Source organism: Flagellimonas baculiformis, assembly GCF_033441575.1.
In the GTDB taxonomy this organism is placed as follows: Bacteria; Bacteroidota; Bacteroidia; order Flavobacteriales; family Flavobacteriaceae; genus Flagellimonas; species Flagellimonas baculiformis.
In genome coordinates, this window is the sequence record NZ_JAUZVW010000004.1 from 173,015 (window position 1) to 230,685 (window position 57,671).

General features: G+C 47.5%; 48 protein-coding genes (2 of these 48 running past the window's edge). 41 read left to right on the forward strand and 7 right to left on the reverse strand.

Features of this window, described 5'->3' with window-relative positions; translation table 11 throughout:
• Window positions 1–725 carry the final stretch of a translation initiation factor IF-2 gene (gene infB / locus SD450_RS07530; protein ID WP_318343975.1) on the forward strand. The gene continues 2,005 nt to the left of window position 1, outside the view, so 725 of the gene's 2,730 nt are visible here — the last part of the coding sequence; the start codon falls outside the window, past its left edge; it ends in the stop codon at window positions 723–725.
• A gap of 70 nt (window positions 726–795) precedes the next feature.
• On the opposite strand, the gene SD450_RS07535 is transcribed toward infB, so the two are convergent.
• Window positions 796–1,170 carry an SPOR domain-containing protein gene (locus SD450_RS07535; protein WP_318343976.1) on the reverse strand — a complete coding sequence of 125 codons (375 nt, stop codon included), beginning with the start codon at window positions 1,168–1,170 and terminating at the stop codon, window positions 796–798.
• Between the two features lie 235 nt (window positions 1,171–1,405).
• On the opposite strand from SD450_RS07535, the gene SD450_RS07540 reads away from it, so the two are divergent.
• The 9 genes from SD450_RS07540 (at window position 1,406) to SD450_RS07580 (ending at window position 14,074) form a co-directional block, all read left to right on the forward strand.
• On the forward strand, window positions 1,406–2,767 hold the full coding sequence (locus SD450_RS07540) for a cytochrome c3 family protein (protein WP_318343977.1): 1,362 nt from the start codon (window positions 1,406–1,408) through the stop codon (window positions 2,765–2,767).
• Between the two features lie 32 nt (window positions 2,768–2,799).
• Entirely contained in the window at window positions 2,800–5,931 is a 3,132-nt protein-coding gene (locus SD450_RS07545) for a TAT-variant-translocated molybdopterin oxidoreductase (RefSeq protein ID WP_318343978.1), read from the forward strand.
• Between the two features lie 30 nt (window positions 5,932–5,961).
• Window positions 5,962–7,713: an NrfD/PsrC family molybdoenzyme membrane anchor subunit gene (nrfD, locus tag SD450_RS07550; protein ID WP_318343979.1), complete on the forward strand. Its 1,752-nt coding sequence runs from the start codon at window positions 5,962–5,964 to the stop codon at window positions 7,711–7,713.
• Between the two features lie 2 nt (window positions 7,714–7,715).
• Window positions 7,716–8,243, forward strand: coding sequence for a DUF3341 domain-containing protein (locus SD450_RS07555; protein ID WP_318343980.1), 528 nt, complete (start codon window positions 7,716–7,718; stop codon window positions 8,241–8,243).
• 4 nt (window positions 8,244–8,247) lie between these two features.
• Window positions 8,248–8,817, forward strand: a complete 570-nt coding sequence (locus SD450_RS07560) for a c-type cytochrome (RefSeq protein ID WP_318343981.1) — start codon at window positions 8,248–8,250, stop codon at window positions 8,815–8,817.
• Window positions 8,818–8,834: 17 nt separating this feature from the next.
• On the forward strand, window positions 8,835–10,172 hold the full coding sequence (locus SD450_RS07565; protein ID WP_318343982.1) for a quinol:cytochrome C oxidoreductase: 1,338 nt from the start codon (window positions 8,835–8,837) through the stop codon (window positions 10,170–10,172).
• 28 nt (window positions 10,173–10,200) lie between these two features.
• Window positions 10,201–11,259 carry a cytochrome c oxidase subunit II gene (locus SD450_RS07570; RefSeq protein ID WP_318343983.1) on the forward strand — a complete coding sequence of 353 codons (1,059 nt, stop codon included), beginning with the start codon at window positions 10,201–10,203 and terminating at the stop codon, window positions 11,257–11,259.
• 43 nt (window positions 11,260–11,302) lie between these two features.
• Window positions 11,303–13,117, forward strand: coding sequence for a cytochrome c oxidase subunit I (locus tag SD450_RS07575; RefSeq protein WP_318343984.1), 1,815 nt, complete (start codon window positions 11,303–11,305; stop codon window positions 13,115–13,117).
• A gap of 132 nt (window positions 13,118–13,249) precedes the next feature.
• The gene (locus SD450_RS07580) at window positions 13,250–14,074 is read left to right on the forward strand and encodes a GIN domain-containing protein (protein ID WP_318343985.1); all 825 of its coding nucleotides are present in this window, start codon (window positions 13,250–13,252) and stop codon (window positions 14,072–14,074) included.
• Between the two features lies 1 nt (window position 14,075).
• On the opposite strand, the gene SD450_RS07585 is transcribed toward SD450_RS07580, so the two are convergent.
• Window positions 14,076–16,337, reverse strand: coding sequence for an acyl-CoA dehydrogenase family protein (locus SD450_RS07585; RefSeq protein WP_318343986.1), 2,262 nt, complete (start codon window positions 16,335–16,337; stop codon window positions 14,076–14,078).
• Between the two features lie 287 nt (window positions 16,338–16,624).
• Here SD450_RS07585 and ruvB point away from each other — a divergent pair, with 287 nt between their 5' ends.
• From ruvB to tsaB, 28 genes are all read left to right on the forward strand, one after another.
• Entirely contained in the window at window positions 16,625–17,647 is a 1,023-nt protein-coding gene (ruvB, locus tag SD450_RS07590; protein WP_318343987.1) for a Holliday junction branch migration DNA helicase RuvB, read from the forward strand.
• An 89-nt stretch (window positions 17,648–17,736) separates the two neighbouring features.
• Window positions 17,737–17,991, forward strand: a complete 255-nt coding sequence (locus SD450_RS07595; protein ID WP_318343988.1) for a DUF6364 family protein — start codon at window positions 17,737–17,739, stop codon at window positions 17,989–17,991.
• On the forward strand, window positions 17,988–18,410 hold the full coding sequence (locus SD450_RS07600) for a PIN domain-containing protein (protein WP_318343989.1): 423 nt from the start codon (window positions 17,988–17,990) through the stop codon (window positions 18,408–18,410). The genes SD450_RS07595 and SD450_RS07600 overlap by 4 nt, the downstream gene beginning before the upstream one ends.
• 18 nt (window positions 18,411–18,428) lie before the next feature.
• A complete protein-coding gene (queG, locus tag SD450_RS07605) occupies window positions 18,429–19,352 on the forward strand; it encodes a tRNA epoxyqueuosine(34) reductase QueG (protein WP_318343990.1) in 924 nt (307 codons plus the stop codon).
• Window positions 19,353–19,485: 133 nt separating this feature from the next.
• Window positions 19,486–20,826 (forward strand): MFS transporter, encoded by a 1,341-nt coding sequence (locus SD450_RS07610; protein WP_404828231.1) that lies wholly within the window; start codon window positions 19,486–19,488, stop codon window positions 20,824–20,826.
• A gap of 117 nt (window positions 20,827–20,943) precedes the next feature.
• Window positions 20,944–23,241, forward strand: a complete 2,298-nt coding sequence (locus SD450_RS07615) for an NADP-dependent malic enzyme (protein WP_318344161.1) — start codon at window positions 20,944–20,946, stop codon at window positions 23,239–23,241.
• 38 nt (window positions 23,242–23,279) lie between these two features.
• Window positions 23,280–23,861, forward strand: coding sequence for a Holliday junction branch migration protein RuvA (ruvA, locus tag SD450_RS07620; RefSeq protein ID WP_318343991.1), 582 nt, complete (start codon window positions 23,280–23,282; stop codon window positions 23,859–23,861).
• A 5-nt stretch (window positions 23,862–23,866) separates the two neighbouring features.
• On the forward strand, window positions 23,867–30,988 hold the full coding sequence (gene sov, locus SD450_RS07625) for a T9SS outer membrane translocon Sov/SprA (protein WP_404828232.1): 7,122 nt from the start codon (window positions 23,867–23,869) through the stop codon (window positions 30,986–30,988).
• Between the two features lie 105 nt (window positions 30,989–31,093).
• Entirely contained in the window at window positions 31,094–31,474 is a 381-nt protein-coding gene (gcvH, locus tag SD450_RS07630; RefSeq protein WP_318343993.1) for a glycine cleavage system protein GcvH, read from the forward strand.
• Between the two features lie 49 nt (window positions 31,475–31,523).
• Window positions 31,524–31,874 (forward strand): VanZ family protein, encoded by a 351-nt coding sequence (locus SD450_RS07635; RefSeq protein ID WP_318343994.1) that lies wholly within the window; start codon window positions 31,524–31,526, stop codon window positions 31,872–31,874.
• Window positions 31,875–31,926: 52 nt separating this feature from the next.
• The gene (locus SD450_RS07640; protein WP_318343995.1) at window positions 31,927–32,631 is read left to right on the forward strand and encodes an energy transducer TonB; all 705 of its coding nucleotides are present in this window, start codon (window positions 31,927–31,929) and stop codon (window positions 32,629–32,631) included.
• A gap of 170 nt (window positions 32,632–32,801) precedes the next feature.
• Window positions 32,802–33,704: a heme o synthase gene (cyoE, locus tag SD450_RS07645; RefSeq protein WP_318343996.1), complete on the forward strand. Its 903-nt coding sequence runs from the start codon at window positions 32,802–32,804 to the stop codon at window positions 33,702–33,704.
• 3 nt (window positions 33,705–33,707) lie between these two features.
• The gene (locus SD450_RS07650; RefSeq protein WP_318343997.1) at window positions 33,708–34,289 is read left to right on the forward strand and encodes a cytochrome c oxidase subunit 3; all 582 of its coding nucleotides are present in this window, start codon (window positions 33,708–33,710) and stop codon (window positions 34,287–34,289) included.
• A 92-nt stretch (window positions 34,290–34,381) separates the two neighbouring features.
• Window positions 34,382–35,356, forward strand: coding sequence for a cytochrome c oxidase subunit 3 (locus SD450_RS07655; protein WP_318343998.1), 975 nt, complete (start codon window positions 34,382–34,384; stop codon window positions 35,354–35,356).
• 16 nt (window positions 35,357–35,372) lie between these two features.
• Entirely contained in the window at window positions 35,373–35,759 is a 387-nt protein-coding gene (locus SD450_RS07660) for a cytochrome C oxidase subunit IV family protein (RefSeq protein ID WP_318343999.1), read from the forward strand.
• A 67-nt stretch (window positions 35,760–35,826) separates the two neighbouring features.
• On the forward strand, window positions 35,827–36,459 hold the full coding sequence (locus SD450_RS07665; RefSeq protein ID WP_318344000.1) for a hypothetical protein: 633 nt from the start codon (window positions 35,827–35,829) through the stop codon (window positions 36,457–36,459).
• Complete coding sequence (locus SD450_RS07670) at window positions 36,440–37,183, forward strand: SCO family protein (protein ID WP_318344001.1); 744 nt, start codon at window positions 36,440–36,442, stop codon at window positions 37,181–37,183. Before SD450_RS07665 ends, SD450_RS07670 begins: the two co-directional genes overlap by 20 nt.
• Window positions 37,180–37,716, forward strand: coding sequence for a DUF420 domain-containing protein (locus tag SD450_RS07675; protein ID WP_318344002.1), 537 nt, complete (start codon window positions 37,180–37,182; stop codon window positions 37,714–37,716). The genes SD450_RS07670 and SD450_RS07675 overlap by 4 nt, the downstream gene beginning before the upstream one ends.
• 8 nt (window positions 37,717–37,724) lie before the next feature.
• On the forward strand, window positions 37,725–37,937 hold the full coding sequence (locus SD450_RS07680; protein WP_318344003.1) for a hypothetical protein: 213 nt from the start codon (window positions 37,725–37,727) through the stop codon (window positions 37,935–37,937).
• A gap of 99 nt (window positions 37,938–38,036) precedes the next feature.
• Complete coding sequence (locus tag SD450_RS07685) at window positions 38,037–39,281, forward strand: ABC transporter permease (RefSeq protein ID WP_318344004.1); 1,245 nt, start codon at window positions 38,037–38,039, stop codon at window positions 39,279–39,281.
• A 23-nt stretch (window positions 39,282–39,304) separates the two neighbouring features.
• Window positions 39,305–40,561, forward strand: a complete 1,257-nt coding sequence (locus SD450_RS07690) for an ABC transporter permease (protein WP_318344005.1) — start codon at window positions 39,305–39,307, stop codon at window positions 40,559–40,561.
• 34 nt (window positions 40,562–40,595) lie between these two features.
• Window positions 40,596–41,705, forward strand: a complete 1,110-nt coding sequence (locus SD450_RS07695) for an efflux RND transporter periplasmic adaptor subunit (protein WP_318344006.1) — start codon at window positions 40,596–40,598, stop codon at window positions 41,703–41,705.
• Between the two features lie 99 nt (window positions 41,706–41,804).
• A complete protein-coding gene (locus SD450_RS07700; protein ID WP_318344007.1) occupies window positions 41,805–42,506 on the forward strand; it encodes an ABC transporter ATP-binding protein in 702 nt (233 codons plus the stop codon).
• The gene (locus SD450_RS07705; protein ID WP_318344008.1) at window positions 42,499–43,728 is read left to right on the forward strand and encodes an ABC transporter permease; all 1,230 of its coding nucleotides are present in this window, start codon (window positions 42,499–42,501) and stop codon (window positions 43,726–43,728) included. The genes SD450_RS07700 and SD450_RS07705 overlap by 8 nt, the downstream gene beginning before the upstream one ends.
• A gap of 2 nt (window positions 43,729–43,730) precedes the next feature.
• Window positions 43,731–44,987: an ABC transporter permease gene (locus tag SD450_RS07710; RefSeq protein WP_318344009.1), complete on the forward strand. Its 1,257-nt coding sequence runs from the start codon at window positions 43,731–43,733 to the stop codon at window positions 44,985–44,987.
• A gap of 41 nt (window positions 44,988–45,028) precedes the next feature.
• Entirely contained in the window at window positions 45,029–46,144 is a 1,116-nt protein-coding gene (locus SD450_RS07715) for an efflux RND transporter periplasmic adaptor subunit (protein WP_318344010.1), read from the forward strand.
• A 44-nt stretch (window positions 46,145–46,188) separates the two neighbouring features.
• On the forward strand, window positions 46,189–47,535 hold the full coding sequence (locus tag SD450_RS07720) for a TolC family protein (protein WP_318344011.1): 1,347 nt from the start codon (window positions 46,189–46,191) through the stop codon (window positions 47,533–47,535).
• Between the two features lie 16 nt (window positions 47,536–47,551).
• Complete coding sequence (tsaB, locus tag SD450_RS07725; protein ID WP_318344012.1) at window positions 47,552–48,223, forward strand: tRNA (adenosine(37)-N6)-threonylcarbamoyltransferase complex dimerization subunit type 1 TsaB; 672 nt, start codon at window positions 47,552–47,554, stop codon at window positions 48,221–48,223.
• 3 nt (window positions 48,224–48,226) lie between these two features.
• On the opposite strand, the gene SD450_RS07730 is transcribed toward tsaB, so the two are convergent.
• The 4 genes from SD450_RS07730 to SD450_RS07745 all read right to left on the reverse strand — a co-directional run bounded on the left by SD450_RS07730 (window position 48,227) and on the right by SD450_RS07745 (window position 52,434).
• Window positions 48,227–49,048, reverse strand: coding sequence for a mechanosensitive ion channel family protein (locus tag SD450_RS07730; RefSeq protein ID WP_318344013.1), 822 nt, complete (start codon window positions 49,046–49,048; stop codon window positions 48,227–48,229).
• Window positions 49,049–49,120: 72 nt separating this feature from the next.
• Window positions 49,121–51,166 (reverse strand): thioredoxin domain-containing protein, encoded by a 2,046-nt coding sequence (locus tag SD450_RS07735; protein WP_318344014.1) that lies wholly within the window; start codon window positions 51,164–51,166, stop codon window positions 49,121–49,123.
• 101 nt (window positions 51,167–51,267) lie between these two features.
• Window positions 51,268–51,468, reverse strand: coding sequence for a dodecin family protein (locus SD450_RS07740; protein ID WP_318344015.1), 201 nt, complete (start codon window positions 51,466–51,468; stop codon window positions 51,268–51,270).
• Window positions 51,469–51,537: 69 nt separating this feature from the next.
• A complete protein-coding gene (locus SD450_RS07745; RefSeq protein ID WP_318344016.1) occupies window positions 51,538–52,434 on the reverse strand; it encodes a NifU family protein in 897 nt (298 codons plus the stop codon).
• Between the two features lie 126 nt (window positions 52,435–52,560).
• On the opposite strand from SD450_RS07745, the gene SD450_RS07750 reads away from it, so the two are divergent.
• Window positions 52,561–53,556, forward strand: a complete 996-nt coding sequence (locus SD450_RS07750) for a PorP/SprF family type IX secretion system membrane protein (RefSeq protein WP_318344017.1) — start codon at window positions 52,561–52,563, stop codon at window positions 53,554–53,556.
• A gap of 107 nt (window positions 53,557–53,663) precedes the next feature.
• Here SD450_RS07750 and SD450_RS07755 read toward each other — a convergent pair whose 3' ends face one another.
• Window positions 53,664–54,833 (reverse strand): vWA domain-containing protein, encoded by a 1,170-nt coding sequence (locus tag SD450_RS07755; RefSeq protein ID WP_318344018.1) that lies wholly within the window; start codon window positions 54,831–54,833, stop codon window positions 53,664–53,666.
• 198 nt (window positions 54,834–55,031) lie between these two features.
• Between SD450_RS07755 and SD450_RS07760 the strand changes: the two genes are divergently transcribed.
• Both SD450_RS07760 and SD450_RS07765 read left to right on the forward strand, forming a co-directional pair.
• Window positions 55,032–57,245, forward strand: a complete 2,214-nt coding sequence (locus tag SD450_RS07760) for a tetratricopeptide repeat-containing sensor histidine kinase (RefSeq protein ID WP_318344019.1) — start codon at window positions 55,032–55,034, stop codon at window positions 57,243–57,245.
• A protein-coding gene (locus tag SD450_RS07765; protein WP_318344162.1) for a LytR/AlgR family response regulator transcription factor crosses the window boundary here: on the forward strand, window positions 57,245–57,671 show its 5' portion. 305 nt of this gene lie beyond the right edge of the window; the window shows 427 of its 732 coding nt (coding positions 1–427); the start codon lies at window positions 57,245–57,247; its stop codon lies beyond the right edge, outside the window. The genes SD450_RS07760 and SD450_RS07765 overlap by 1 nt, the downstream gene beginning before the upstream one ends.

Genomic DNA, 57,671 nt, shown 5'->3' on the forward strand with positions numbered 1-57,671 from the left:
AGGCGAAACAGATTGCCGCAAAACGTTCCCAGTTGCAACGCGAACAATCCGTTAGGACACAAAGACATATTACCCTTGATGAAATTGGAAGACGAATTGCCTTGGGCGATTTCCAAGAGCTGAACATTATCCTCAAAGGGGATGTGGACGGTTCCGTGGAAGCACTTACCGATTCGTTCCAGAAACTGTCCACCGACGAGATCCAGGTCAACATCATCCACAAAGGAGTGGGGGCCATTACTGAGTCCGACGTATTGCTCGCCAGTGCGTCCGATGCGGTCATCATAGGATTTAACGTAAGGCCGATGGGCAATGCCCGTGCGGTCGCGGACAAGGAAGAGATTGATATCCGAATGTATTCCATCATCTACGATGCCATCAACGACCTTAAGGATGCAATGGAAGGCATGTTGTCCCCAGAGATCAAGGAAGAGGTTACGGGTAATGCAGAGATCAGGGAGACCTTCAAGATTTCCAAGATTGGAACCATTGCCGGATGTATGGTCACCAGTGGTAAGATCTTTAGGAACTCCCATATTCGACTCATCCGTGACGGGGTTGTTATCTACACCGGAGAACTGGCTTCCTTGAAACGCTTCAAGGACGATGTGAAGGAAGTATCCAAAGGATACGATTGTGGATTGCAGATCAAAAACTACAACGACATCAAGGAGGGCGACATCGTGGAAGCCTACCAAGAAGTGGCAGTGAAGAAAAAGCTGTAACAACACTTGAACATAGACATAAAAAATCCCGCTCTTGGCGGGATTTTTTATTTTTCCTATAATCGATGTATTATGATTTGGACTCCACCGAAGGCTTCAAGAGCATGGCATCCGGATATTTTTTGCGGACCTCCAAATACTTGCGTTCAGCTTCCAATTTGGTCTTGAACCTTCCCAAACGCACACGATAGGTAGGCGATTCAAACTCTATTTTGGAGTACCAATCCGGAAAATCGATGTCCACTTGCGATTTCAGGTTCTGTGCCTTTTGAAAATTCCCAAAACCGACCTGTATCTGGTAATATCCAGCTTTTGAATTGACCTCGGTATAGAGTTTTACCAATTCATCTATTTTGGGATCCTGCTGGATGCTCACCCTGCCCTCCTGGGCGGACAACGGTAGGGACAAACCTATCAAAATGGCAGTAAATACAAGGGTTTTCATGATGCTCGGGTAAAATTTTGAGATATATACGTACAAAAGTAGTTTTTTATGCTTTAAACAGGCTTCGCGCCCATTATTTAGAATCCTTATAAATTACTTCTTATAAATACCTTAACATTTTAAAAAATGACTGTATGTCGTACTTTTGTGACCAATTTTGGTAGGATGAAAAGCTATAGTTCTCAAACTCAATAGAAAGAATCGTGCCAAAGATTTCGATAGAAATTTCGTTAATATGAAAAAGGTTCTATACCGCCATCTATTTTCCAAAGCTTTAGGTTTATCTCTCCTATTTTCCCCTATTTCATTTTATGCGCAGGAAGAAGCTGCCGCTCCAACAGAGGAGGTTGCTGCTGCAGAAGAAACAGGCGGGGATGCTGTAAAAGGGAAACAGCTCTTTAACCAAAACTGTGCGGCCTGTCACGCTTTGGACCGTAAGATGACCGGTCCTGCATTGGCCAATGTGGAACAACGTTTGGCTGAGGAAGAAGGCTTGGACAAGGAATGGCTCTATGCGTGGATCAAGAACAGTCCAGGTATGATCGCTTCGGGCGATGCCTATGCCAACAAAATCTACGCGGAATACAACCAAGCGGCCATGACGCCGTTCCCTACCCTGTCCAATCAGGATATAGATAATATTTTGGCCTATACCGCCGCTCCTCCGTCGACTCCCGCCAAAGCTACAACTCCATCTGGGGGTGGTGATGGTGAACAACCTTCTTCTGGAGGAATTTCCAACGAACTCATCCTAGGTGCATTGGCCCTTGTCTTCGGACTATTGGTGATCATGCTCGTGTTGGTCAACAAGACCTTGCGCCGCATCGCCGAAGCGAACGGTATTGTATTGGAGCAGGAAAAACAAAAGCGTATGCCTTTGTGGAAAGCCTTTGTCAAAAACCAGTTCTTGGTGTTGGTGAGTGTAGTTTTCCTTTTGCTGGCCAGTGCGTATTTCGCTTACGGATGGATGATGCAAGTGGGTGTGGACCAAGGGTATGCCCCGGTACAGCCCATCCATTTCTCACACAAGATACATGCCGGCGACAACAAGATCGAATGTAAATACTGTCACTCGTCCGCCAGGGTATCCAAAACCTCTGGAATCCCTTCGTTGAACGTTTGTATGAACTGTCACAAATCCATCTACCAATACGCTGGCAATCCCGAAGGACCATCTGCGGATGATATTGCGAACGGATACACCAATGAATTCTACACGGGAGAGATCAAGAAGCTCTACAAGGCCGTTGGATGGGATGAGGAAAACCAAAAATATACAGGTGAGGGTCGCCCAGTGGAATGGGTCAGAATCCACAACCTTCCCGATTTTGCCTATTTCAACCACTCACAGCACGTTTCCGTTGCCGGGATAGAATGTCAGACCTGTCACGGTCCGGTAGAGGAAATGGAGATAGTGGAGCAATTCTCCCCATTGACCATGGGCTGGTGTATCAACTGTCACAGGGAAACCAATGTAAAAATGGAGGGCAACACCTATTACGAAGCCATTCATGAGGAACTGTCCAAAAAGTACGGGGTCGATAAGTTGACCGCGGCCATGATGGGTGGTTTGGAATGTGGTAAGTGTCACTATTAAGAAGTAAAAGAAGATAATCACAGATATATCGTATGGCATCAAACAAAAAATATTGGAAAAGTGCAGCGGAGCTCAATCCGAACGATTCCATTGTTGAGGCGCTAAAACATAATGAATTCACAGAACAAATCCCCGTTGACGAGTTTTTGGGCGACAAGGAAAACCTATCCGCATCGACCACCAACCGTAGGGATTTCCTAAAATATGTTGGTTTCAGCACGGCTGCGGCAACAATGGCTGCCTGTGAAGGACCGGTTCGCAAGTCCATTCCCTACGTGGTGCAGCCCGATCGCATCGTGCCCGGGGTGGCCAATTACTATGCCACTACCATTGCCGATGGTTTTGACTTTGCCAGTATCTTGGTGAAGACCAGGGAGGGAAGGCCCATCAAAATAGAGAACAATACGGATGCCAAGGTCAATGGAGGTGCCAATGCAAGGGTGCAGGCCTCTGTTTTGACCCTATACGATAGCAAAAGATTGCAAGGCCCATCTGCCAACGGCGAGCCTGTGGAATGGAAAGTGTTGGATGCCACTGTTCGAGCAAAGCTCAACAATCTGAAAGGTTCCAACCGGCAGATTGTGCTGTTGACCCAGACCTATGCCAGTCCATCCACAGATAGATTGATTGCTGAATTCAAAGCGGCTTATGGGGAGAATGTGAACCATGTGGTTTACGATGCCATTTCCGAAGATGCTGCGCTGAATGCTTTTGAAGCGGCGTATGGGGAAAGGGCTTTGGCCGATTATGATTTTGAAAAAGCTGGATTGATTGTTTCTTTCGGTGCCGATTTCTTGGGAGATTGGCAAGGAGGAGGATATGATAGCGGCTATGCCAAAGGACGCGTGCCCAAGAACGGGAAAATGTCCCGACATATCCAGTTAGAATCCAATATGTCCTTGGCCGGAGCCAATGCGGACAAGCGATACCCCATGACCCCGACCCAGCAGAAAATCGCTCTTGCCAAATTGTACGGCAAGTTGAACGGAAGCAATGTGGGTGGTGGAACATCCGATGTGGACGAGGTTGTGGACAAAGTTGCCGCCGAGATCAAGAAAGCGGGCAGCAAAGCTGTAGTGGTCACTGGACTCAATGATGCGAATGCGCAGACAGTGGTGTTGGCCATCAACAAACTATTGGCCAGTGAGGCATTCGATGCAAAAAATCCGAAATATGTCCGTCAGGGCAATACCGCCAAAGTGACCAAATTGGTTTCCGATATGAACGCGGGCCGAGTTGGAGCATTGATCATGGACGGTGTGAACCCCGTTTATACCTTGCCCAACTCCGAAGAGTTTGTATCAGGATTGGAAAAAGTGGACCTTTCGGTCGCTTTTGCCTTCAATAATGATGAAACGGCGCAAGCCTCACAATATGTTGGAGCGGCATCGCACTATCTCGAATCTTGGGGGGATGCCCAGTTCAAAAAAGGACAATATAGCCTCATGCAGCCTACCATCCGTGAATTGTTCGATACAAGACAGTTCCAAACGGCATTGTTGACATGGATGGGCAGTGAAAAAACATATTACGACTACATCCAGGAAACTTGGAATACAAACATCCTTCAAGGAAGCTCTTGGAACAAGGCACTTCAGGATGGGGTATTCGTGGCCTCCGCACCTGCCATAGCGGAAGGGGATGCAGCGGTAGCTGCTCCGGCCGAAACTGAAACGGTGGTGGAAGAATCCACTGTGGTTCCCATTGCATCTGCGATACGATCTTTGGTCAATGCCACTAGTGGCGGAACCGAGCTCGTGCTGTACTCCAAAGTGGGTATGGGGGATGGTCGTCAGGCCAACAACCCATGGTTGCAAGAGTTCCCTGACCCGATTTCAAGGGTGTCTTGGGACAACTACGTGACCGTTTCCAAAGCGGATGCCCAGAAATGGGGCGTTGAAAATGAAATGGTGGCCGATGGCGGTGTCAACGGTAGCTACGTGAAATTGACCGTTGATGGAAAAGTGTTGGAAAATGTTCCCGTGATCGTTCAGCCTGGTCAGGCAGTGGGTACGGTCGGACTTTCCTTTGGTTATGGCAAGAAGGCCGGGATGCAAGCCGAAATGGCGACCGGGGTGAATGCCTATACCTTGTACACCAATTTTTCAGATGTACAGACCGTGACCGTTGAAAAGGTTTCCGGAGTGCATGAGTTTGCATGCATCCAATCCCAAAAAACATTGATGGGTAGGGGTGATATCATCAAGGAAACCACCTTGGAGATTTTCAATACAAAAGATCATGCCGAGTGGAACCCAATGCCACACGTGACCCTGAACCACCAAGAAATTCCGGTTACCTCTCCCGATGCGGACCTTTGGGAAGAGTTTGATCGTTCCATTGGGCATCACTTCAATTTGTCCATCGACCTGAACGCTTGTACGGGATGTGGGGCATGTGTGATCGCTTGCCACGCCGAGAACAACGTTCCCGTGGTCGGAAAGAAAGAAATGAGACGTTCGCGCGACATGCACTGGTTGCGCATCGATAGATATTATTCCTCAGAAGAGACCTTTGAGCAGGATAACGAGAAGAAGGACGGCATGGACGGTCTTTGGGGAGAAAAAGGTTCCTTGGGCGGTTTCAGGGAGATGGAAGACCCATCTGCCAACCCACAGGTAGCTTTCCAGCCTGTAATGTGCCAACACTGTAACCACGCACCCTGTGAAACAGTGTGTCCTGTGGCTGCAACCTCGCACAGTAGGCAAGGACAGAACCATATGGCCTATAACCGTTGTGTGGGTACCAGATATTGTGCCAACAACTGTCCGTACAAAGTACGTAGGTTCAACTGGTTCTTGTACAACAACAACGACGAGTTCGACTTTAACATGAACAACGACTTGGGCAAGATGGTCATCAACCCAGATGTAAATGTGCGTTCAAGAGGTGTCATGGAAAAATGCTCCATGTGTATCCAAATGACCCAAAAGACCATTTTGGATGCCAAGCGTGATGGACGTGTCATCAAGGATGGTGAGTTCCAGACAGCCTGTTCCGCAGCATGTAACAGTGGTGCCATAGTATTTGGTGACATCAATGACAAGGAGAGCAAGGTGGCCAAGTTGAAAGAGGACGATAGAATGTACCACTTGTTGGAGCACGTCGGGACAAAACCCAATGTGTTCTATCATGTCAAGGTTAGGAACACCAACGAGGCTTAATCAATAAAAGAAGTAATTAGAAGATAAATTATGGCGTCGCATTACGAAGCACCTATTCGAAAGCCCTTAGTACTTGGAGACAAAGGATACCACGATGTAACCGTGGACATTGCCCGTCCGGTAGAGGGAAAGGCCAACAAACAATGGTGGATAGTGTTCACCATAGCACTTGTTGCATTCCTTTGGGGTCTAGGATGTATCATTTATACCGTTTCCACAGGTATCGGGGTATGGGGTCTTAACCGAACCGTCAACTGGGCCTGGGACATCACCAACTTCGTTTGGTGGGTGGGTATCGGTCACGCGGGAACCCTGATCTCGGCCGTATTGTTGCTGTTCAGGCAAAAATGGAGAATGGCGATCAACCGTTCTGCGGAGGCGATGACCATTTTCTCGGTGGTACAGGCGGGATTGTTCCCGATCATCCACATGGGACGTCCGTGGTTGGCCTATTGGGTACTTCCAATTCCGAACCAATTCGGTTCGTTGTGGGTCAACTTTAACTCGCCCTTGCTTTGGGACGTGTTTGCGATATCAACCTATCTTTCGGTATCCTTGGTGTTCTGGTGGACAGGTCTTCTGCCCGATTTCGCCATGATCCGTGACAGGGCGGTAAAGCCTTTCCAAAAGAAAATTTACAGCCTATTGAGCTTCGGGTGGACAGGTCGTGCCAAAGATTGGCAGCGTTTTGAGGAAGTTTCCTTGGTATTGGCCGGTTTGGCAACGCCACTGGTACTTTCCGTACACACCATCGTATCCTTTGACTTTGCCACATCGGTGATCCCGGGATGGCACACCACCATCTTCCCGCCGTACTTCGTTGCAGGTGCGATCTTCTCTGGATTTGCCATGGTGAACACTCTTCTTATTATCATGAGAAAGGTGTGTAACCTCGAAGCGTATATCACTGTACAACATATTGAGTTGATGAACATCGTAATCATGATCACCGGTTCCATTGTGGGATGCGCCTACATCACGGAGCTTTTCATTGCTTGGTACTCTGGTGTGGAATATGAACAATACGCCTTCTTGAACAGGGCTACAGGACCTTACTGGTGGGCTTACTGGTCCATGATGACCTGTAACGTGTTCTCGCCCCAGTTCATGTGGTTCAAAAAATTGCGTACCAGCATCATGTTCTCCTTCTTCATCTCCATTGTGGTGAACATCGGGATGTGGTTCGAGCGTTTTGTGATTATCGTTACCTCATTGCACAGGGATTACCTTCCATCTTCATGGACCATGTTCTCCCCAACCTTTGTGGATATCGGTATCTTCATCGGAACGATAGGGTTCTTCTTTGTACTCTTCCTATTGTACTCAAGAACATTCCCCGTGATCGCACAGGCAGAGGTGAAATCCATCCTGAAATCATCAGGGGAGCGATTCAAGAACTTGCGTGATGCCGGAAAACCGTTGTACCAAATGCCGCAAGGCGTCAACAAAGTGGTGAGCTATGAGGAGCCTATCACGGATGATGTATTGATGGGAGAGGTGAAACCCACCGTGGGCGATAAGGTCGGTGTGTCCGAACTGCTCAGCACCATCGGGACATTCGATGCCACTACGCAAACCCCGGACGATTTGAAATTGATAAAAGGCGTGGGCCCTGAAATGGAGCGCACCCTGAACGAGATAGGCATATTTACCTATGCCCAGGTTGCTAGAATGACCGAAAGAGAGTATGATTTGCTGGATTCGATAACTGGAAGGTTCCCAGGTCGTGCACAACGCGATGATTGGGCAGGTCAAGCAAGGTTGTTAAACGATAAAAAATAAGTATGGCATCAAAAGTTATTCAGGCACTTTACAACGATGATGATGTATTGATGCATGCCGTAAAAAAAGTTAGGGCAGCGCACCACCACATAGAGGAAGTATATACCCCGTTCCCAGTGCACGGTCTGGACAAGGCCATGGGATTGGCAGGTACCCGTATCGCAATCACTTCCTTCATGTACGGATGTTTGGGACTTACCGTGGCCATCGTGATGATGAACTATATCATGATCGAGGATTGGCCCCAGGATATCGGTGGTAAACCCAGTTTCACCTACTTGGAGAACATGCCCGCCTTTGTGCCGATCATGTTCGAAATGACGGTTTTCTTTGCGGCCCACTTGATGGTGATCACCTTCTACCTGAGAAGTAAGATGTGGCCCTTCAAAAAAGCGGAGAACCCGGACAAACGTACCACTGATGACCATTTTTTGATGGAAATCGGAGTGCACGATAATGAAAGTGAACTTGCCGATCTGTTGTGGGAAACAGGTGCGGTAGAAGTAAAAGTTACAGAAAAGGAGTCTTAAAAATATGAAACATTTAGGTAAAATAAGTGTTGCTTTGGTCTTGGTACTGTTCGTAGCTGCCTGCGCAGACAAGAACAGCCCAAACTATCAATATATGCCAAATATGTACGAACCTGTGGGGTATGAAACCTATCAAGGAGTGGACAACGGTCTGTTCCCTGAAGGAACGGAGGCCATGCTTCCCGTTGAAGGGACCATCTCCAGGGGATACATGCCCTATGAATTTGAAAATACCCCAGAAGGCAAGGAACTCGCCAGGCTGAACACTAGCCCGTTGGATTCGTTGCAAAAAGAGGAAAATTTGGCCAAGGGCATGCAGTTGTACACCATTTACTGTGCCATTTGCCATGGGGACAAAGGAGATGGTCAAGGCAACCTTGTGAAGCGTGAAAAGATATTGGGGGTTCCCAGCTATGCAGATCCAGGAAGGGACATTACCGAGGGCAGCACGTACCATGTCATTTACTACGGGTTGAACGCCATGGGCTCCTACGCATCCCAGTTCGCCAACGAAGAGGAGATGTGGCAAGTGTCCGAATATGTGATGAAGTTAAAGGAAGACCTAACAAAATAATTGGATAAGAGTAAACTATGTACACCTTTTCAAACAGACTTAGAATAGGATCTTTCATTGCCATGGCAGTGGGACTGCTTTTTTTGGGAATCGGATTTGTGTCGGCACCATCAACAGTGGAAGAGGCCAAGGCCATGGTGGCATCAGCACACGGTGATGGCCACGGAGGCGGACATGCGGAAGAAGCGACTGGCCATGCGGAAGAGCAGGGGCACGGTGCGGCCGAGGCTCACGGAGAAGAACACGATGCTTCCCACGACACCCATTTGTTGCACCAATTGCAGAACAGACCTTGGTCTGCACTCTATGTGGCAGCCTTCTTTTTCTTTATGATCGCTTTGGGCGTTCTGGCCTTCTATGCCATCCAAAGGGCTGCACAAGCCGGATGGTCGCCCATATTGTTCAGGGTGATGGAAGGTATTACGGCCTATTTGGTTCCTGGTGGTATCATTGTTTTTGTGATCTTGCTACTTTCCGTGCTCCACATGAACCACTTGTTTGTTTGGATGGACCCAGAGACCGTTGCACATGACAAATTGTTGCAAGGGAAAGCAGGATATTTGAACCCGACTTTCTTCCTGATCAGGGCAGCTATCTTTTTGGGCGGTTGGATTTTTTACCGTCAATATTCAAGAAAACTGTCCTTGGCCCAAGATGAGTCGGATGACAATAGCAATTTTGTAAAGAATTTCAGATGGTCCGCAGGTTTCTTGGTGTTCTACTTGGTGACCGAATCCATGATGTCATGGGATTGGATCATGAGCTTGGATCCACACTGGTTCAGTACCCTCTTTGGATGGTATGTGTTTGCCAGCATGTTCGTATCAGGGATTACCGTGATTGCACTGGTGACCATCTACTTGAAATCAAGAGGATATTTGGAAAATGTGAACGATAGCCACGTCCACGATCTGGCCAAGTTCATGTTCGGTATCAGTATTTTCTGGACATATCTTTGGTTTGCCCAGTTCATGCTGATCTGGTACGCGGACATTCCTGAAGAGGTGACCTATTACGTGGCAAGGTTCCAAGATTACAAATTGCCTTTCTTCGGTATGTTGGTGATGAACTTTGTGTTCCCGTTGTTGGTGTTGATGAACAGTGACTACAAAAGGGTCAACTGGTTTGTGGTCATGGCAGGGATCATAGTGCTATTGGGGCATTATTTGGATGTTTTCAATATGGTAATGCCAGCTACGGTGGGAGACCAGTGGTACATTGGATTGCCCGAGATCGGTGGTCTGTTGTTCTTTGGAGGCTTGTTTGTGTTCTGGGTGTTCACGGCGTTGACCAAGGCCCCATTGCAGCCCAAGAGGAACCCGTTCATTGAGGAAAGCAAACATTTTCATTATTAATACGATTTAAGTCTTAGATAGATACACGATGACTGCATTATTAACATTCACTGTTTTGGTACTGGTGGCAATTGCAATCTGGCAAATGACCAAGATTTTCCAATTGTCGCAACTCAAGACAGAGCACACCGAGGTAGCAAACGACAGCGATAACAATACCAACGGTTACCTCTTGTTCGCATTCCTGATCTTTATCTACGGGATAACCATATTCAGTTTTGCAAAATATTCAAAGATGTTGTTGCCCGAAGCCGCTTCGGAGCATGGTGGGGAATATGACCAACTGATGTGGGTTTCCTTTGCCATCATCTTTTTTGTACAGACCATCACCCAGGCCCTGTTGCACTACTTTGGCTATAAGTACAGGGGACAAGAAGGCAAAAAGGCCCTTTTCTATGCGGACAACGACCGTTTGGAGTTCATTTGGACCATCATCCCGGTCATCGTATTGGCAGGATTGATCCTTTGGGGGCTCTATACTTGGACCAATATCATGGATGTGAACGATGATGACGATCCCATCGTCATAGAACTATATGCCCAGCAGTTCAACTGGACGGCGCGTTATGCCGGTGATGACAATGTGTTGGGAGATGCAAACGTACGCTTGATCGATATCAACAAGGCCAATGTGCTGGGTCTCGATGAGGCCGACCCCAATGGTGAGGACGACGTGATCGTAAAGGAACTGCACTTGCCCGTGGGCAGGAAGGTGAACTTCAAGATGCGTTCACAAGATGTACTGCACTCCGCTTACATGCCACACTTTAGGGCACAGATGAACTGTGTTCCCGGGATGATCACCCAGTTTTCCTTCACACCTACCGTGACCACTGAAGAAATGCGTCGCAACCCTGATGTGGTGGACAAGGTGAAAAGGACCAATGCCCTCAGGGCAGAACGGGCCGCGGAAGGAATACCGAACTCAGACCCATGGGAATTCGACTATGTATTGCTATGCAACAAGATATGCGGAAAATCCCACTACAACATGCAAATGCGAATAGTGGTGGAGACTGAGGAAGAGTTCAACAAATGGATGGCGGAGCAGAAGACTTTTAAGGAGAACATGACTCCCGCAGAATAAAATAAGGCTAGGAAAAGAACCATAACAAAATTTAGAAGAGATTATGTCAGCTACTGGACACGAACACGGACACGACGATCACGGACATCATCATAAGGAGACTTTTATTACCAAATATATCTTCAGTCAGGACCATAAGATGATATCCAAGCAATATCTCATCACGGGTCTTATCATGGGGTTTGTCGGTATTGCAATGTCTTTGCTCTTTAGGATGCAATTGGCATGGCCAGGACAGTCATTCCCTATTTTTGAGGCTGTACTGGGAAAATGGGCACCTGATGGTGTCATGGATGCCGATATCTATTTGGCATTGGTCACCATACACGGAACCATCATGGTTTTCTTTGTATTGACCGCCGGTCTGAGTGGTACCTTTAGTAACTTATTGATTCCGTTGCAGATAGGCGCAAGGGATATGGCCTCAGGTTTCTTGAACATGGTGTCGTACTGGTTGTTTTTCCTATCATCCGTCATCATGGTGACATCCTTGTTCGTGGAAGCAGGACCTGCCGCCGCAGGGTGGACCATTTATCCGCCTTTGAGCGCATTGCCGATGGCACAGCCCGGTTCTGGTGCAGGTATGACCCTTTGGTTGGTGTCCATGGCCATCTTTATCGCTTCCTCCCTTTTGGGTTCATTGAACTACATCGTAACGGTGATCAACCTAAGGACCAAAGGAATGTCGATGACCCGTTTGCCATTGACCATTTGGGCATTTTTCGTGACTGCGATCATCGGTGTGATTTCTTTCCCTGTTCTACTTTCTGCAGCTTTGCTGTTGATCATGGACAGAAGTTTCGGTACATCGTTCTTCCTTTCGGATATCTTTATCCAAGGAGAAGTGCTGCACTACCAAGGCGGATCTCCCGTACTGTACGAACACTTGTTCTGGTTCTTGGGACACCCCGAAGTATATATCGTATTGTTGCCCGCATTGGGGATCACTTCCGAAGTAATGTCCACCAATGCCAGGAAACCCATCTTTGGCTATAGGGCGATGGTGGCCTCTATTTTGGCCATTGCCTTCCTTTCAACGATTGTATGGGGTCACCATATGTTCATCTCCGGGATGAACCCGTTCTTGGGCTCCGTGTTTACATTTACAACGCTTTTGATCGCCATACCATCTGCGGTAAAGGCATTCAACTATATCACCACCCTCTGGAAAGGGAATCTGCAGTTGAACCCTGCGATGCTCTTCTCCATCGGTTTGGTCTCCACCTTCATCACAGGAGGTCTTACTGGTATCATTTTGGGTGACAGTACCTTGGACATCAACGTTCACGACACGTATTTCGTTGTGGCCCACTTCCACTTGGTAATGGGTATTTCGGCCTTGTACGGACTTTTTGCAGGGGTGTACCACTGGTTCCCCAAAATGTTCCAAGGTAGGATGATGAACAAGAATTTGGGTTATGTCCACTTCTGGATTACGGCAGTGTGTGCCTATGGAGTATTCTTCCCTATGCACTTTGTGGGGATGGCCGGAGTGCCGAGACGTTACTATGAGAACACGGCTTTCCCGATGTTCGATGAGTTGACCAACGTTCAGGTATTGATGACCGTGTTTGCCATCATTGCAGGATTGGCGCAATTGGTGTTTGTGTACAACTTTATCTCCAGTATTTTCTACGGCAAGAAGGGATCTATGAACCCATGGAAATCCAATACCTTGGAATGGACCGCTCCACAGGAGCACATCCATGGAAACTGGCCAGGAGAGATCCCACACGTATATCGTTGGGCGTATGATTATAGCAAGACCTACGAAAATGGAGAGTACATTATTGCCGGACAGGATTTTGTGCCGCAGAACGTACCGCTTCAGGAAAACGAAGAAGAACTCAACCACTAGTGTTGATGTATTTCAAAAGATAAAGAAAGCCCGTCCTGTTTGGATGGGTTTTTTGTTTCTTAGGGTCTGAGATACAATGTTTAGCTTTGATTGTAATATCTTTAGAAAACAATTTGTCCTAAAAGTAGCACCGTGAAAAAAATACTAGTCCTTTTCTTGATCGTGTTTCCCCTTCTGTCCTCCGCCCAGCGAAAGCCAAAGATAAAAGGAAGTAGGATCGTGACCCATGTGAACGAGGAATTGCCTCCTTTCAATGCCATCGTGCTGAACGACAATCTGGACATTGTGCTGAAAAAATCCTTTGGACCAGGTTACGACATTGAAGCCGACGACAACTTGATAGACATCCTGAAGTTCAATGTGGAGGACGGCACCCTGATCATCAGCTCCTATTACGATGTTACCGCGAAAAAACAGTTTGATATCACGGTCAACTACACCGACTTGCGGGCCATTACCCTAAAAGACGGTAGTGTGGTCACGCAGGATGTGATCGAAAGTGATGAACTCTTCGTGGATGGTTTCAACAATACCCGATTGGACATCAAGGCAAAGGCAGCGGTCATGGACATCAATCTGGAGGAGACCAGTCGGGGCAATTTCAATGTGGATGTGGACTCCCTCAACATATCTTTGGGAAATAGGGCAGAGGCCTATGTGTACAGTGTAGGGCAGACGGGGCTGATCGATTTGGAGAGCAATGCGTCCCTGACCTTGGAGGGCACTTCGGACAACCTACAGCTCCGGTTGATGGGAAATTCGCGCTACAAAGGCGAGACCATGGAAGTGGGCGACCTGAAACTGACCATGGAGAATGACCCATCGGCCTACATTTATGCCTTTAGAAATTTAGAGTTGAGTACCAAGGGCAACTCCAAGGTATATCTTTTCGGAAATCCAAAGATCACCATGGTCGATTTTTTGGATACCTCGCAACTAATCAAACGCCAGGAATAGGCTATTGGGCAATCGGCGCGGTCAGGCAATGGCCTGGAATGCCAAAGCCGTCCACCAATACCTCGATATGGGGGCGCAGTTCGGTGGACAATCGTTCCACACGTTGCCGTATCGCCTTGGACTTGGTCCCGCCAATATAGCCCTGCTCCAAAAACCATCGACCATTTGAATGGATTTCGTTAAGGGCGTACAGCGTGCCCAATTTTTTCAACAACGCTTTGTGTTCCGCATCGGAAACCGTTTCGCAAAAATCATGGAACACCCCGTAGGCCAATTCCACACTATAGGCTTTTCCCAAAGCCAACAAATGGGTCTGTACTTTGAGGAAGGCTTGGTACGAAGGCACTCCTTTTTTGATGTAGTTCCGGATACGCATGGCCAATGTATAGGTCAGCCTTCGGGTGCGGTAACTGAAAGCATGCTTGTGGAACTTGGGGTTGTACAGGTGTTCGGCATCTACTTTGTTGGAATATAGGGAGTTGATGGCCGTCAACGTGTCCGAAAGCTGGCTTTGTAACAATTTGAGCACCGAAGTGAACCCGGCACTGTTGAACTCCGCCTGAAAATCCGATAGAACGCCTTTGGCGGCCAATTGGAGCAAAACGGTATTGTCGCCTTCAAAAGTGGTAAAGATGTCCACATCGCCCTTAAGGTCAGCAATGCGGTTCTCCAGCAGGTACCCTTTGCCACCACAGGCCTCCCTACATTCTTGGATGGTATCGTTCGCAAACCAGGTGATGATCGATTTCAGCCCGGCCACCTGCGTCTCTATCTTGCGTTTGTCCGGTTGGGAGTCATCGCTGTAACGTTTCATCATCTCTTCCAAGGTCACGTGGTACACATAGGCACTGGCAATGGAGGGCGTCAACCGGATCTGATGGGTGGGATAGTCCATGATCAGGTCCTCTTGGATTTTCACGCTGTCATTGAATTGTCTTCGGTTCAAGGCATATTTCACGGCAATGGAAAGTGCCATCTTTGCCCCGCCAAGAGCGCCACGGGCCACACAGATTCGCCCGCCCACCAAGGTGCCCAACATGGTAAAGAACCGTTTGTTGGGGTTTTTTATGGACGAAAAATAAGTGCCGTCTTCACGTATCTCACCATATTTGTTGAGCAGGTTTTCGCGGGGTACCCTTACATTGTTGAACCATATCTTGCCGTTGTCCACTCCGTTCAGGCCCAGTTTGTAACCATTGTCCTCAATGGTGATGCCTTCAAGCTCCTCATGTTTTTCATTGCGTAGCGGTACCAGAATGGCATGCACGCCCTCATTTTTTCCATCCACGATCAGTTGGGCAAATACCGTGGCCATTTTGGAGTGCAGAGCGTTCCCTATGTATTCCTTATTGTCATTCTTTCCAGGGGTTTGGATTACGATGGAATCCGAAGCCGGTTCATAGGTCGCGGTGGTCCTGATGCCGCGCACATTGGAACCGTGCCCCGTCTCTGTCATAGCAAAACAGCCAAGCAGTGTTGTGGCGCCTGCATCGGTCAGGTACTGGTCGTGGTGCCGCTTACTGCCCAATTTTTGGATGCTTCCCCCAAATAGGCCAAACTGCACCCCAAATTTGACTGCCAAACTTCCGTCAACGAACATCAAATGTTCAAAAATGGCGGCATAGGCAGGCATATTTCCCGTTCCCCCATATTCGGCAGGATAGGCCATGGCGCCATAGCCTTCTTTAGCCAAGGTCTGTACCTGTTCCAATGTTCTTGCCCTAAAATCCTCTTTCTTACGGAGAATTTCCCATCGAAATATGGGTTGGTCCAAAAAATCACGGAAACCATCCACCGTTTTGGCGTGTGGCCCTTTCAGGATATCATCAAGAATGGCTGCGCTATACTGATCGGAGGTTTTCTCATGGACCACTTCCACATCGAACAAATGGTTGTAGTGGTTGGGCTGTATCCCCAGATTGATCTCGATGTGCTTTAGGTGGTCATTGAAACCATTTCCGTTGTGCTGCTGGGTCAATCGTTGGCTGAACGAGGTCAGGGGATAGGTCTCACTTTCAATAAGCTTTACTTCAGAGTTTGTAATGGTGAGTTTCCAATTCTTCATTTCCCCGTCGCTGGGCGGATTTTCGGTATCCAGCCAAAGCAGCAATTGCTCCTTCTCCTTGGCTTGCAATGATTCATCCTGTTCGATGGTCTTCATCACCACTGAAATTTCAGAAGCGGACAGCAGGTCATCGGACCATATTACGTAGAAGAAAGGGATGTATTGGAGGATGCCTTGGGAATAATCAATGTCGTGCATGGTATTTTTTATTGGGGCTGAACAATGTAGTTTTGGTTATATATCTGTAATTGTACCAATGGCTTGATAATTTTGTCTTTGTCCTCTTGAGCGCAGTCGAAAGGTAGACAAAGGCATCTCGACTGCGCTCGATGTGACATTTGAATTGGCCATAGGTGGAATTGTATATAATCGAATGCTTTTTAATATAACTAAGGTAAGACTTAGATTTTGAAGATGGCAACCAAAACTCATTTTAGGAAGAATGGTTTCAGGCGGATGGGGTTTTCAATTATATTTGTTGAGCGATGAACGAAAACTTAGATCCAACGGCCAGCAATTTTTCCCAAGAGGAGCTCGATATCGAAAGAGCCCTCCGTCCCGTCACTTTCGATGATTTTACGGGACAGGCGCAGGTATTGGAAAACCTAAAAGTTTTTGTACAGGCCGCCAACCTGCGGGGAGAAGCATTGGACCACACCCTTTTTCACGGACCTCCGGGTCTGGGGAAGACCACACTGGCACATATTTTGGCCAACGAATTGGGCGTGGGCATCAAAGTGACATCGGGACCTGTCCTTGACAAGCCGGGCGATTTGGCCGGTTTGCTCACCAACCTCGACGAACGGGATGTGCTGTTCATTGATGAGATCCACAGGCTTAGTCCCATTGTGGAGGAATACCTCTACTCGGCCATGGAAGATTATAAAATAGATATCATGATCGAGACCGGGCCGAATGCAAGGACCGTCCAGATCAATCTGAGCCCGTTTACCTTGATAGGGGCCACCACGCGTTCCGGATTGCTGACAGCTCCCATGCGGGCAAGGTTTGGGATCCAGAGCCGATTGGAATACTACAACACGGAACTGCTCTCCACCATTGTGGAACGAAGTGCGGAAATCCTCAAAGTGCCCATCACCCAAGAAGCGGCCATAGAAATTGCAGGAAGGAGCAGGGGCACCCCCCGGATTTGCAACGCCCTCTTGCGAAGGGTCAGGGATTTTGCCCAGATCAAAGGAAATGGGAACATCGACCTGGAAATCTCACAGTTTGGGCTGAAAGCGCTCAATGTGGATGACCACGGACTGGATGAGATGGACAACAAGATCCTGACCACCATCATCGACAAGTTCAAAGGTGGTCCGGTGGGAATCACGACCTTGGCCACGGCGGTCTCCGAAAGTGCCGAGACCATCGAAGAAGTCTATGAGCCTTTTTTGATCCAACAGGGGTTCATCATGCGGACCCCAAGAGGTCGTGAGGTCACAGAATTGGCCTATAAACATTTAGGTCGAATAAAGGGAGGCGTTCAAGGAGGATTGTTTTAGCCAAGTCTTTCAATCCAAAAAAAATAAAACTAGTTAGGCAATCCATTTTTACGTATAAAATATTTATTTTTGTCGTATAAATGGATGCCATGGATGCCAAAATCACATTGTCATTTGATAAGGAAGTTATCGAAAAAGCCAAGGCATATGCCAAAAGGAACAATATGAGCCTTTCCCGGCTGACGGAATATATTCTTTCCCAAATCACTGAAAAGCCCTATCAGAATTTGGATGAATTGCCCATCTCGGATTGGGTAAACAGCGTGGCAGAGGGAGAGGCGGAATATGTGAAGCCTGCTTCACGCAAAAAGCTGAAATCCGAATTTATGGAATCCCGTAAGTGAAGGTATTTGTAGATGCCAATGTGCTGGTAGCGGTGCTGAACAGACAATACCCGTTGTATGCCCATGCTGCCCGGATTTTGAGTTTGGCCGATTCTTCAAAATATAAAGTGTTCACTTCGCCTATTTGCTTGGCCATAGCATTTTATTTTGCCGAAAAAAAGAGCGGTACACAGAAGGCCGCTGAAAAAATCTCCATTCTTTCCCATAAACTGCAAATTGCAACGGCTGATGTTTCGGTTGTCAGAAAAACGGTGGCTAACCCTGCCATTGATGATTTCGAAGATGGTCTGGAGTACTATTCGGCTTTACTTTCGGGTTGCGAGATCATTGTGACCGAAGATGTGACAGATTTCTACTTTTCTGAGATTCCAGTGTACGACTGCCGTGCGTTTGTGCGATATGTTTTGGAAAACAGCTAATCGGTTGTATTTTTAAGGATGCAGTCCATTTCCCAACGCACGTCCCTTATTAAAGCCGAAGCCAAGCGCCTCGGTTTTTTGTCTTGCGGTGTTTCCAAAGCAGGTTTTTTGGAAGAGGAGGCCCCTCGTTTGGAAAAATGGCTCAACCAGAATAGGCATGGGGAGATGCAGTACATGGAAAACCATTTTGACAAGCGTCTCGACCCCACAAAATTGGTGGAAGGTTCCAAATCGGTCATTTCCCTGTTGTTGAATTACTTCCCGTCCGAACAGCAAAACCCAGATTCCTATAAGATTTCCAAGTATGCCTACGGAACGGATTATCACTTTGTGATAAAGGACAAGCTCAAAAGTCTGTTGCACTTCATCCAGGAAGAAATTGGGGAAGTACATGGTAGGGCTTTTGTGGATTCCGCCCCGGTTTTGGACAAGGCTTGGGCAGCCCGGAGTGGCTTAGGCTGGATTGGGAAGCATAGCAACCTGTTGACCCAGCAAGTAGGTTCCTTTTATTTTATTGCCGAATTGATTGTGGACTTGGAGTTGGAATACGACACGCCGGTCACCGATCATTGCGGTACCTGCACCGCCTGTATCGATGCTTGTCCCACCCAGGCCATCGTGGAACCCTATGTGGTGGATGGGAGCAAGTGCATTTCCTATTTCACCATCGAGCTGAAAAATGAAATTCCTGGGGAGTTCCAGGGAAAGTTTGATGAATGGATGTTCGGGTGCGATGTCTGTCAGGATGTGTGCCCTTGGAACCGATTTTCCAAACCGCATCGGGAACCTTTGTTCAATCCCAATCCAGAATTATTGTCCTTCACCAAAAAGGATTGGGAGGAGATCACCGAGGACGTTTTCAAAAAGGTGTTCCAAAAATCAGCGGTGAAACGGACCAAATTTTCAGGTCTGAAGCGCAACATTGATTTCCTTAAAGATTAAAAATTACCAAAGGTTATTACCAAAAAAACTTTGTTTGGCAGTTTGGATGGAAAAAATGCTATATTGATGGTGTTTTTTTTGAGGAATTGATATTTGCTCAAAACCACACCACAAAACTAACTGAACTCCGACTATGATCAAGATTACAAAACCCAAACTGAGTTTTTGGCAGATTTTCAATATGAATGTTGGCTTCCTTGGAATCCAATATAGTTTTGGCCTCCAGCAGAGTGCCATCAATCCTATTTTTCTCTTTTTGGGGGCAAAGGAAGAACTCCTTCCCATATTGAACATAGCGGGCCCTGTCACGGGTTTGATCGTACAGCCCCTGATCGGCGCCATATCGGACAAGACCTGGTCGCCGAGATGGGGAAGGAGGAAACCTTTCTTCTTGATTGGGGCCTTGATGGGCAGTATCTGCCTCTTCGCTTTTCCCTTGAGCCCGGCCTTATGGTTCGCCGTGGGGTTATTGTGGATTCTGGATGTGGGCAACAATATGGCCATGGAACCCTATCGTGCTTTTGTGGGCGATAAGCTCCCTGACGAACAATTGAGCATTGGCTATCAGATGCAGAGCTTGTTTGTGGGTGCCGGAATCCTTTTGGCAAATGCCTCTATTTTTTTATTTCAGGATTGGTTCGGGGGAGGTCAGGAACTCGAAGGAACTGTGCCCAAATGGTTGTACTATTCCTTTTTCATCGGATCTTTCCTGTCCATTGCCACCATTCTGTGGTCGGTGTTGAAAACTCCTGAGATTCCTCCGAGTGAGGAGGAACTCAAAGAGATCAATAGGCATAAGGCCTTGTCTTTTTCAGAACGATTTAAAATGCCCTTTGTGGAGATTGCCCACGCGGTAAAGGAAATGCCCAAGTTCATGTGGAAACTTTCGGGAGTATATCTCTTCCAATGGTATGCCCTGTTCGTTTATTGGCAATTCATAACCCCATTGTTCAGGACCACTTTGGGCTATGATACATCTGAAGCGGCAGCACAGGCGGCAAAGATGAGCACCACCTATAATATTGTGACCGCAGTGGTTGCCTTGATTTTGGTGCCGTTGACGGTACGGTTTGGTGGAAAAAAAGTCTATGCGCTCAGTTTGTTGGGCACAGCCGTTGCACTTTTCGCCATTCCACAAATTTCAGACCCTATCTATGTGTTGTATCCCATGGTCTTGTTTGGAATAGGTTGGGCCGCCATGATGGGGATTCCCTACAGCATGGTCTCCAAAATTGTGCCCCAACAACGGCGAGGGGTATATATGGGAATTTTAAATATGATGATCGTGATCCCCATGTTCATACAGACCATTTCCTTTGGTCCGATCTTCAAGAACCTCTTGGGGGCAAATTCCGTGAACGCCATCCTATTTGCTGGGGCCTGCTTTGTGATTGCGGCGATTTTGGCGATGCGGCTCACCCTTCCCAAAAGCAAGAGGGATACTGAATTGGATGTGGAAATCCCGGAGATATAGTTAGATGATTAAAATCATTTTTGTGGTTTAAGGTTTGATTTTATATCAAAATAGGTGTTTATGGTATTACCTAAAAACCATGGAATGCCCTACCTTTACCCTTTCATTAGCTACCATATGAGTAAGGAAAAGCAAAGAAGGGAAGCGTTACTTTATCACGCAAAGCCCCAACCGGGAAAGATAAAGATAGTACCGACCAAACCGTATTCCACCCAAAGAGATTTGGCATTGGCCTACTCCCCCGGAGTGGCGGAACCTTGTTTGGAAATCGCAAAGAACAAGGACGATGTCTATAAATATACCGCCAAGGGGAATATTGTGGCCGTGATATCCAATGGAACGGCCGTTCTTGGATTGGGCAATATTGGCCCTGAGGCGTCAAAGCCCGTCATGGAAGGAAAAAGTCTTCTGTTCAAGATTTTTGCCGATATCGACGGCATTGATGTGGAACTGGATACCACCGATGTGGACAAGTTCATAGAGACCGTAAAGATCATAGCGCCCACTTTTGGGGGCATCAACTTGGAAGATATCAAGGCTCCCGAAGCCTTCGAGATAGAAAGACGCCTGAAGGAAGAACTCGACATTCCGGTCATGCACGACGACCAGCACGGCACCGCCATCATTTCGGCAGCTGCCCTGCTCAATGCCTTGGAAATCGCCAACAAGAAAATAGAGGAAGTGAAAATCGTGGTCAGTGGCGCAGGCGCTGCGGCCGTTTCCTGTACCCGTCTGTACAAAGCCTTCGGCGCAAGAGGCGAGAACATCGTGATGTTGGACAGCAAAGGGGTCATTCGAAGCGATAGGGAAAACCTTTCTTCGGAAAAGGCAGAGTTTGCCACAGATCGCAAAATAGACACGCTTGAAGAAGCGATGGTGGATTCCGATGTGTTCATCGGACTTTCCATAGCCAATATCGTCTCCCCAAAGATGCTCAAGTCCATGGCGAAGGACCCCATTGTTTTTGCGATGGCCAATCCTGATCCTGAAATCGAGTACAACCTCGCCTGCAAGACCCGAAAGGACATCATTATGGCGACAGGACGTTCGGATCATCCCAACCAGGTGAACAATGTACTGGGGTTCCCCTTTATTTTTAGGGGAGCGTTGGATGTTCGGGCCACCAAGATCAATGAAGAGATGAAAATGGCCGCTGTGCGTGCCTTGGCCGATTTGACCCGGGAATCCGTGCCGGAACAGGTGAACATCGCCTATGATACCACACGATTGGCTTTTGGAAGGGACTACATCATTCCAAAACCTTTCGACCCCAGATTGATCACCAAAATCCCGCCTGCAGTGGCAAGGGCCGCCATGGAAAGCGGTGTGGCCAAATACCCTATTCAGGATTGGGACGTGTATGAAGAAGAGCTGTACCAAAGGTCGGGCAACGACAATAAAGTGGTCCGATTGATGCACAATAGGGCCAAGCAAAATCCCAAGCGCATTGTTTTTGCCGAGGCGGAATTGCTGGATGTGTTGAAAGCGGCACAGATCGTACACGAAGAGGGCATTGCGACCCCCATTCTTTTGGGGCACAGGGAGACCATAGAGAACCTTAAGAAAGAACTCGATTTTGATGCCAAGGTGCCCATCATCGACCCAAGGGCCGATGAATCCAAGGAATTGAGGACAAAATATGCGTTGAAACTCTGGGAATCCAGGAAACGAAAGGGAGAGACCAAATACAGTGCCCGGGTGAACATGGGCAAACGCAACTATTTTGGCGCCATGATGATCAAAGAGGGCGATGCCGATGGAATGATCTCGGGATATTCAAGATCTTACCCAAGGGTGCTCCGTCCCGTATTCGAGGTGCTGGGAAGGGCCAAAGGGGTAAAAAATGCCTCTACGGTCAACATTATGATCACTGAAAGAGGGCCTCTTTTCTTAGCGGATACATCCATCAATATCGATCCAACTGCCGAGGATTTGGCAGAAATCGCACAAATGACCGCCAACGTGGCGAAAACCTTTGGTTTCAACCCTGTGATGGCCATGCTTTCCTATGCCAATTTTGGCTCGTCCAGTCATCCACATGCCCAAAAAGTGAAGGAAGCGGTTCGGATATTGCACGAAACAAATCCCGACTTGATTGTGGATGGGGAGATCCAGACCGATTTTGCCCTGAGCCAAGAGCTGTGCAACAACAACTTCCCGTTTTCAAAAATATCCGGCAAAAAGGTGAACACGCTGATTTTCCCGAATCTGGAATCGGCCAACATCACCTATAAACTGCTCAAGGGACTGAACGAAGCGGATTCCATCGGTCCTATCATGTTGGGATTGCCCAAGGCGGTACATATCCTGCAATTGGGTGCCAGTGTGGATGAAATGGTGAACATGGCCGCCGTTGCGGTCATCGATGCCCAAGAACGGGAAAAAAGGAAAAAAGCAAGAATGGAAGCGGAATAGGGTTCCAGCCCAAGACCAAACCATCCAATGCGTAAACTATGATCGATCATTTAAGAGGAAGACTGGTAGAGAAAAGCCCCACCTATGTGGTCGTGGAGTGTCATGGCGTGGGCTATTTCCTGAACATTTCGCTGCACACTTTTTCGTTGCTGAAAGACGATGAGAACATCCATATCTATACCCATTTATTGGTCAAGGAAGATTCCCATACCCTTTTCGGGTTTGTGGAAAGATCGGAGCGCGAGGTCTTCCGTTTGTTGATCTCGGTCTCAGGGGTGGGATCTAGCACGGCAAGGACCATGTTGTCCTCCCTTTCCCCGGCGGATGTGAGGGATGCCATTGCCAGTGGCGATGTGGCTTCCATACAGGCTGTGAAAGGGATTGGGGCCAAGACGGCCCAACGTGTCATTTTGGACCTCAAGGACAAGATTTTGAAAGTCCATGACATGGGTGAAGTTTCAACAGAATCAAACAATACAAATAAAGAAGAAGCGTTATCTGCATTAGAGGTTCTTGGTTTCGCCAGACGACAATCTGAAAAGGTGGTCGAGAAGGTGTTGTCCCAAGACACTTCGCTAAGCGTTGAGAACATTATTAAACAGGCGCTGAAAAATTTGTAACTAGTTTGAAAAAAGGGGCAAAACCAATACTTAAACCAACAAGCTTTAAGTACTTCTTCTTTGTTATTTGTTTCCTGTCCATGACCGCTATTTTCGGACAGGAGACCAACGAACAGGCTCAGGATACCGTACCATCGGGAGTTGAGCTTGGCCGCCTCATTTTGGAGAATCCCGACAGCATCATCGCAAAATATACCTATGATCCCAAGACCGATCGGTACATCTATACCGAAAGTGTCGGGGACTTCAATATCAACCATCCCATCATCCTTACTCCGGAACAATACTACGAACTGGTCCGAAAGGAGCAGATGAGGTCCTATTTCAAGCAAAAAATTGATGCTTTCACCGGGAGAAAGGAGGGCAGCGAGGAAGCCAGAAAAAACCTTTTGCCCAATTTTTATGTGAACAACAGTTTCTTTGAGTCCATCTTTGGGGGGAACACCATTGAAGTGATTCCACAGGGTTCCGTGGCCATGGATCTTGGGGTACTGTGGCAGAAAAATGACAATCCGGCCCTTTCGCCCAGAAACCGGACCAACCTTTCTTTCGATTTTGACCAGCGCATCAGTCTGAGCTTATTGGGAAAAGTTGGGGAGCGACTCCAAGTGACCGCCAATTATGATACCGAGGCCACGTTTGATTTCCAGAACCTCGTCAAACTGGACTATACGCCTACCGAAGATGACATTCTTCGCAAAATTGAAATAGGTAACGTCAACATGCCCCTGAACAGTTCACTCATCACTGGGGCACAGAGTCTGTTCGGGGTCAAGACGCAATTGCAGTTTGGAAAGACTACGGTGACCGCCGTTTTTTCCGAACAACGATCGCAGAACAATACCGTCGTGGCCCAAGGCGGGGGAACAGTGAACGAGTTCTCCCTGACCGCTTTGGATTACGATGAGGACCGCCACTTTTTCTTGGCCCATTATTTTAGGGACAATTATGACCGTGCCCTCCAGAACTATCCGTTCATACAGAGCCAAGTACAGATTACCCGTTTGGAGGTCTGGGTGACGAACCGGAACCAACAGACGCAAAATGTGAGGAACGTGGTGGCCATTCAAGATTTGGGAGAATCCGAATTGGGAAGAAATGGACGCGAAAAGACTAGGATTGGGATTGCCAATGGTAATCCTGCAGGGTTTTTCAATATCACGGGTACGGATGTGTTGCCCCAGAATGCCGCCAACGACTACGATCCCAAGTTGATCGGAAACGGAGGAGCATTGACCCAATCCATTCGGGACATAGCCACTGTGGAATCGGGATTCAATGTTCCCGGATATCAAGTGAACCAGGGTTTTGACTATGCCATTTTAGAAAATGCCCGGAAACTGGAACAGGGCAGGGACTATCAATTCAACTCTCAGTTGGGCTACATCTCATTGAGCCAGAGCTTGAGCAACGATGAGGTGCTTGGGGTCGCTTTCCAATACACTATAAATGGGCAGGTATATCAGGTTGGGGAGTTTGCCAACGGAGGGGTCGATGCCACAACGGTATCGGGAGGTATCAACCCCATCATCGAGAACAATACCTTGATCTTAAAATTGCTCAAGAGCAACATCACCAATGTGGAAGACCCCATTTGGGATTTGATGATGAAAAACATTTATTCCACGGGGGCCTACCAGTTGAGTCAGGAAGATTTTAAACTGAACATCCTATACTCCGATCCTACACCACGGAACTACATCACCCCAGTGGACCCGAACGCGGGTTGGCCCGATGGGCTTGAGGACCAAATATTGTTAAGGGTCTTCAACCTGGACCGATTGAACGTGTACAACGATGTACAGCCTGGCGGCGATGGCTTTTTTGACTATCTTGAAGGGATAACGGTGGATTCGCAGTCCGGCCGGATCATCTTCACCAAAGTGGAACCCTTTGGGGAATACCTGTTCAACCAGTTGGGCGGTGGGGTCTATGATGTCAATAACGACCAAGGCTACAATGCCAACCAAAGGCGTTACGTGTTCAGGAACATGTATGCCAAGACCAAGGCCGCTTCGCTCCAGGATGCGGAAAAGAACCGTTTCCAGTTGAAGGGAAGGTACAAGTCCCAAGGCAACAATGGTATCCCGATCGGGGCTTTCAATGTGCCGAGGGGTTCCGTGCGTGTCACCGCGGGGGGACGCCAGCTTCAGGAAGGCATAGACTACACCGTGAACTATCAGGCAGGAACCGTACAGATCCTGGATCCCAGTTTGGCGGCATCCGATACGCCCATCAATATTTCCGTGGAGAACAATGCCGTTTTTGGCCAGCAGACCCGAAGGTTTGCAGGGGTCAATGTGGAACACAGATTCAATGAAAACTTTGTTTTGGGAGGAACCATGCTCAACTTGAACGAGCGACCTCTTACCCAAAAATCCAACTACGGGGTGGAGCCCGTCAACAATACCATTTTCGGATTGAACGGAAACTTCAGTACGGAGTTGCCATTTTTGACCCGATTGGCGAACAAGTTGCCCAATATTGACACCGATGTGCCTTCCAATATGTCCTTGCGTGGAGAGGTGGCCTTTTTAAAGCCCAATTCACCCAAGAATGCTGATTTTCAGGGAGAGACCACTACCTATATTGACGACTTTGAAGGAGCGCAGGCCTTGATCGATATCCGCTCTTCTTTGGGGTGGACCTTGGCCAGTCCGCCAGTGGAATTTTTACAGGACCGCACCGGAGTGGAGGTGGGTCATGAGCGGGCCAAAATGGCTTGGTACACCATCGACCCTATTTTTTATACCAATCAACGCCCATCCGGATTGTCCGATAATGACATATCCCTGAACTCTACACGAAGGGTGTTCATAGACGAGGTGTTTACCGAGACGGATATTGCCCAAGGGCAGACACAGGTGCAGAGTACCTTGGACATTGTATATTACCCCAATCAGAAAGGGCCCTACAATGCCAATCCCAGTTTTGAAACGGAGACACCGGCCAACAAATGGGCAGGGATCATGCGCCCATTGAGCAGCACCAACTTTGAGCAGTCCAATGTGGAGTTTGTACAGTTTTGGGTGCTCGATCCTTATGTGGACGGCGAGACTACCGATGCGAATGTCGGGGAATTGGTGTTGAACCTGGGCAACATTTCCGAGGATATATTGCGGGACGGTCGCAAACAATACGAAAATGGATTGCCGGCGAGCACCAATAGCGAAATTCCCAGGGAAACCCCATGGGGGCAGGTGCCTTCCACGCAGTCCTTGGTCTATGCCTTTGATGCGGACGAGACGAACAGGACCCTTCAGGATGTAGGGCTCGATGGTCTGGATGACGCTTCCGAAGCCACCATTTATAATGGTCCGGCCGAAGACCCTGCATTGGACAACTATCAATATTACCTGAACCGTGAGGGAAGCATTTTGGAGAGATACCTGGATTTCAACAATACCCAGGGGAACTCCCCCGTGGCCGTGACCAATACCAATAGGGGTTCCACCACCTTGCCCGATGTGGAGGATATCGATAGGGACCTTACCATGAACACGGTGAACAGTTATTATGAATATAGGATTCCGATAGGGCCCAATACCACAATCGATGATAAATATGTAACGGATATCCGGGAGGGGGTCACTCCTGGTCTCCCCAATGGGGCCCAGCTGAACAGAAGGTGGATACAGTACAAGATTCCCTTGAGTGATTTTACCGATGCCGTGGGGGGAATCACTGATTTTAGGTCCATCAGTTTCATGCGGATGTACCTCACCGGTTTCTCGGATGATGTGGTACTGCGTTTTGCTACCTTGGATTTGGTACGCGGCGATTGGAGGACCTATACCAATTCCTTACAGCCCGATGTGGACAATGACCCTACGGACGATGGTACCTTGGTCGATGTGAACACGGTGAACAGGGAAGAAAACTATGGAAGACAGCCCATCCCTTACGAATTGCCACCGGGAGTGGTGAGGGAGCAGTTGAACAACAACAACACCATCATCCGGCAAAATGAGCAATCACTGTCAATAGTGGTGGAAAACTTGGAATCCGAGGATTCGCGTGGTGTGTTCAAAAATGTGAACATCGATGTGCGCCAATACCAACGCATCAAGATGTTCATGCACGCTGAAAAGGTAATGAACGGGGACTACTCCGATAGTGACACACCCTTGGTCGGTTTCCTTCGGATAGGGACCGATTTCTCGGAAAACTTCTATCAAATAGAGCTGCCACTCCAGTTCACGCCACACGGATCTACTAGTGCCGAAGAGATTTGGCCCTCTGTGAACGAACTGGACATCGCTCTGGGCGATCTGAACAAAGTAAAATCCAAAGGGATTGCCGAGCAGACCCTGAACGATATCAATTATTATGAGATTGTGGACGGGGAGGCCGTTCCCGTGGAAGAGTTTGCACCCAGGACATTGGGTGTGGTGCGTATCGGGATACGGGGTAACCCCTCTTTGGGAAGCATCCGGGGGATGATGGTCGGTATCAAGAACACGGATGATGTCCCTGCGCGTGGCGAAGTCTGGTTCAACGAACTTCGATTGGCCGGCCTTGATAATAATGGAGGTTGGGCAGCCATTGTGGCGATGGACGCCAATATGGCCGATTTTGCCAATGTTTCCGCTACGGGGAGCAAGAGTACGTCCGGATTTGGTTCCATTGACCAAATGCCGAACGAGCGCTCCAGGGAAGATGCCATCTCTTATGATGTGGTCACCAATGTGAACGTGGGGCAACTGCTTCCCAAAAAGTGGAACATACAGTTGCCGTTCAACTATGGGATTTCGGAAACGCTCATCACGCCCGAGTTCGATCCCGTGTACGACGATTTGAAACTGGACGACCGTATTGCCGCGGCCACCTCGGCCGAGGATGCAGAGACCATCAAAAAACAGGCGGAGGACTATACCAAGCGGACCAGCATCAACCTTATTGGCGTTAGGAAGAACAGAGGGGAAGAGGCCGAGGAGAATTTCTTCGATATCGAGAACTTTACCTTTAATTATTCCTACAACGAGACCAGTCACAGGGATTTTGAAGTGGCCGATCTTCAAGATCAGAATGTGACCACCGGATTTGTGTACAATCACAACTTTAAGCCAGCTCCTGTTGCGCCTTTTGCCAAAAAGGATTCCCTTTTCATGAGCAAGTACTGGCAGTGGTTGAAGGATTTGAACTTGAATGTGCTGCCCACCAGTCTTTCCGTGAATGCCAACTACAACAGGGCGTTCAACCAACAACGCTTCAGGGATGTATTGGAGCCAGGGGTGGAGGCGTTGGAGCTTCCCCTTTTGCAGCAACGTAATTATATGTTCAACTGGCAGTATGCCCTCAATTATAGCATCACCAAATCCCTTCGGTTGAACTTGACGGCCTCCAACAACAATATTGTCCGTAATTATTTCAATGTGGATGAAGACCCCGATTCGGGCATAGACCAAACGCTTGGCCTCTGGGATGGATTCTTTGACATTGGGGAGCCCAACAGGCATGCCCAGCAGATGCAATTGAACTACGAACTGCCCTTCAGTAAGTTTCCGTTCCTCAATTTCATCAACGCGCAATATACCTACACCAGCAATTTTGATTGGCAACGTGGTGGGGATGCATTGATTGAAGTGGCCGGAGAGAATATCAATATTGTTCAGAACGCCAGCACCCATAACCTCACGGCCAATTTGAGCATGCAACGGTTCTACGACTTTTTGGGGTTGAAGAAAAAAGGCGGCAAGGTACTGGCCAACCAGCCCCCTGTACGAAGGGACAAAGCCGGCAACCCGGTGAGTGGTGCAGAAGAGAATGCGCCGAAAAAGACAAGTAAAGGCTTCAATACCTTGGTGGACATCGTGACGATGGTCAAGCGTATCAATGTCAACTATAGTGAGAACAGGGGAACAGTGCTTCCAGGTTATACCCAATCCGTAGGTTTCATAGGCACCACGCGCCCGACCTTTGGTTTTGTGTTCGGGAGTCAGTCAGATGTGCGCTACGAAGCGGCCCGAAACGGCTGGTTGACCACCTATCCGGAATACAACTCACAATTTATAAGGAGTGCCAACAAACAGTTGAACCTTACCGCTACCGCACAACCGACGCAGGACCTGACCATCGATTTGACCGCGGACAGACAGTTTACGAGTAACTCACAGGAAAACTACAGTCCTGAGCGATGGATCAATTTTGAGGATGGATTGGTCAACGAAATGGGGAATTTCAGTATCTCCACCGTCATGATCGGGACCATTTTCAACAAGAGCGATCAGTTCGATTCCGAGACTTTTGAACAGTTCAAACAGAACAGGATCACCATCGCCAACAGATTGGTGGCCGACCGTGGGCAAAATCCAGGCACCCTTGATGAGGACGGGTTCCCTGAACTTTATGGGAAGACCCAGCAGGAGGTATTGCTCCCTGCTTTCTTTGCAGCCTACACCGGGCAGGACGTGAACCGGGTGAACCTGGATGCTTTTAGGGAAATCCCGATCCCGAACTGGAACATCAAATACACCGGTTTGATGAAAAACCGTTGGTTCAAGAAGAAATTCAAGCGGTTCTCTTTGAGCCATGGTTACCGTGCGGCCTATAGCATCAATCAGTTCCAGACCAATTTGGAGCGGCAGAACACCACAATCAATCCGGAGACCAACGATGTGCTCCCCGAGACCTTGATCAACAATGTGGTGCTCACCGATCAGTTCAACCCTTTGATGCGCATGGACTTCGAAATGCAGAATTCCTTCAGCTTCTTGGCAGAGGTCAGAACGGACAGGACACTCTCCCTGAGCTTTGACAACAACCTGCTCACGGAAATCAACGGAAAGGAATATACCCTCGGTTTGGGCTATCGGTTCAAGGATGTGAAATTTGTCACCAACATTGGCGGTGAAAAGACCCGTTTGAAAGGGGACCTTAACCTCAAGGCCGACCTTTCGTTGCGGGACAACATTACCATCATCCGCAACTTGGACATCGACAACAACCAGATCACTTCCGGACAAAAGCTGATGTCCGTAAAATTCACGGCGGACTATGCCCTGAGCAAGAGTTTGAATGCTCTTTTCTTCTACGATCATTCCTTCTCGGAATTTGCGGTTTCCACGGCATTTCCCCAGACCACGATCAATGCCGGCTTTACCCTCCGGTACAATTTTGGTAACTAGCTTTTCGGTGAATTGTCCTTTTCTTGAATTTTGTTCACGGGTTTGTTTGAAAAGCAACCTGCAATCCGTTACATTTGCCCATCAACAAATTCAAACACTGTTATAATGAACATACCGTCAGAATTGAAGTACACCAAGGACCATGAATGGGTCAAGATAGATGGGGATATTGCCACTGTGGGTATCACCGATTTTGCCCAAGGCGAATTGGGTGACATTGTATATGTGGAAGTGGAGACTTTGGATGAAACATTGGACAAGGAAGAAGTTTTCGGGACCGTTGAGGCCGTGAAGACCGTTTCCGACCTTTTCCTGCCCTTGAGCGGAGAGATTATCGAGTTCAATGAAGTGTTGGAAGACGAACCCGAAAAAGTGAACACCGATCCTTATGGCGAAGGCTGGATGATCAAGATCAAGATCAGTGATCCTTCCGAGGTCAATGATCTGATGAGCGACGAAGACTACAAGGCATTGATTGGTGCTTAGGCATTACAGATACACCATATTGTTCATAAGCTGGGTATTGTTCATCACAATGCTCAGCTTATTTTCTTTCTCGGACATGGATTTGGACGAGGGCAATCTGAACATTCCGTATGCGGACAAGATCACACATTTTTTGTTCTATTTGATTTTTTCGATCCTCGGATGTCTGCTTGTCCGTGAACGTACCAAGGGCGTCTGGACTTTGGGAAGAGCAATGGGGGTGGTCGTGGTTTCGGCCATATCCTATGGCATAGTTATTGAGGTTTTACAATATACACTGACGGAGGACCGAATGGCCGAATTTGCGGACGTTCTGGCAAATACCTTGGGGGCATTTGTAGGAATTGGATTGATTCGGTGGTTTTTTTCCAAGGAAAAGCCGTTAAAATGGAAATTTTAATTGTTTATTTAACCAATTAATAATTAAATTAGCAAACACTAAATTTAGAAAGATGGAACCAAAAAAGAGTCCAAAAGCTGACGTAGGAAGAAACAGCTCCCTCTATTTTGTGATAGGGTTGGCAGCTGTCTTGGCGTTGGTTTATGGAGCCATGGAGTGGAAAAAATACGACAAGGCTAACGATTATGACATTTCGATGAACGTTGAAGATCAGTTGGACGAGGAAGTGCCAATGACCGAACAGATCAAGACGCCACCGCCACCACCGCCACCAGCGGCACCGGAGGTCATCGAAGTTGTAGAGGATGAGGAAGAGGTCGAGGAAACCGTGATCGAGTCCACAGAGACCAGCCAAGAAGAAGAAGTTATAGAAATCGAAGAAGTTGAGGTAGAAGAGGTAGAAGAAGATATCAGTGTTCCATTTGCCGTTATCGAGGACGTACCTGTTTTTCCAGGTTGTGAAAATGCAGCAAACAAAAAGGACTGTTTCCAAGAGAAAATGCAGGACCACATCCGTAAAAACTTCCGTTATCCTGAAATCGCCCAAGAGATGGGAGTCCAAGGTAGGGTGAGCGTAATCTTCGTGATCCAGAAAGATGGAAGCATCGGGGATATCAGAATGCGTGGACCGGACAAGAACTTGGAGGCAGAGGCTTTGAGGATCATCCAAAAGCTGCCCAAAATGACCCCTGGAAAACAAAGGGGAAGAGCGGTAAAAGTACCGTTCAGTATTCCGATTACATTTAAGCTACAATAATAGTATATACGATTCCTGTCGAGGCAGGAATGGAAAAAGCCCTGATGGAAACGTCGGGGCTTTTTTTATGGTGATCAGTCCTTGTTTTTTTGCCAACTATCATAAAACCTTCCCTTTGGTTGGAAAAGATATGTGCTGGCGTTATCTTTGCCAGTCAATTCAGTTCGTGGATGAAATCTGCAGTAGGATCCGTTAAAAGCACCTCATTTTCCTTGGTCTTTTCCGATTTCAAGGAAATCACCAAGGCCAAACTGGCCGTCAGTGTCGTCTTTTCGTCCATTGCAGGTTATTTTTTGGGGGCCTATGAAGTCAGTTTCACAGCCCTTTTGCTGCTGACCTTTGGTGGATATTGTATGGTCGGGGCATCCAATGCCTATAATCAGATCATAGAAAAGGACTTGGACGCGTTGATGAAGCGTACCAGGAACCGTCCCATCCCTTCGGGACGCATGTCGCCCAAAACAGCACTTGCCATAGCGGTCACATTGACCATACTTGGGGTGTTGTCGCTTTTGGCCCTGAGCCCCAAAACGGCCATGTTCGGGGCCATCTCCATCTTTTTGTACACCAGCGTCTATACGCCTCTGAAGACCAAGACACCCCTTTCGGTGTTTGTGGGGGCCTTTCCTGGGGCCATTCCCTTTATGCTGGGGTGGGTGGCTGCGACGGACGATTTCGGAATTGAACCGGGAACGCTTTTCATGATCCAATTTTTTTGGCAGTTTCCCCATTTTTGGGCATTGGGATGGATGTTGGACGAAGATTACAAAAAAGCAGGCTTCAAAATGCTGCCCACCGGAAACAAGGATACCGGAACGGCCATGCAGATCATATTGTACACCATTTGGATGATCGTTATCTCCATCGTCCCTGTATTTGGGTTCACCGGAAGATTGCAATTGTCCATCACAGCGGCGGTGATCGTGTTTTTGGCAGGTTTGGTCATGTTGTTCTTTGCCTTCAGGTTGTATGAGAAAAGGGACAACATCACGGCACGGAAGCTCATGTTGGCCAGTGTCACCTACATATCGTTGATTCAGGTGGTATATGTAATGGATAAATTTATCAGTTAAGAAATGGATTTGACCCAAGGAACGGCAGAAGAAAAGAACAGAAGGGCGAAGAAAATGATGCTCTGGTTCGGTATTGTGAGTTTGATCATGGGCTTTGCCGGATGGACCAGTGCCTACATCGTGAGCAGCAAGCGGGAAGATTGGATCAGCGATCTGGAGTTGCCACAGGCATTCTTCATCAGCACGGCCATCATCATCCTGAGCAGCATCACTTACTTTGTGGCCACAAAGACAGTTGGGAGAAACGACCAAAAGTTGGGGACCATCTTTTTGTTGGTCACCTTGGCCCTTGGAATTTCCTTCATTGTCTTCCAGTTCAAGGGTTTTTCCCAGATGTTGGAAAACGGCTATTATTTTACGGGGCCTACGAGCAATATAAAAATGTCCTATGTGTTCCTCATAGCCGTAGTGCACATAGTCCATCTTGTGGCAGGCCTCATTTCCCTTTTGGTGGTGCTGGTGCAGCAACTCAGAGGAAAATATATGCCCGGGAATATGTTGGGAATGGAACTCGGTGCCACGTTTTGGCATTTTTTGGACTTCCTTTGGGTGTATTTGATATTGTTCATGTATTTCGTGAAATAAATCTTGGACGAAGCAGTTTTCGATCAAGTTTATCTTTTCAAATATGCCAAAAGGTGTAAATTTGTGAAAGTTTTAATAAAACGACCTTTTATATGGATGCAACGGTGACTACCGGTACAGAAGAAAGCGTTTGGGGAGGTGGAAACAAACCCCTCGGCGCTAGCTATGGAAAAATGATGATGTGGTTTTTCATTGTCTCTGATGCCTTGACCTTTTCAGGTTTCTTGGTATCGTACGGCTTTTCCAGGTTCAAGTTCATAGACATTTGGCCCATTGCCGATGAGGTGTTCACCCACGTGCCCTTTTTCCATGGAAACTATCCCATGTACTATGTTGCCTTCATGACCTTTATTCTGATCATGTCCTCCGTGACCATGGTGCTTGCCGTCGATGCGGGGCATAAGATGAAACAAAGTAAGGTCGTGCTCTATATGTTCCTGACCATTATCGGTGGTGCCATCTTCGTGGGATCACAGGCATGGGAGTGGGCCACTTTCATCAAAGGGGATTACGGGGCGTTGGAGACCAAGGGAGGCAGAATCCTTCAATTTGTGGATGCGGAAACCGGTAAAAGGGCCGCTTTGGCCGATTTTGCCAAGACCCTCCCAGAAGAAAGAATAAAACATGTAGAGAGCGAAGGGATATGGTTCGTGGGCGAAGGCTACAAGCCATCCTACTCTCTGAACGAAGTAGTGGAAGGATTCAAGTCCACCCCCAATATCCTTATCCGTACGGAATATTTGAACGAAGAGGGCGAAAAGACCGTTCTGGATAGGAAAGAGTCTTTGGCCAAGATCATGCAGGCCACACAGGTAGTGGAAGGTGCGAACTTGATCCACAATGAATACGGTAGCCGACTGTTTGCCGATTTCTTTTTCTTTATCACCGGATTCCATGGCTTCCACGTATTTTCTGGAGTGGTGATCAACATCATCATCTTCTTCAATGTCATCCTGGGCACCTATGAGCGCAGGGGGCACTATGAAATGGTGGAAAAAGTAGGTCTGTACTGGCACTTTGTGGATTTGGTATGGGTATTCGTATTCACATTCTTTTATTTGGTATAAAAAATTGACGATATAAATGGCACACGAGCATAAACTAGAGATTTTTAGAGGACTGATAAAATTCAAATCGAATACCCAGAAAATTTGGGGAGTATTGGTTTTTCTTACCATCATCACCGCAATTGAGGTAGCTTTCGGTATCATTAAGCCCAGGGCACTGACGCATAACTACTTTTTGGGAATGAAGCTCCTCAACTGGATCTTCATCATTTTGACCTTGGTGAAGGCCTATTACATTGCCTGGGACTTTATGCACCTTCGTGATGAGAAAAGTTCGTTGAGAAGGGCCATCGTATGGACACCCATTTTTTTGATAGCCTACCTGATATTCATATTGCTCTTCGAGGCAGATTATGTGTACAATGTGTTCCACGACGGTTTCCTGACCTGGGATTTCCAATAAAGTATTAACAACTAAAAAAGACGGTTTTCCAACCGTCTTTTTTTATTTTTGCAAAGTCGGGCATACTATGAAAAAAACAGTTGTCTTAGTGGTTCTCTTTGTGTTTCCATTGGTGGCCTATCTCTTCTTTGCATCAGGGGTCAACAACTTTGGAAAACTACCTGTACTGACGGAAAGTATCCCCGATGTACCCACCATACAGGAAGGGGTCACCTTGGATGGTAAGATCACCATTTTGGGATTTTTGGGCACTAAGGTGGACAACATGAAGGGAAATGCCTTCAACCTGAACCAAAAGATCTATAAAAGGTTTGGGGAGTTTACCGATTTTCAAGTGGTAATGGTGGTTCCCAAAGGGAATGAGGAACAGGCCAATACACTGAAAGAAGAACTTGGAGAGCTATCCAATGTGGACAAATGGCATTTTGCCTTTGCGGATGAAGCGCAGATAGAATCCTTTTTCAAGGACCTGAAAACAGATCTGGATTTGGAAGAGGACCTTTCCTCTCCCTATGTGTTCATCGTTGACAAGGACCGCAACCTCAGGGGAAGGGAAGATGACGAGGACGAAGGATTGAAATATGGGTTTGATACCTCATCGGTCGCAGAATTGAACAACAAAATGGAAGACGATGTCAAGATCATCTTGGCCGAATACCGACTCGCTTTAAAAAAGAACAATGCCGACAGGAGCAAATAACAAGAAAAAGTACACCTACGTCTGGGTCTCTGCGATCATTCTCATTTTTGGGAGTTTTGCCGTGTATGAGATCACCAAAAAGGTGAAAGGGGGAACCATTGTTGAAAACGACCGTATGAGCGTGGCTTCGGTGGAGCAACAGGTTGGGTTTGTCATCAACGAGGGAAAAAAACGACAAGTCCCCGAATTTTCATTTATGGACCAGGACAGTGTGCTGGTCACCAATAAGGATTATCTGGGAAAAGTATATGTGGTGGAGTTTTTCTTTACCACCTGCCCTACCATATGCCCCATAATGACCAAAAATCTACTGGAGCTGCAAAAGACCTTCAAGGACGATGCGGATTTTGGAGTGGCATCCTTCACCATCAACCCGCGGTACGATACCCCATCGGTGCTTAAAAAGTATGCCGAAAAGTATGGTATAGTGGACAAGGATTGGCATCTGCTCACCGGGGACCAAGAAAAGATCTATACATTGGCCCAGGAAGGTTTCTATATCGTGGCCAATGAAGTAGAGGATGCCCCAGGTGGCTTCGAGCATTCGGGAATGTTCGCTTTGGTGGACAAAAATGGCTATATTCGTTCCCGTCAGGATAAGTTTGGAAATCCCTTGATCTATTACAGGGGCACCATCACTGAAAAAGAAGGAGTGAATGCAGAGGGAGAGGCCCAGCAGATCACCATGTTAAAAGAGGACATCAAAAAATTATTGGCAGAATGACCGAGGATATTTCTATGCGGGAAAAAAAGTTCAACCAGTGGATCACAGTCATATCCATTGCCGTTCCCATTGTGGTGGCATTACTTTTCGGATACAAGATTCCCAATGCCAAACCATTGGGTTTCCTTCCGCCCATTTATGCGACCATTAACGGTTTGACCGCAATTTTGTTGATCGTTGCAGTGATTGCCATAAAAAATGGGAGAAGGTCGCTCCATCAAAAACTCATGACCACCTGCATCATTTTCTCCGCACTGTTCCTCGTTATGTACGTGGCCTATCACATGACCTCGGAAACCACCATGTATGGCGGCGAGGGAACCATAAAGTACGTGTATTACTTCATTTTGATGACGCACATTGTACTTTCGATTTCCGTGATTCCCTTGGTGCTGATCACCTATTCAAAAGTATATCTGGACGATTTTGAGAGCCATAGACTTTGGGCCAAATATACATTTCCCATATGGTTGTATGTGGCCGTTACCGGTGTCATCGTCTATGTTATGATTTCTCCCTATTATTCCTATTGATTTCCGGTATGAAGGCAAAATATCTCCTCTTACTGTTGTTGCTGTTGGTGTTTCCCTCCTTGGTGGATGCCCAGTGTGCCATGTGCCGCGCAGTAGTGGAGAGTGAGGCCGATGGCAAGACAGCGGAGGGCATCAATAATGGGATAGTTTACCTTATGGCATTTCCCTATCTCTTGGTGGCCGGACTGTTCTATTTTATATACAGAAAGATGAGGGGTTGAACCCGATGTTGATATTTTTTCCCCCTGAAGTGTAACATTTGGTGTTCTCGATCATCTTATAAGGGTACAGATGTACTTCATCAATCAAAACACTGACCTATGTTTGACTTGGAAAGGTGGCAAGAAATATTTGACACCATACGAAAGAACAAACTGCGCACTTTTTTAACGGGCCTTTCCGTGGCCTCCGGAATTTTCATTCTTGTGATCCTTCTGGGTTTTGGACAGGGTATGCGCAATGGCATCGAACAAGAGTTCAAGCAGGATGCTTCCACAAGTGTCTGGGTATGGCCCGGGGTCACCTCCAAGGAATACAAGGGGCTCAATCCAGGGAGGCGCATCCAGTTGGTCAATGAGAATTTTGACAGATCGAGTGCCATGTTCAAAAATACCATCGAACGCGGATCTTCCCGGATCTTTGTACGTGGAGTCAGTGTGAACTATGGAAAGGAAGCCCTCATTTATGGTGTGCAGGGAGTCGCTTCGGATTTCCAGTTCATAGAGAACGCCTCCATGTTGGAAGGCCGTTTCATCAACTATCAGGATGAAAATTCAGCTGGCAAAGTGGCCGTCATCGGCAACAAGATCAAAAAGGACGTCTTCAACAAAGTGGATTCGCCCATTGGCGAGTTTGTGGACATATCCGGTATTCCCTTCAAGATCATCGGGGTCTATAAGGAAATGGAAGATCGCGAAGAGGAGCGTATCTATATTCCCATAACCACGGCCCAAAAAGCATTCAATGGAGGCAACAGGATCAACAACATGTCCTTTACACTCCCTCCCGTGGAAAATTTTGACGAAGCGGTGGCCCAGGCCATAAACTTCAAGGACGACATGCGGAAATACCTACAACAGGTACATACCGTTGCCCCGGACGATACGGGTGCAATGGAAGTGTGGAGCGCCATGGAAGAGGCCAAACGCTATTACGGACTCACCAACAACATAAAACTCTTTTTCTGGTTCGTTGGTATCTGCACCATCATCGCCGGGGTGGTGGGGGTGAGCAACATCATGATGATCGTGGTGAAGGAACGGACCCGGGAAATAGGCATACGAAAGGCATTGGGGGCCAAACCATGGTCCATTATTGCGATGATCTTGCACGAGTCCATTTTTGTGACCGCCATTTCAGGGTTCACGGGACTGATCTTCAGTATGGCCCTGCTCGAACTGGTGGGCCCGAACATTGAGGTGGACTATGTCCTGAACCCATCCGTGAACTTCAATGTGGCCTTCTCCACAGTTTTGGTCCTCATCTTGGCAGGAACCTTGGCCGGTTTTGTGCCTGCATGGAGGGCGGCCAAAGTACAGGTAATCGAATCCTTGCGCGATGAATAAACAATCCAATAAAATAAGCCAATATGTTCAATAGGGATAGATGGCGGGAAATCCTGGAGGTGCTCACCAGCAATGTGTGGCGCACCATCTTCACGGCTTTTGGGGTCTGCTGGGGTATTTTTATCCTGATTGTGCTGCTCGCAGCCGGGAAGGGACTTGAAAATGGTATAAAGCAGGACTTTGGCGACACGGCCACGAACACCATGTTCATGTGGACAAGGGCCACGACCAAGGCCTACGAAGGATTGCCCCAAGGAAGAGGGTTCAATTTCAAGATAAGCGACGTGCAGGCCATCAGGGACAATGTGCCCAATCTCAGGTTTATTTCCCCAAGGAACCAATTGGGTGGATTTGGTGGGAACAACAACGTGGTGAAGGGAATCCGGACCGGGGCCTTCAATGTGTATGGGGATTATCCGGAAATCATCAACCAAGATCCCATGGCGGTGACCTCTGGAAGATTCATCAATTACAATGACATTGATGAAAAAAGAAAAGTGGCCGTGATCGGGCTGGGGGTCAAGAACGACCTCTATGAAAAGGACGAGGAAGTGCTGGGGAGCTACATCAAGATCCAAGGGGTAAACTTTATGGTGATCGGCACCTATAAAAAGAACAACAGCGGTGGGGGAGAAGAAGGGCAGAAGGAGATTTTTGTGCCGTTCACCTCGTTCTCCCAAGCCTTCAACCAAGGGGAAAATGTAGGCTGGATGGCCATTACCGCAAACGATGGCAGCTCCATTTCCCAGCTCAAGGACAAGATCATCGACGAAATGAAAAAGCGGCACAAGGTCCATCCCGAAGACAACCGTGCCATAGGCTATTTTGACCTCTATGAACAGTACAACCGGGTGGAAAGCCTTTTTGGGGCATTAAAAGCGGTCGCCTATATTGTGGGCATCATGGTACTGCTCTCGGGCATTATCGGGGTGAGCAACATTATGCTCATCGTGGTGAAGGAACGGACCAAGGAAATAGGCATCCGTAGGGCCTTGGGCGAGCAACCATGGTCCATCAAAAAACAGATATTGATGGAGTCCATATTCCTTACGTTGATTTCAGGAATGGTGGGCATCATTTTTGGGTCATTGGTCATTTATGGGATCAATTCCCTGTTGGACAGCGTGGGTCCCGTGGATATGTTCATGAGCCCCAGTGTGAGTATTGGGGTGGTGACGGGGGCACTGGTCATTTTGATGGTGTCCGGCCTGTTGGCAGGTTTCATCCCGGCACAGAGCGCTATTAGGGTGCGACCCATTGAGGCATTACGAACAGAATAAAAAAGAAAATCAATCAAATAAATTATACTATACAATGAAAAAATCGGTAACCATTGCCATCTTGTTGCTCATCGTGATCGTGTTCGGTGGCTCCATGTATTATCTCTACCAGAAGAATTCAGAAGATCCGGTGGTCTATCAAACAGAGACACCTTCCACGCAGACCATAGTCAAAAAAGCTGTGGCCACGGGAAGCATTCTTCCTTTGGAAGAAGTGTTGATCAAACCCAACATTTCCGGGGTCATTGAGGAGATCTTTGTGGAAGGAGGGGATTTCGTGAAGTCGGGAGACCTGTTGGCCAAGATCAAAGTAGTGCCCAACCTTTCCGCCCTGAACGATGCAAGGAATGCCATTGACGAGGCCAAGATCAATCTGGAGGATCAAAAGAGAAACTTCGAACGCCAATCCACACTCTTTGCGAAGGGGGTCATCTCCCGGGCCGATATGGACAGGGCGCAGGTGACCTATGACCAGGCCAAACAGGCCTATGGAGCGGCGAACAAGCGATACGATATCGTTAAGACCGGGACTACGAGCGGTCTCAGCAATGCTGCCAATACCATGATCCGTGCCACAGTGAGCGGAATGGTGCTGGAAGTGCCCGTTGAAGTGGGCAACCAGGTCATTGAGAGTAACAATTTCAACGAAGGGACCACCATTGCCGCCATTGCCGATGTGGACAAAATGATTTTCGAAGGCAAAGTGGACGAATCCGAAGTGGGGAAAATAAAGGAAGACCTGCCTTTGGAGATTACCGTTGGGGCCATAGAGAACCGTGTTTTTGATGCGGTACTGGACTATATAGCCCCCAAAGGGAAAGAAGAGAACGGGGCCATCCAGTTCGAGATCAAAGGCTCCTTGAAAAAAGGGGATACCACATTCATAAGGGCGGGCCTGAGTGCCAATGCTTCCATCATCTTGGCACGGGCCGATAGTGTTCTCGCTCTAAAGGAAGCCTTGGTGCAGTTTGACAACGATACCAAAAAGCCATTTGTGGAAGTGGAGACCGCAGCGCAAAAATTTGAGCGTAGGGATGTGGAACTGGGTGTCAGTGACGGTATTTACGTGGAAGTGAAATCTGGGGTGGCAGCCAATGACAAGGTCAAAGTTTGGAACGCAATTGCCGCAGAACAAACCAATTAAAAATCATTTAACAAAAATTTTCAATAATTCTTGTAACATTTTAACAACTTGCCTGTCTTACAAGCAGAGGTTAAAAAAAGATAGCTAACATCACCAATCATGATAGAAATCAAAGATCTTCATAAATCCTATCGAATGGGGAGCAACTCCCTTCATGTGTTGAAAGGGATAAATTTTAAAGTGGACGATGGCGAACTGGTTGCCATCATGGGGTCCTCAGGATCGGGAAAATCCACTTTGCTCAATATATTGGGGATGTTGGACGGAGCCGATTCGGGGGAATATACCTTGGACAACGTGCCCATCAAAAACCTGAGTGAGACCAAAGCGGCCCAATACAGAAACAAGTTCTTGGGTTTCATCTTCCAATCATTCAACTTGATCAACTATAAAAGTGCCCTTGAGAATGTGGCACTACCTTTATATTATCAAAAAGTACCCAGAAAGGAACGCCAGGAAAAGGCCATGAAATATTTGGAGAGAGTGGGCCTGAAACCTTGGGCCTCGCATTTGCCCAGCGAACTTTCGGGTGGACAGAAGCAACGGGTGGCCATAGCCAGGGCCATGGCTGCCGAACCCAAAGTACTTTTGGCGGATGAGCCTACAGGAGCCTTGGACAGTAAAACTTCCTATGAGGTCATGGACCTGATTCAAAAAATCAACGATGAGGGCAACACTATTTTGGTCGTGACCCACGAGGAGGACATCGCTCACATGTGCAAGCGTATTGTGCACTTGAAGGATGGTGTCATCGTTGAGGACAAGAAAATAGAACAAGTAAGGGCAGAGCAGTATGTTTGATCGCGATGTTTGGCAGGAAATATTCAACACGCTTAAGACCAATAAGCTAAGGACCTTTCTGACAGGTTTTTCGGTGGGATGGGCCATCTTTATCTTGGTGATGCTCCTAGCTTCCGTAAATGGGATGCAGAATGGTTTTGTGGGCCAGTTCAATGACGATGCCACCAACTCCATTTTCGTCCGCCCCGGAACTACTTCCGAAGCCTATGCCGGCTTTGAAGCGGGTAGAAGGATCCAACTCAAAAATGATGACGTAGAGTACATCAAGCAAAGTTTTCCAGAAGATATCGAATACATCAGTGCACGGTATTATGCCAATGCGACGGCCAGGTACAAGAGTGAAACAGGATCATATTCCGTTCAAGCGGTGAATCCAGACCATCAGGCCATAGAGAAGACCTTGGTGGTTGCAGGGCGATATGTCAATGAAGCAGATGTGGTCAACAAGGCCAAAGTGGCAGTTATTGGCAGAAAAGTGGCCGAGGACCTTTTCAAGGAAGAAGACCCGTTGGGAAAATTTGTGGAGTTCAACGGATTGCCCTTTCGGGTGATAGGAGTTTTTACCGATGATGGAAATGACAATGCCGAACGGATGATCTATGCGCCCATAAGCACCTATCAGCGAATTTATGGCAATACCAACGACATCAACATGATTGCGTTGACCTATAATCCGACCTATGACCTCACAAAGGCATTGGAGTTTTCCAGAAGGTTGGAAGATGTGATGAAGAGAAGACATAAAATAGACCCGGAAGACCAAGCGGGCTTGTATGTGTTCAACTATGCCGAGGCTTTTGAGAACATCAGCAGTTTTACGGCCGTATTGAAAGGAATTGGCATCGGTGTGGGCTTTTTGATATTGATTGCGGGAATTGTGGGCATTGGAAACATCATGGTGTTCACGATCAAGGAACGGACCAAGGAAATCGGTGTGAGAAAGGCACTTGGCGCCAGACCTCGTCAAATCGTCAATCTGGTTTTGTTGGAATCGGTGTTCATCACCTCACTTTCCGGTTTTGTGGGATTGTTGTTCGCTTGGATCATATTGGCCGCTTTGGGCCCCATGTTCCAGACCCCGGCATTCAGCAACCCTTCGGTAAACGCATCTACTGTGATAACGGCCACCATCATCCTGATCATAGCAGGTGTCCTGGCAGGCCTTATACCGGCAATGAAGGCTGCAAACGTTAAACCCATTGTTGCACTAAGTGATAAATAGTTATGTGGTTATTTGATAGGGACTTGTGGATAGAAATTTTTCATACGCTGGGCAAGAACATGTTCAGGACCTTTTTGACCATGTTGGGGGTCATCTTCGCGATGATCATCTTGGTGCTGCTATTGGGCTCTGCCAACGGAATGAGCAATGGGTTCAACAAGATTTTTGCCGGTACCGCTTCCAACAGTCTTTTTGTTTGGGGGCAACAGACCTCAGAGCCCTACAAAGGTTTTGAAAGGGGCAGAAGGATCCAATATAAGATAGAGGATGCCGAAATCCTCAAAAAGCAGATTCCTGAAATCGAAGTACTGGCACCCCGCATTGAACTGGCAAGCCATCGGAGTACGGTCACCGTGTATCGAAATGGACAGACAAGTGGCTCGGCAGTATATGGCGACTATCCAGAAATAGACGATATCACCAAAAAGAAATTGGTGGAGGGCAGGTTCCTGAACCAAACCGATATCGACCACTCCAAGAAAGTATGTGTCATTGGGGAGGAGACCTATAAGTTGCTCTTTGAAAAAGGGGAAAAGGCCATTGGCCAGGATATTCGTATCAACGGGGTCTATTTTTCCGTGGTGGGTATCTACAAACCCAACAACAATATCAACATTGATGGCGAAAATGCCGTTTTCATTCCCTTTACCACCTTCCAGAAAGCATTCAATTCGGGAGATCGTATGGGATGGATGGCCATAGCGGTGGAACCCAACACCCAAGTGGCCGTGGTGGAAAGGCAGATCAAGGACATCCTGAAAGCCAAATACGACATCCATCCAAAGGATGAGCGGGCCATTGGGAGTTTTGATATGTCGGAGATATTCAACAACATCAACGCATTTACCACCGTGCTTCAAGGATTTTCATTTTTCGTGGGCATCTTTACGCTCTTGGCAGGGGTAATCGCCATCAGCAACATCCTTCTGATCACGGTAAAGGAAAGGACCCAGGAGATAGGGGTAAGAAGGGCACTTGGGGCCACGCCCAAGATAGTCAAGCGCCAGATTGTATTGGAAGCCATTGTTTTGACAGCATTTGCGGGACTGGTCGGATTTGCCGTTTCCGTCGGGATATTGTCCATCATGAATTCCATGTGGGGAAGCGGTGACGATTTTCCCTTCGTGAACCCCATGATCAGTATTCCCCAATTCATCATATCATTTTTACTGATGGTGGGCCTTAGTGTGCTCATCGGACTTTTGCCCGCCAACAGGGCCGTAAAGATCAGACCCATAGAAGCATTGAGAGAAGAATAGAATAATCAACACAAATAAATAACGAAATCAAATAAGCAATAATGAACAAGTATGTAAAGTACGGATTGATCGGAATAGTGGTCATAGGGATAATGGCTGCCATTGTTTACTTTTTAAAGCAGAACAGCACCCCTGTGGAACTCTACAAGACCGAATCCCCTGAGCGAAAGGACATCGTCAATAAGGTGATCGTTACAGGAAAGGTCATCCCCGAGGACGAGATCAATATCAAACCCCAAATATCCGGTATCATAGACAGAATACTTTTGGAAGAGGGAGTACAGGTAAAGGCAGGCGACCTTATCGCTGTCATCAAAGTGGTGCCCAATGAGCAGTCTTTGAACCAAGCTGCAGGAAGGGTACGCAATGCCGAACTTGCCTTGAACAATGCCAAGATTGAATTTGATAGGAACAAAACTCTTTTTGATAAAGGGGTCATTTCCAACCAAGAATTCAACAACCAGAAGCTGACATACGATCAAGCTGTACAAGAGCTTAAAAATGCCCAGGCCGATTATCAGATCATCAGAAAGGGATCTGCCGGAGGCTCTGTCAGTGCCAACACCAACATCACGGCGACCGTATCTGGGACCATCCTTGAAATCCCCGTAAAGGAAGGGGACCAAGTGATCCAGAGCAACAATTTCAATGAAGGAACCACCATTGCCACTATTGCGGATATGACCAGAATGATCTTCGAAGGCGAAGTGGACGAGGCCGAAGTGGGCAAATTGAAAGTGGGCATGCCCTTGGAAATCAGCTTGGGCGCATTGGAAACGGAAAAGTTTGATGCCAAATTGAAATTCATTGCACCCAAAGGTGTGGAAGAAGAAGGCGCCGTACAGTTCAAGATAGAAGGTGACCTTACCATTCCCGATAGCACCGCTTATGTGCGTGCAGGCTACAGTGCCAATGCCTCCATTGTCTTGGAAGAGAAAAAGGATGTACTTTCCATAAAAGAAGCCCTTTTGCAATTTGACAAGGATACCGAAAAACCATATGTCGAGGTTGAAGTCGGCGAGAACAAGTTTGAGCGCAAGGAACTGGAATTGGGGGTCAGTGACGGAATCGATGTGGAAGTGGTATCGGGCATTGAAGAAGGTGCCAAGATCAAGGTATGGAACAAGTTGGAGAAGAAATCTGAGGACGTGAATTGATGACGACCGACCAAAATAAGGAACGAACAAAAATCAAAAAACGAATGAAAAGTACTATAACGACCCTACTGTTGTTCACCGTTCTCGTGTCCACTGCCCAAATGCGCAAATGGACCCTTCAGGAATGTGTGGAGTATGCAGTGGAGCACAATTTGACCATAGAACAGTTTGAACTGGACCTGGAAAATGCGAAGATCGATAAATCCGATGCACTCGGGAACTTTCTGCCAAGTTTGAGCGGGTCCGCATCGGCGTCCAGCAATACGGGTTTCTCCATCAACCCTACGAACAACTTGCCCACGAACAGCACAGCGTTCAACGTGAATGCTAGTTTGACGTCCAACATTACCTTGTTCGATGGACTTCGAAATGTGTACCAAATGAACCGGGCAAAGATGAATGCCATTGCCAACCAGTACCGTCTGGACAATCTAAAGGACGATATCCGGTTGAACGTGGCCAACGCCTATCTGCAGGTACTTTCCGGTAAGGAGCAGTTGAAGACCTTTAGGGCACAATATGCCGTGACCGAGCAAGATATGAAACGGACCAAGGAATTGGTGGAATCGGGTGTTCTGCCAAGGGGAGACCTATTGGAAATCGAGGCCACGGCCGCCAATCAACAACAACAAATTGTGAATGGTGAGGCTACCGTCCTGATTGCCCGTGTCAACCTTGCCCAATTGTTGCAGATTACCGATTATGAAAATTTTGACATCGCAGAAGAGGAGTTTGACATTCCGCCTTCCGACATCTTGAACAATTCCGCAAAAGTCATTTTTAACACGGCATTGACCTTCAGGAACGACATCAAACTTTCGGAATCCAATGTGGAATTGGCCAAGGAAGACCTCAAGATTGCCAAAGGGGCCTATCTGCCTACCCTTGGAGCTTTCGTCCAGTATGGGACACGATATTCCGATGTTACACAGATACCGGATGGAAATGGCGGGGTCTATACCCCAAATTTCACGGATCAGTTGTGGATCTTTGATGGTATAAGCTATGGAGCACAAATGAACATCCCAATTTTCAATGGATGGGCCACAAGAAACAATGTAAAACGCTCCACGATCAGTTTGGAAAAGGCAAAACTGCAGTTGGAACAGGATAAATTGGCTCTGGAGAACACCATCCAACAAGCCTATGTGGATGTCAGCACCTTTGAAAACGCCTATGAGGCGGCCCTAAAAACGTTGGAGGCCCGTACTTTGGCCTTGGAATATGCCAAGGAACGCTATGACAATGGCTTGATGAACGCCTTCGATTTCGGTCAGGCGCAGGCCAGGGTGGACAATGCCCAGGCCGATGTGATCCGTACCAAATACGATTACATCTTCAGGTTGAAAATTTTGGAGTTCTATTTTGGCATGCCCATTACCCTAAACTAGTATCTTTGTGGCCGCTATGGCCATAATACTCAATTTAGAAACAGCTACCACCAATTGCTCCGTGAGCATTTCCAAAGGAAATGAGATCATTTCCCTGAAAGAGAACAATGCAGCGGACTATTCGCACTCGGAACAATTGCACCTATTTATCAAAGAAGCCTTGGAAGAGGCTTCTTTGTCATTTTCAGACCTTGATGCCATTGCGATCAGCAAGGGGCCGGGATCTTATACGGGACTTCGTATCGGGGTCTCGTCGGCCAAAGGACTTTGTTTCTCCCTGGACCTTCCCTTGATTTCGGTGCCCACCTTGCAGGGCATGGCCCTTCAGGTGAAATTGGAAAAAGGGGAGTTGGCCATTCCCGTTCTCGATGCAAGACGGATGGAAGTCTATTCCTGTGTGTTCGACGCCAGTTATCAAGAAATCAGGGAAACCCGTGCGGAGATCATCACCGAAAATGCATTTGCTGATTTTGTGTCCGAGAAAAAAGTGTTCGTTGTTGGCAGTGGGGCGCAAAAATGCAAGGACATCCTACAACATCCCAATTTTTATTTTGATGGAGAAATAGTCCCATCCGCAAAGCAGATGGGACCTATCGCCTATAAAAAATATCAAGCCAAACAGTTTGAGGATGTGGCCTATTTTGAGCCCTATTATCTAAAGGATTTTGTGCTCCAAAGCAAAAAATAACCCCTACAATGCTTTGTGCATGACCCTTTGTGGGAAAGGGATTTCTATTCCAGCAGCATCAAATTGCAATTTCATTTGTTCCATCACATAAAAATGGGCAGACCAGAACACATCATTATTGGCCCAAAAGCGTAGGGTGAGGTTCACTGAACTGTCGGCAAGCTCTGCCACATACACTTCTGGTGCAGGTTCGGTGTTGATGTTCGGGTTGTCGGCGCAGATTTTGAGCAATATTTCCTTGGCTTCCTTGATGTTCGACCCATAACCTATGCCCACATCGATTTTGTCACGTCGCGTGTTTTCCATGTTATAGTTCACAATATTGCCGTTGGACAATTGGCCATTGGGGATAATGGCAATTTGGTTGCCAAAGGTGCTAAGTTTTGTGTTGAAGATGGAGATTTCCTTTACAGTGCCATCCAGTCCCTGGGCAGAGATCCAGTCCCCGACCTTGAACGGCTTAAAGATCAAGATGAGGACCCCACCTGCAAAATTGGCCAAGGACCCTTGCAGTGCCAAACCAATGGCCAAGCCAGCAGCACCTATAATGGCGACCAGCGATGAGGTCTTGACGCCCAATTGGGTCACGACAAGGACAAACAACATAATCTTGAGCGCAATGCTGATAAAGCTCTGCATGAAAGATTCCAACGTTTCGTCATAGTCCTTTCTGGCGAAAAACCTCCTCACCATTTTATTGAACAACTTGATGGCCCAAAGTCCGAAAAAGAATATGACAATGGCCAGGAGGATATTGGGGATAACTCCAAATGCCCACTCAATGGCCTGATCAACATATTCTTGATAATTTTCCAATTCTTTCATAATGGTTTTTTGTTTTTGTGTTACTCTAAATGAATGTTCAAATGATATAAAAAAATAAAATGTAAACAAATGTTATTCGGGGGATAGCTGCACTTCCTTCCATACGTCATCAGTTGTTTCGACAGGGAGCTTGCAGGCACCCTCAATACACACATAGGCCAATGTCTTGTCTTTCACATACCTATTTTTCAATAGTTCGATGTGACCCTCTTTTGGACAGCCGGTCAAAAAGCTGTTCGGTAGATATCTTTTGCCGATGTCCAGTGCCATGGCTTTGTAATCCTCGCCCACTATCGCAATCTCATAAAAGTCCGAATGGTAAAAGAGGACCAAATGGAGCCAGTTGGAAAACCCGTGGGCACTTCGCAAAAAGTCCTTTTGCACGTTTTTGAGCATCTGTTGGGCCAAATGGCCATAACCTTCACCTGGAAAGATTTTGTCCATTTTGAACAGATTGTGCGCCATGATGGAGTTGGAGGAGGAGATGACATTGTCGTTGGTCTCGATGCTTCTTCGGATGAGCGATTGGTCCTTGTCCGAAGTATAAAAGAACATTCCGGAAGCCTCGTCCAAAAAATGCAATCGGGTATGTTCCACCAGATTTTTGCACAAATTGAGCCATTTTTCATCAAAAGTGACTTCATATAAAGCCAAAAAGGCCTCTATCACTGTGGCATAGTCCTCCAAAAAAGCATTGATGGTACTCTTTCCACCTTTGTGGTTCCGATATAGCGAAAAGTCTTCCTTGACCATCTCCCGCTCAATGAACTTTGCATTTTTGAGCGCCAGTGCCAAATATGCTTTGTGGTCGACATACCTGAACGCATCCACGAGGCCCTTCAGCATCAACCCGTTCCATGAAGTGAGGATCTTGTCGTCCAATCGGGGTTTGGAGCGTTTGTCCCTTTCTTTTTTTAGAAGGGAGAGGGCGTTTTTCATTCGCTTTTTCAGGTCAGAAACGGAAATCCCGTGCTTTTCGGCAATTTCCCCATCCGATTTGTCCCTAATCAGTACATAGTTCTCTTCCTCCCAAAGCCCATATGGATTGATGTTGAAATAATCCTGAAAAATGTCGAGATCGGTTCCTAGGAGTGGGGCGAGTTCTTCCTTTGTCCAAACGTAAAAGGCGCCCTCTTTCAGTTCCCCATTGTTGTCCAGACTATCCGCGTCCAAGGAGGAGTAAAAACCTCCGCTCTCGTCCATCAGTTCCTCGGTGACAAAGGCGATCGTTCCTTCGACCGCCTCTTTGTAGGTTTCATTCTTGGTCACGGCATAGGCCTTGGCGTAGAGACTGGACAACTGTCCATTGTCGTACAGCATTTTTTCAAAATGGGGCACGTGCCATTTGATGTCCACCGCGTATCGGGAAAATCCACCGCCCACATGGTCATAGATGCCGCCATAGGCCATTCGGGTCAGGGTAGTCTTTACAAATTCGAGCAGTTCGGGTTTATGGCTATTGGTGGCATAATGCAATAAAAAATCCCAATGGTTAGGCATCATGAACTTTGGGGCGCGCTTGTGCCCACCCAAGAAAGTATCGAAATGGCCCGACCAATTTTGAACGGCATCCTCCAATTGCCCCAAGGAGAACAGGTCCTTATCTTTTGAGGGCTCCAGCAAGTTGATGGCGTGGAGGCCATTGGCAAGGTCGGTAGCATATTGTGTGACCCTGTCCCTGTCCTTGGCATAGAGTTCGCTCAGTTGTTGCATCACGTTCGTCCAACCCTCTTTTGGGAGATAGGTGCCGCCCCAAAAAGGTCTCCCATCGGGAAGGGCAACGATATTGAGGGGCCATCCACCCTGACCGGAGATCATCTGGATGGCGTCCATATAGATCTGGTCCACATCGGGCCGTTCCTCACGGTCTATTTTGATATTGATGAAATGCCCGTTCATCACGTGGGCCACATCTTCGTTTTCGAAACATTCTTTTTCCATGACATGGCACCAGTGGCAAGCGGCATATCCTATACTGATGATGAGCAACTTGTCCTCCCTTTGTGCACGTTCCAAGACCTCCGGGGCCCACGCCTCCCAGTTCACGGGGTTGTGCGCATGCTGCAAAAGGTAGGGGCTGGACTCATGGATGAGGGCATTCGTATGTTTATGGGCCACGTTACTTGTTTTGAGGGTTGAAAGTTCGAGGACTCATTGCAATTGGTTTTTGGGCATAAAAAAAGCGTCCTAATAGGACGCACTTTCTTTTGGATGTGGGATTATTGCACCTCAAAGGTGATTTTGACATTTACCCTATAATCATCGATTTTGCCATCTTTTACGGTGGCACTTTGCTCGTTCACATAAATGGAACGGATATTCTTTACAGATTTTGAGGCCTGTGCCAATGCACTTTTTGTTGCTTCTTCCCAACTCACATTGGAGTTTGCCAATACTTCGATAACTTTTAAAACTGCCATGGTCAATGTTTTTTAATTTCCTTCAAGTTACCAAATTTTGACCACAATAAGGCAAGGAAATCCTTTTAATTAGCCGTTCAAGGCCACTACTTCCCGTACTTTGTCACCCATCATGTTCTTGAGCATGGTCTCTATGCCGTTCTTCAGGGTAAAGGTGGATGAGGGGCAACCACTGCAGGCCCCTTGAAGGATGACACTCACAGTGCCACTGGCCTCTTCGTACGATTGGAACATGATGTTGCCGCCATCACTGGCCACTGCAGGTTTTACATATTCTTCCAAAATGTCGATGATCTGTTGGGAAGTATCATCGTATTGGGGTTGCGTGTGGTTTTCAGTTGCTGTTTCGTTGGTCTTTTGGATGGCCTCTGCGGACACGACCTCTTTTCCATCACCCAAAAAGTCCCTGATAAACTCGCGCAACTGCATGTTGATCTCCTCCCAATCGGCCACTTCGTATTTCGTCACCGAAACATAGTTTTCATCAAAGAACACCTCTTTGACGAACGGAAAATGGAATAGGGCCTTGGCCAACGGGGAGTCCTTGGCCTCATCGATGTTCTTGAACTCAAAGACAGCCGGCACGATGCGCTTGTTGCACACAAATTTCATCACGGCCGGGTTGGGGGTCACTTCCGCATAGACCGAAACAGGTTGTTTCTTTTGGTCCTGTTCTTCATGTACAATGGGTTCCCCGGCATTCAGGTATTCCACCAATTGCTGGGCCACATCGTCCTTCACATCTTGCCAGTCCACGATGTCAAATCGTTCCAAGGCTATAAAATTACTGGCGATATAGACCGTTTTGATGAAGGGTAGGTAGAAAAGTTGTTGGGCCAACGGGGAGTTCTTGGCCTCGTCGATGTTCTTATATTCGTAGTTGCCCTTGACCAAAAAATGATTGGCCTCCAATTTGATGATCTTTGGATTGTTTGTGGCAACAATAGTGATGTTGTACTCTTTCATGGCAAAGATTTCCTGCAAAAATACCAATAGTTGGCATGTGCTGCAACATTATATAATAATGTATCTTAACAACCGTTATCTAAATGTTTGATTACATATAAATCACACCATAGCCCCAATCGTCAGATGAGACGCAGTCTAACCTCGATTATCATTGCCCTTTTTTTTGGCAGCATGGCCAAGGCCCAGGAAGGGATTCCGGTATATTTTGATTACCTGGCGGATAACTATTATCTGGTATATCCGTCCATGGCAGGGATTGCCGAGGGCACCAAGATACGCCTTACTGCCAGAAAGCAATGGTTCAACGTAGATGAGGCGCCCAGTCTCCAAACCTTCAACATCAATTCCAGGGTAGGGGAACGCAGCGGTATCGGTGCCATTCTTTTCAATGACTCCAACGGATACCATTCCCAAACAGGGTTTAAGGGAACCTATGCCCATCATTTGCAATTGGGTGGTGATTTCAGGACCCTGAACCAATTGTCCCTTGGATTGAGCGCAGGGGTGATTTTGAGCAGTTTGGACGAGACCGAATTCCGGTCCATCATCCCCGATCCCGTGGTGACCGGGGTAAAGAACACGGTAAGTTATTTCAATGTTGACCTTGGTGCGTCCTATAATTTCTTGGAGTTTTATGCGCACGCTGCCATTTTGAACATTTTGGGCAGTGGTCGCGACCTGTATAGTGCAGTTGAAATAGATAATATTAGAAGATATCTCCTCTCCGCAGGGTATGTGTTCGGACGAAATACCAGGGTGGAACCGTCCATTTTGTTCCAGATGACCGATTATACCAAGGAGAAAACAGTGGACCTGAACGCGAAGGTGTACAGGGATGTGAGCTTTGGTACGGTCTGGGCAGGACTGTCCTACCGCAGAAGCTTTGATGGCGCACAGTTCCAGTCCAACGGAAATTTCGGGGAACAACGTTTACAGCTTTTTACGCCCATTATCGGGGTGAATGTGAACCGCTTCCTGTTTTCCTATAACTATTCCTACCAATCCGGGGATATCCGTTTTGACAATGGCGGGTTCCACCAGATTACCTTGGGCTACGATTTTGGACAGAGCGATCAGGGCAAGCGTTACGACTGTTATTGCCCAGCTGCAAACAATTAGTAGTGTCCCGGCCAAATGTCAGTTCGAGTTGTCATCCTGAGCGCAGTCGAGAACTGCACGGGGCATCTCGACTGCGCTCGATGTGACAACTATCTGGAATGTTGTTCCTAATCCCACTTATAGTTTTTCTTGGATGCCTGTGCCTTGATGGCGGATAGCAGCGCATTTTCCAGTTCGCCCTTGTCCTCTTTCTGGTTTTCGGCAATGTAGGCCTCCCGCTTGGCGTTGAGTTCCTGTATCTGCTTTTGGATCTCTTCACGCTCGCCCTTCTTTTGGGTCACATAGGCCTTGATCTCACTTTTGGATTTGCCTTGGAGTTCTTTTGGCAGGTCCTGTTCCTTTAGGCGGGTCAGCACGGCCTCATCGTCCTCAACAGCATCCACAAGGTCCCATTGTGTGTTTTTGTACAACCGTGAACTCTTGCTCACTGCCCGTTGTACCACCACCGCCTCTTCCAGTTCAGCGGCGTTGCTGTCCTGCGCACTTTGCAATGCTTTTTTCTCATATCCGAGCGAGCCGTAGGAAATATAGGTGTTGTTCAACTTGGAGTTGAGCTTGATGATGATGTCGTCGTAGGGCGTGTCGATGTGCACCACGTGTCTGTTGTGGTCAATGGCCATGTATTCCCCGCCTGTGAGTGCAGCCCCGCTTTTCCACATGGTGGAGATGCCCTGTTGATGGTCACCACAGAAAATGGTGTTCACAATGACGCCTTTTTCTTTGGCGTTCATGGCGGCATCCTTGTAATTGAGCTTCCCTTGGGTAAAAGGCTCGTTCCCCGCAATGAAGATCATTTTCAGGTCGTCCGCGTTTTTTCCCCAATCCAATTGCTTCAAGGAAGTGTGGATGACCTCACCACAGTATTCCTCGCCTCCATTGGTGGTCAGGGAAAACAGCTTCTCGGAAATCTCGTCCAAATCGTCACTAAACCCCAATACCTGTCTGATGTACCCTTCGTTTGACGAAAGATTGTCATTGCCGTATTCATAAAGGGCAATCTGCAATAAAGGCCGGGTGTCGTTGCCGCATTTGGCATGGGTGAACTCGTTCACAATGTCCCACAACTGTGCTTTCGCTTGGTTGATGAGCCCGTCCATACTGTTGCTCGTGTCCAACAACAAAGCAATCTTCACGTATTGCTTCGCTGGTTTTTCCACAATGGATTGTGTCACCAATACCGTGTTTTCTTTTTTCTGGGCTTTTAAGTTGCAGCCATAGCTGGCGCCAGTGGCCATAAGTGCGAATGCTGCTCCCAATACTTTATTCAAATGTTTCATGATGCAAAATTTTTAATTGTCGGGGTAAATCTAGATGCAACTTTTTTCAATAAAAATCGACAATGAGGGAAATGGCCTCTTGGATGAGCGACATGCGCGGTCCATTTCGCAAAGTGGTCAAAAGAAGGGGCAATCGGGCGTTTTTTGGAAAGGAAGCATTTTTTAATCCGCTTGGGATGGAGTAAGTTTACTTCAATTATGATCAAAAAGGCATACATAATTCTCTTTTTGTTGATGACCAACCTGACCGCCATGTCCCAAGTGGGGCAAACCGGTGGTGAGGTGGAGATCAAGGGCTCTGTGAAGGGAAGGGAGAGCTATGTGCCCATTTCTGGAGTTGAGGTGACCACGGACAGGGGAAATTATGCCAAGACCAATAGTTTGGGAGAGTTCAAGATCAGGGCTTCCATTGGGGACATGCTCATTTTTGAAAGCCCCGAGATCGAAACCGTGCGCCATAGGATCACTTCCGGTGAAGATGTGGACGTTTTGGTAGAGGGATATGGAAGGGCAAGCTCCAAAAAGAGGGAAAGTGCATCCGCCAGATCACGGAATGTGGCGATGGACCACCAGCGGTTGTTGGACTCTGCCAACTTTTACAAAAAAACCAGTCTGGAAAAAAGCATCGATTTTGTGGCCCAGTCCATGGAACCTTTGGGTACTTCGGGCAACAAACGTGAACTTGCCCAATCGCTGAGGACCTTGGGTGAAATCTACCTGTACCATAAACAATATGATCTGGCCATCGACAATTTTAAGGATGCCCTTTCGGCCACGGAATCCAACCGGACCAAATTGGTGTTGGGACAAGCGTACACCTTGAACGGGGAACACGATTTGGCCATCAAGACCCTTACTCCATTGATCAAGGAAAAAAACATGGTGCCCTACCAACGGGTGGAACTCTTCGAGGCCTTGGGTGATGCCAGTAAAGGTTTGGGAAAGATAAAGGAGGCCCAAGGGTATTACAACCAAGGGTTGATGATTGCCGAAAAGAACCAGATCTCCCCTAAGATCGTCGACCTGAATTCCAAGATGGCAGATGCCTTTGCCAGTGAGGATAGAGAAGTGGAGGCAGAGGGGTATTATCGAAATTCATTGGATCTTTCCAAAAAAGTCGCACCGGAGCGATTGATCCAAGAGAGCGAACGGGTGGCGGATTTCTACAATCAAAAGAGCCGGTATAATGATGAGATCCAGCAGCGGAAAAAAAGCCTGAACGAACTCAAACAACTTTCCCCTCCCAGTGTGCCTCGGGAAAGCAAGGGCGTATCCGGCACCGATACCATTACCTCGCAAAAGATCAATTATAAGATTGCGAGTGCTTACATTGCCCAAGATAAATTGGATGAGGCCATTCCCTATCTCGAAAAAAGTATTGTGGAAGCCGATAAGGATGATGATCTGGTCATCCAGAAAGATGCTACCCGCAAACTTTCGGAAGTGTACCGGAACAAGGGCGATTTCACCAAGGCATTGGAATCCTATCAAGACTATGTGGCCGTGGTGGATAGCCTCTACGTGAGAAAGGAGCAGGAAATTTCAAGGGCGGCCCGGCTCAATCGGGAAATCGCCAATACCCAGAACCGTATTTCGAGTTTGGAGCAGGAACGGGAACTTTCGCAGAGCAAGTACACTTTGGCCGTGACCGAACAACAATTGTACGAAGTGACCAGTAAACGCCAAAAATGGATCATCTACTCGCTTGGGTTTGGGGTATTGTTGATGGCCCTTACCGCCTTTTTGTACTACAGGAGCAACCGTCAGCAAAAGTTGGCCAACAACCTGCTCGCACTCAAATCGCTCCGTACCCAGATGAACCCACACTTTATCTTCAATGCACTGAACTCGGTGAACAACTTCATCGCCAAGAGCGACGAACGCAGTGCCAACCGATTTTTGAGCGAATTCTCCGTGCTGATGCGCAGTGTACTGGAAAACTCGGAAGAAGACTTCATACCCCTTGCCAAGGAACTGGAGTTGTTGGAACTTTATGTGAAACTGGAACACTCCCGCTTTGCGGACAAGTTCGATTATGAGATCAATGTGGACCAAAAAATCGACATCGATGCCTATCAGATTCCGCCCATGTTGCTGCAACCCTACATCGAAAACGCCATTTGGCACGGACTGCGCTATAGGGAAACGAAAGGCTTTTTGAAGATAGCGGTGGGACAGGTTACGGAGAATATGTTGGAGATCGTGATTGTGGACAATGGCATCGGCCGTACCCAGTCCGCGGCATTGAAGACCAACAACCAACGCAAGCAAAAATCGAAGGGGATGGGCAACATCAAAAAGCGCATCCAGATCCTGAACGATATGTACAAAAACCGCGTGGACGTTTCCATAACAGACCTGAATGCGGACAGAACCGGGACCAAAGTATCCCTAAAACTCAAGAAACAATGATGGAACTGCGAGCAATCATCGTGGAGGACGAAGCCAATAGTCGCGAAATCCTTCGGAGCTATTTGGGCAAATATTGCGAGGGAGTGCAACTTTTGGGTGAGGCGGCCAATATAGAGCAAGGTTTGGCCCTTATCCAAAAGCACGAGCCGGATATCGTTTTTTTGGATGTGGAAATGCCCTTTGGCAACGCCTTCGACCTGTTGGATCAACTTCCCGAGCGCAGTTTTGAGACCATTTTTGTGACAGCCTACAACCAATATGCCATGGATGCGCTCAACCATCATGCGGCCTACTATTTGATGAAACCCATCAATATCGATGAGTTGGTCAAGGCCGTGGAGTACGTCAGGGCCATCAAGGAAAAGGAAAGCGCGTTGGAAGGACAGGTGCTGAAGACGAAACCCATCAAGGCGGAAGGAAAGATCA

What these genes read in the sequence shown, in the direction of transcription:
- SD450_RS07635 (WP_318343994.1), top strand. Translation starts at nt 31,524, where the DNA reads ATGCTCAGCTTATTTTCTTTCTCGGACATGGATTTGGACGAGGGCAAT.
- SD450_RS07565 (WP_318343982.1), top strand. Translation starts at nt 8,835, where the DNA reads ATGTACACCTTTTCAAACAGACTTAGAATAGGATCTTTCATTGCCATG.
- gcvH (WP_318343993.1), top strand. Translation starts at nt 31,094, where the DNA reads ATGAACATACCGTCAGAATTGAAGTACACCAAGGACCATGAATGGGTC.
- SD450_RS07545 (WP_318343978.1), top strand. Translation starts at nt 2,800, where the DNA reads ATGGCATCAAACAAAAAATATTGGAAAAGTGCAGCGGAGCTCAATCCG.
- SD450_RS07555 (WP_318343980.1), top strand. Translation starts at nt 7,716, where the DNA reads ATGGCATCAAAAGTTATTCAGGCACTTTACAACGATGATGATGTATTG.
- SD450_RS07665 (WP_318344000.1), top strand. Translation starts at nt 35,827, where the DNA reads ATGAAAAAAACAGTTGTCTTAGTGGTTCTCTTTGTGTTTCCATTGGTG.
- SD450_RS07680 (WP_318344003.1), top strand. Translation starts at nt 37,725, where the DNA reads ATGAAGGCAAAATATCTCCTCTTACTGTTGTTGCTGTTGGTGTTTCCC.
- SD450_RS07560 (WP_318343981.1), top strand. Translation starts at nt 8,248, where the DNA reads ATGAAACATTTAGGTAAAATAAGTGTTGCTTTGGTCTTGGTACTGTTC.
- SD450_RS07720 (WP_318344011.1), top strand. Translation starts at nt 46,189, where the DNA reads ATGAAAAGTACTATAACGACCCTACTGTTGTTCACCGTTCTCGTGTCC.
- SD450_RS07615 (WP_318344161.1), top strand. Translation starts at nt 20,944, where the DNA reads ATGAGTAAGGAAAAGCAAAGAAGGGAAGCGTTACTTTATCACGCAAAG.
- SD450_RS07745 (WP_318344016.1), bottom strand. Translation starts at nt 52,434, where the DNA reads ATGAAAGAGTACAACATCACTATTGTTGCCACAAACAATCCAAAGATC.
- SD450_RS07760 (WP_318344019.1), top strand. Translation starts at nt 55,032, where the DNA reads ATGATCAAAAAGGCATACATAATTCTCTTTTTGTTGATGACCAACCTG.
- cyoE (WP_318343996.1), top strand. Translation starts at nt 32,802, where the DNA reads ATGAAATCTGCAGTAGGATCCGTTAAAAGCACCTCATTTTCCTTGGTC.
- SD450_RS07705 (WP_318344008.1), top strand. Translation starts at nt 42,499, where the DNA reads ATGTTTGATCGCGATGTTTGGCAGGAAATATTCAACACGCTTAAGACC.
- queG (WP_318343990.1), top strand. Translation starts at nt 18,429, where the DNA reads ATGCAGTCCATTTCCCAACGCACGTCCCTTATTAAAGCCGAAGCCAAG.
- SD450_RS07730 (WP_318344013.1), bottom strand. Translation starts at nt 49,048, where the DNA reads ATGAAAGAATTGGAAAATTATCAAGAATATGTTGATCAGGCCATTGAG.
- SD450_RS07595 (WP_318343988.1), top strand. Translation starts at nt 17,737, where the DNA reads ATGGATGCCAAAATCACATTGTCATTTGATAAGGAAGTTATCGAAAAA.
- SD450_RS07695 (WP_318344006.1), top strand. Translation starts at nt 40,596, where the DNA reads ATGAAAAAATCGGTAACCATTGCCATCTTGTTGCTCATCGTGATCGTG.
- SD450_RS07575 (WP_318343984.1), top strand. Translation starts at nt 11,303, where the DNA reads ATGTCAGCTACTGGACACGAACACGGACACGACGATCACGGACATCAT.
- SD450_RS07650 (WP_318343997.1), top strand. Translation starts at nt 33,708, where the DNA reads ATGGATTTGACCCAAGGAACGGCAGAAGAAAAGAACAGAAGGGCGAAG.
- nrfD (WP_318343979.1), top strand. Translation starts at nt 5,962, where the DNA reads ATGGCGTCGCATTACGAAGCACCTATTCGAAAGCCCTTAGTACTTGGA.
- SD450_RS07685 (WP_318344004.1), top strand. Translation starts at nt 38,037, where the DNA reads ATGTTTGACTTGGAAAGGTGGCAAGAAATATTTGACACCATACGAAAG.
- SD450_RS07640 (WP_318343995.1), top strand. Translation starts at nt 31,927, where the DNA reads ATGGAACCAAAAAAGAGTCCAAAAGCTGACGTAGGAAGAAACAGCTCC.
- ruvB (WP_318343987.1), top strand. Translation starts at nt 16,625, where the DNA reads ATGAACGAAAACTTAGATCCAACGGCCAGCAATTTTTCCCAAGAGGAG.
- SD450_RS07585 (WP_318343986.1), bottom strand. Translation starts at nt 16,337, where the DNA reads ATGCACGACATTGATTATTCCCAAGGCATCCTCCAATACATCCCTTTC.
- SD450_RS07670 (WP_318344001.1), top strand. Translation starts at nt 36,440, where the DNA reads ATGCCGACAGGAGCAAATAACAAGAAAAAGTACACCTACGTCTGGGTC.
- SD450_RS07660 (WP_318343999.1), top strand. Translation starts at nt 35,373, where the DNA reads ATGGCACACGAGCATAAACTAGAGATTTTTAGAGGACTGATAAAATTC.
- SD450_RS07690 (WP_318344005.1), top strand. Translation starts at nt 39,305, where the DNA reads ATGTTCAATAGGGATAGATGGCGGGAAATCCTGGAGGTGCTCACCAGC.
- SD450_RS07610 (WP_404828231.1), top strand. Translation starts at nt 19,486, where the DNA reads ATGATCAAGATTACAAAACCCAAACTGAGTTTTTGGCAGATTTTCAAT.
- SD450_RS07750 (WP_318344017.1), top strand. Translation starts at nt 52,561, where the DNA reads ATGAGACGCAGTCTAACCTCGATTATCATTGCCCTTTTTTTTGGCAGC.
- SD450_RS07740 (WP_318344015.1), bottom strand. Translation starts at nt 51,468, where the DNA reads ATGGCAGTTTTAAAAGTTATCGAAGTATTGGCAAACTCCAATGTGAGT.
- SD450_RS07710 (WP_318344009.1), top strand. Translation starts at nt 43,731, where the DNA reads ATGTGGTTATTTGATAGGGACTTGTGGATAGAAATTTTTCATACGCTG.
- SD450_RS07570 (WP_318343983.1), top strand. Translation starts at nt 10,201, where the DNA reads ATGACTGCATTATTAACATTCACTGTTTTGGTACTGGTGGCAATTGCA.
- SD450_RS07535 (WP_318343976.1), bottom strand. Translation starts at nt 1,170, where the DNA reads ATGAAAACCCTTGTATTTACTGCCATTTTGATAGGTTTGTCCCTACCG.
- SD450_RS07755 (WP_318344018.1), bottom strand. Translation starts at nt 54,833, where the DNA reads ATGAAACATTTGAATAAAGTATTGGGAGCAGCATTCGCACTTATGGCC.
- SD450_RS07700 (WP_318344007.1), top strand. Translation starts at nt 41,805, where the DNA reads ATGATAGAAATCAAAGATCTTCATAAATCCTATCGAATGGGGAGCAAC.
- SD450_RS07540 (WP_318343977.1), top strand. Translation starts at nt 1,406, where the DNA reads ATGAAAAAGGTTCTATACCGCCATCTATTTTCCAAAGCTTTAGGTTTA.
- SD450_RS07675 (WP_318344002.1), top strand. Translation starts at nt 37,180, where the DNA reads ATGACCGAGGATATTTCTATGCGGGAAAAAAAGTTCAACCAGTGGATC.
- SD450_RS07715 (WP_318344010.1), top strand. Translation starts at nt 45,029, where the DNA reads ATGAACAAGTATGTAAAGTACGGATTGATCGGAATAGTGGTCATAGGG.
- tsaB (WP_318344012.1), top strand. Translation starts at nt 47,552, where the DNA reads ATGGCCATAATACTCAATTTAGAAACAGCTACCACCAATTGCTCCGTG.
- SD450_RS07655 (WP_318343998.1), top strand. Translation starts at nt 34,382, where the DNA reads ATGGATGCAACGGTGACTACCGGTACAGAAGAAAGCGTTTGGGGAGGT.
- ruvA (WP_318343991.1), top strand. Translation starts at nt 23,280, where the DNA reads ATGATCGATCATTTAAGAGGAAGACTGGTAGAGAAAAGCCCCACCTAT.